Source organism: Kitasatospora sp. MBT66, assembly GCF_000710405.2.
GTDB classification, from domain to species: Bacteria; Actinomycetota; Actinomycetes; order Streptomycetales; family Streptomycetaceae; genus Kitasatospora; species Kitasatospora purpeofusca.
Map to the genome: position 1 here is coordinate 253,805 of NZ_JAIY01000005.1, position 57,671 is coordinate 311,475.

General features: G+C 71.3%; 47 protein-coding genes and 2 pseudogenes (1 of these 49 cut by a window edge). 15 read left to right on the forward strand and 34 right to left on the reverse strand.

Features of this window, described 5'->3' with window-relative positions; genetic code table 11:
* Positions 1-638: 638 nt before the first annotated feature.
* From BI06_RS12145 to BI06_RS12250, 22 genes are all read right to left on the reverse strand, one after another.
* On the reverse strand, positions 639-2,549 hold the full coding sequence (locus BI06_RS12145; RefSeq protein ID WP_030396149.1) for an amidohydrolase: 1,911 nt from the start codon (positions 2,547-2,549) through the stop codon (positions 639-641).
* A 74-nt stretch (positions 2,550-2,623) separates the two neighbouring features.
* Positions 2,624-3,457, reverse strand: a complete 834-nt coding sequence (locus BI06_RS12150) for an alpha/beta fold hydrolase (protein ID WP_043467807.1) — start codon at positions 3,455-3,457, stop codon at positions 2,624-2,626.
* Between the two features lie 291 nt (positions 3,458-3,748).
* Positions 3,749-4,177, reverse strand: a complete 429-nt coding sequence (locus BI06_RS12155; RefSeq protein WP_051740837.1) for an SsgA family sporulation/cell division regulator — start codon at positions 4,175-4,177, stop codon at positions 3,749-3,751.
* Between the two features lie 152 nt (positions 4,178-4,329).
* Positions 4,330-5,043, reverse strand: coding sequence for an alpha/beta fold hydrolase (locus BI06_RS12160; RefSeq protein WP_043467808.1), 714 nt, complete (start codon positions 5,041-5,043; stop codon positions 4,330-4,332).
* Positions 5,044-5,062: 19 nt separating this feature from the next.
* Entirely contained in the window at positions 5,063-5,884 is an 822-nt protein-coding gene (locus tag BI06_RS12165) for an AraC family transcriptional regulator (protein WP_233290115.1), read from the reverse strand.
* Between the two features lie 140 nt (positions 5,885-6,024).
* Positions 6,025-6,876, reverse strand: a complete 852-nt coding sequence (locus tag BI06_RS12170; protein ID WP_030396154.1) for an alpha/beta fold hydrolase — start codon at positions 6,874-6,876, stop codon at positions 6,025-6,027.
* Positions 6,877-7,057: 181 nt separating this feature from the next.
* The gene (locus BI06_RS12175; protein WP_043467812.1) at positions 7,058-8,305 is read right to left on the reverse strand and encodes a CdaR family transcriptional regulator; all 1,248 of its coding nucleotides are present in this window, start codon (positions 8,303-8,305) and stop codon (positions 7,058-7,060) included.
* Between the two features lie 138 nt (positions 8,306-8,443).
* On the reverse strand, positions 8,444-11,287 hold the full coding sequence (locus BI06_RS12180; RefSeq protein ID WP_369826104.1) for an AAA family ATPase: 2,844 nt from the start codon (positions 11,285-11,287) through the stop codon (positions 8,444-8,446).
* A gap of 116 nt (positions 11,288-11,403) precedes the next feature.
* Positions 11,404-12,018 carry an FMN reductase gene (locus tag BI06_RS12185; RefSeq protein WP_043467815.1) on the reverse strand — a complete coding sequence of 205 codons (615 nt, stop codon included), beginning with the start codon at positions 12,016-12,018 and terminating at the stop codon, positions 11,404-11,406.
* Positions 12,015-13,112: an LLM class flavin-dependent oxidoreductase gene (locus BI06_RS12190; RefSeq protein WP_030396158.1), complete on the reverse strand. Its 1,098-nt coding sequence runs from the start codon at positions 13,110-13,112 to the stop codon at positions 12,015-12,017. Before BI06_RS12190 ends, BI06_RS12185 begins: the two co-directional genes overlap by 4 nt.
* 153 nt (positions 13,113-13,265) lie before the next feature.
* A complete protein-coding gene (locus tag BI06_RS12195; protein WP_043467818.1) occupies positions 13,266-14,102 on the reverse strand; it encodes an alpha/beta fold hydrolase in 837 nt (278 codons plus the stop codon).
* A gap of 65 nt (positions 14,103-14,167) precedes the next feature.
* Entirely contained in the window at positions 14,168-16,972 is a 2,805-nt protein-coding gene (locus BI06_RS12200; protein ID WP_082558441.1) for an AAA family ATPase, read from the reverse strand.
* Positions 16,973-16,983: 11 nt separating this feature from the next.
* Positions 16,984-17,889, reverse strand: coding sequence for a carbohydrate ABC transporter permease (locus tag BI06_RS12205; protein ID WP_233290117.1), 906 nt, complete (start codon positions 17,887-17,889; stop codon positions 16,984-16,986).
* Entirely contained in the window at positions 17,886-18,851 is a 966-nt protein-coding gene (locus tag BI06_RS12210; protein ID WP_043467821.1) for a carbohydrate ABC transporter permease, read from the reverse strand. The genes BI06_RS12205 and BI06_RS12210 overlap by 4 nt, the downstream gene beginning before the upstream one ends.
* Positions 18,851-20,179, reverse strand: a complete 1,329-nt coding sequence (locus BI06_RS12215; RefSeq protein ID WP_043467824.1) for an ABC transporter substrate-binding protein — start codon at positions 20,177-20,179, stop codon at positions 18,851-18,853. Before BI06_RS12215 ends, BI06_RS12210 begins: the two co-directional genes overlap by 1 nt.
* A 161-nt stretch (positions 20,180-20,340) precedes the next feature.
* Complete coding sequence (locus tag BI06_RS12220; protein WP_043467827.1) at positions 20,341-21,066, reverse strand: alpha/beta fold hydrolase; 726 nt, start codon at positions 21,064-21,066, stop codon at positions 20,341-20,343.
* Positions 21,067-21,127: 61 nt separating this feature from the next.
* A complete protein-coding gene (locus tag BI06_RS12225; RefSeq protein ID WP_043467829.1) occupies positions 21,128-21,871 on the reverse strand; it encodes a GPR1/FUN34/YaaH family transporter in 744 nt (247 codons plus the stop codon).
* An 81-nt stretch (positions 21,872-21,952) separates the two neighbouring features.
* Positions 21,953-23,380 carry an NAD(P)/FAD-dependent oxidoreductase gene (locus tag BI06_RS12230; RefSeq protein ID WP_043467831.1) on the reverse strand — a complete coding sequence of 476 codons (1,428 nt, stop codon included), beginning with the start codon at positions 23,378-23,380 and terminating at the stop codon, positions 21,953-21,955.
* The gene (locus tag BI06_RS12235) at positions 23,380-23,976 is read right to left on the reverse strand and encodes a Dps family protein (protein WP_030396167.1); all 597 of its coding nucleotides are present in this window, start codon (positions 23,974-23,976) and stop codon (positions 23,380-23,382) included. Before BI06_RS12235 ends, BI06_RS12230 begins: the two co-directional genes overlap by 1 nt.
* Positions 23,977-24,063: 87 nt before the next feature.
* Positions 24,064-24,585, reverse strand: a complete 522-nt coding sequence (locus BI06_RS12240) for a DoxX family protein (protein ID WP_043467833.1) — start codon at positions 24,583-24,585, stop codon at positions 24,064-24,066.
* 5 nt (positions 24,586-24,590) lie between these two features.
* Positions 24,591-25,253 carry a hydrolase gene (locus BI06_RS12245; RefSeq protein ID WP_030396169.1) on the reverse strand — a complete coding sequence of 221 codons (663 nt, stop codon included), beginning with the start codon at positions 25,251-25,253 and terminating at the stop codon, positions 24,591-24,593.
* 384 nt (positions 25,254-25,637) lie between these two features.
* Positions 25,638-26,318 (reverse strand): TMEM175 family protein, encoded by a 681-nt coding sequence (locus BI06_RS12250; protein WP_037781258.1) that lies wholly within the window; start codon positions 26,316-26,318, stop codon positions 25,638-25,640.
* Between the two features lie 737 nt (positions 26,319-27,055).
* Between BI06_RS12250 and BI06_RS12255 the strand changes: the two genes are divergently transcribed.
* Both BI06_RS12255 and BI06_RS12260 read left to right on the forward strand, forming a co-directional pair.
* Positions 27,056-27,955, forward strand: coding sequence for a ribosome-inactivating family protein (locus tag BI06_RS12255; protein WP_078880335.1), 900 nt, complete (start codon positions 27,056-27,058; stop codon positions 27,953-27,955).
* A gap of 198 nt (positions 27,956-28,153) precedes the next feature.
* A complete protein-coding gene (locus tag BI06_RS12260) occupies positions 28,154-28,375 on the forward strand; it encodes a hypothetical protein (RefSeq protein ID WP_030396172.1) in 222 nt (73 codons plus the stop codon).
* Positions 28,376-28,453: 78 nt separating this feature from the next.
* Here the strand turns inward: BI06_RS12260 and BI06_RS55480 are convergent.
* Positions 28,454-28,744: pseudogene (locus BI06_RS55480) on the reverse strand (transposase); the annotation flags it as partial.
* Between the two features lie 384 nt (positions 28,745-29,128).
* Positions 29,129-29,356 (reverse strand): hypothetical protein, encoded by a 228-nt coding sequence (locus tag BI06_RS12265; protein WP_030396173.1) that lies wholly within the window; start codon positions 29,354-29,356, stop codon positions 29,129-29,131.
* Positions 29,357-29,861: 505 nt separating this feature from the next.
* On the opposite strand from BI06_RS12265, the gene BI06_RS12270 reads away from it, so the two are divergent.
* From BI06_RS12270 to BI06_RS12280, 3 genes are all read left to right on the forward strand, one after another.
* On the forward strand, positions 29,862-30,065 hold the full coding sequence (locus tag BI06_RS12270) for a cold-shock protein (RefSeq protein ID WP_030918248.1): 204 nt from the start codon (positions 29,862-29,864) through the stop codon (positions 30,063-30,065).
* A gap of 368 nt (positions 30,066-30,433) precedes the next feature.
* Entirely contained in the window at positions 30,434-31,978 is a 1,545-nt protein-coding gene (locus BI06_RS12275; protein WP_043467838.1) for a DEAD/DEAH box helicase, read from the forward strand.
* Positions 31,979-32,137: 159 nt separating this feature from the next.
* Positions 32,138-32,518, forward strand: a complete 381-nt coding sequence (locus tag BI06_RS12280) for a CBS domain-containing protein (protein WP_233290118.1) — start codon at positions 32,138-32,140, stop codon at positions 32,516-32,518.
* Positions 32,519-33,362: 844 nt separating this feature from the next.
* Here BI06_RS12280 and BI06_RS12285 read toward each other — a convergent pair.
* Entirely contained in the window at positions 33,363-33,641 is a 279-nt protein-coding gene (locus BI06_RS12285; RefSeq protein WP_094745765.1) for a MerR family transcriptional regulator, read from the reverse strand.
* 1,193 nt (positions 33,642-34,834) lie between these two features.
* Here BI06_RS12285 and BI06_RS12290 point away from each other — a divergent pair.
* Entirely contained in the window at positions 34,835-35,059 is a 225-nt protein-coding gene (locus tag BI06_RS12290) for a hypothetical protein (protein WP_030398477.1), read from the forward strand.
* A 28-nt stretch (positions 35,060-35,087) separates the two neighbouring features.
* On the opposite strand, the pseudogene BI06_RS46210 reads toward BI06_RS12290, so the two are convergent.
* Positions 35,088-35,249: pseudogene (locus BI06_RS46210) on the reverse strand (zinc-ribbon domain-containing protein); the annotation flags it as partial.
* A gap of 133 nt (positions 35,250-35,382) precedes the next feature.
* Between BI06_RS46210 and BI06_RS12295 the strand changes: the two are divergent.
* Positions 35,383-35,772, forward strand: a complete 390-nt coding sequence (locus BI06_RS12295) for a hypothetical protein (protein ID WP_043467840.1) — start codon at positions 35,383-35,385, stop codon at positions 35,770-35,772.
* Between the two features lie 260 nt (positions 35,773-36,032).
* Here the strand turns inward: BI06_RS12295 and BI06_RS12300 are convergent, their stop codons facing one another.
* The 6 genes from BI06_RS12300 to BI06_RS12330 all read right to left on the reverse strand — a co-directional run bounded on the left by BI06_RS12300 (position 36,033) and on the right by BI06_RS12330 (position 42,622).
* Complete coding sequence (locus tag BI06_RS12300; RefSeq protein WP_051740839.1) at positions 36,033-37,646, reverse strand: peptide chain release factor 3; 1,614 nt, start codon at positions 37,644-37,646, stop codon at positions 36,033-36,035.
* A 467-nt stretch (positions 37,647-38,113) separates the two neighbouring features.
* Complete coding sequence (locus BI06_RS12310) at positions 38,114-38,818, reverse strand: hypothetical protein (protein ID WP_043467846.1); 705 nt, start codon at positions 38,816-38,818, stop codon at positions 38,114-38,116.
* Positions 38,819-38,837: 19 nt separating this feature from the next.
* Positions 38,838-39,548: a class I SAM-dependent methyltransferase gene (locus BI06_RS12315; protein ID WP_043467848.1), complete on the reverse strand. Its 711-nt coding sequence runs from the start codon at positions 39,546-39,548 to the stop codon at positions 38,838-38,840.
* Positions 39,549-39,883: 335 nt separating this feature from the next.
* A complete protein-coding gene (locus BI06_RS12320) occupies positions 39,884-40,558 on the reverse strand; it encodes a DUF4097 family beta strand repeat-containing protein (protein WP_043467850.1) in 675 nt (224 codons plus the stop codon).
* Between the two features lie 103 nt (positions 40,559-40,661).
* Positions 40,662-41,306 (reverse strand): response regulator transcription factor, encoded by a 645-nt coding sequence (locus BI06_RS12325; protein ID WP_043467852.1) that lies wholly within the window; start codon positions 41,304-41,306, stop codon positions 40,662-40,664.
* On the reverse strand, positions 41,297-42,622 hold the full coding sequence (locus BI06_RS12330) for a sensor histidine kinase (RefSeq protein ID WP_051740841.1): 1,326 nt from the start codon (positions 42,620-42,622) through the stop codon (positions 41,297-41,299). Before BI06_RS12330 ends, BI06_RS12325 begins: the two co-directional genes overlap by 10 nt.
* 201 nt (positions 42,623-42,823) lie before the next feature.
* Here BI06_RS12330 and BI06_RS12335 point away from each other — a divergent pair, with 201 nt between their 5' ends.
* Entirely contained in the window at positions 42,824-43,153 is a 330-nt protein-coding gene (locus BI06_RS12335; RefSeq protein WP_043467854.1) for a hypothetical protein, read from the forward strand.
* Positions 43,154-43,254: 101 nt separating this feature from the next.
* On the opposite strand, the gene BI06_RS12340 is transcribed toward BI06_RS12335, so the two are convergent.
* On the reverse strand, positions 43,255-44,325 hold the full coding sequence (locus BI06_RS12340) for a MupA/Atu3671 family FMN-dependent luciferase-like monooxygenase (protein ID WP_043467856.1): 1,071 nt from the start codon (positions 44,323-44,325) through the stop codon (positions 43,255-43,257).
* Between the two features lie 680 nt (positions 44,326-45,005).
* On the opposite strand from BI06_RS12340, the gene BI06_RS12345 reads away from it, so the two are divergent.
* From BI06_RS12345 to BI06_RS46215, 3 genes are all read left to right on the forward strand, one after another.
* A complete protein-coding gene (locus BI06_RS12345; protein WP_043467859.1) occupies positions 45,006-46,589 on the forward strand; it encodes an MBL fold metallo-hydrolase in 1,584 nt (527 codons plus the stop codon).
* Positions 46,590-46,665: 76 nt separating this feature from the next.
* Entirely contained in the window at positions 46,666-47,685 is a 1,020-nt protein-coding gene (gene hppD / locus BI06_RS12350) for a 4-hydroxyphenylpyruvate dioxygenase (protein ID WP_043467861.1), read from the forward strand.
* On the forward strand, positions 47,685-50,117 hold the full coding sequence (locus tag BI06_RS46215; protein WP_082558442.1) for an aminotransferase class I/II-fold pyridoxal phosphate-dependent enzyme: 2,433 nt from the start codon (positions 47,685-47,687) through the stop codon (positions 50,115-50,117). Before hppD ends, BI06_RS46215 begins: the two co-directional genes overlap by 1 nt.
* A 51-nt stretch (positions 50,118-50,168) precedes the next feature.
* Here BI06_RS46215 and BI06_RS12360 read toward each other — a convergent pair whose 3' ends face one another.
* A complete protein-coding gene (locus BI06_RS12360) occupies positions 50,169-50,972 on the reverse strand; it encodes an alpha/beta fold hydrolase (protein WP_043467863.1) in 804 nt (267 codons plus the stop codon).
* An 882-nt stretch (positions 50,973-51,854) separates the two neighbouring features.
* Between BI06_RS12360 and BI06_RS12370 the strand changes: the two genes are divergently transcribed.
* From BI06_RS12370 to BI06_RS55095, 4 genes are all read left to right on the forward strand, one after another.
* Complete coding sequence (locus BI06_RS12370) at positions 51,855-53,612, forward strand: acyl-CoA dehydrogenase family protein (RefSeq protein WP_051740843.1); 1,758 nt, start codon at positions 51,855-51,857, stop codon at positions 53,610-53,612.
* On the forward strand, positions 53,602-55,275 hold the full coding sequence (locus BI06_RS12375) for an acyl-CoA dehydrogenase (protein WP_043467868.1): 1,674 nt from the start codon (positions 53,602-53,604) through the stop codon (positions 55,273-55,275). The genes BI06_RS12370 and BI06_RS12375 overlap by 11 nt, the downstream gene beginning before the upstream one ends.
* A gap of 13 nt (positions 55,276-55,288) precedes the next feature.
* A complete protein-coding gene (locus BI06_RS12380; RefSeq protein WP_043467869.1) occupies positions 55,289-55,570 on the forward strand; it encodes an acyl carrier protein in 282 nt (93 codons plus the stop codon).
* Between the two features lie 173 nt (positions 55,571-55,743).
* Positions 55,744-57,671: the 5' end (the start) of a non-ribosomal peptide synthetase gene (locus tag BI06_RS55095; protein WP_055731124.1), read on the forward strand. Its footprint extends 14,221 nt past the window's final position; the window shows 1,928 of its 16,149 coding nt (coding positions 1-1,928); it begins with the start codon at positions 55,744-55,746; the stop codon falls past the right edge of the window.

Below are 57,671 nucleotides of genomic sequence, written 5' to 3' on the forward strand. Positions count from 1 at the left end.
CATCGTCTCTGAGGCATCTTGCGGTGAACGAACAGCGCGGGCTGTCTACCGTCTGACGTGCAGCGACGCCTGTCGCCGGGCGACTGGGGGTCAAGGGGTCGCAGGTTCAAATCCTGTCGTCCCGACCAGCGTTTGTGCAGGTCGGAGGCCGTTCTCATCGAAATGATGGGGGCGGCCTTTTCCTTTGGTGCTCGCAAGGTGGTCGTGAACGGCCGGGCGAAGTGGCTGCGGCTGGGGTCGTGCGGCTGTCCGGCGTGCTCGGCGTCGAGGAGGTCGCGGGCGGGGCGCTTGGGGTCGAGTGGGGGTGAGTCGCAGGGCGACGTCGGTGTAGTCGGCGAAGGTCTCCTCGAGGTTGTCGAGCTGTTCGCGCAGGGCGTGGGGTCGGGGCGCAGGCGGTCGGTGATGTGCATGGCGTGGTGGACGAGGCCGATGACTGTGGCGTACGGGGTGGCGCCAAGTGGCGGTCGTGGATCCGCGCGGCTGGTACGGAGACGGGGCGGGGGAGGCGAGGGACGTCGTAAGGCGGCCCTTCCGCGGCTCGCGCCGGGCAGCGCCGTGCGCCGCCCGAGCGGCAAGGCCTGGCGGCGCACGGCGTTGAAACTGTCGGGCCCGGAAGCGGGTGGTTCGGAACGGGCGGCTCAGAGGAAGCAGGGGTCGTCGAGCGCGGGGCCGCCGGCCTGCCCGGGTACCCACTGGCCGCGGGTCGCGCGCCAGGCGCGCTGCTCGTCGGAGTCGGCCGCCGCCTCGGCCAGCCGCTCGGCCTGCCGGACACCGGACAGGCTCGGCGCCGGGGTGGCCTGGTAGCCGCCGAAGCGGGCCACCGGGCTCCACAGCGGGACCACGGCCGGCAACTCCGGGGCGAGGCCTTCGTGTTCCTGGGCGCCGTACACGATGCGGCCGCCGACCACGGTGAGCACCGACTCGATGTGCGGGATGTCCGCCTCGGGGACGGTGAGGTAGTCCGCGCTGAGCACCGTGAGGTCGGCGTAACAGCCCACCCGGAGACGGCCCTTGACCTCCTCCTCCCCGGTGAGTCGGGCGCCGCCGAGGGTGTACAGCTCCAGCGCCTCCTCGCGGCTCAGCCGGCCCTCGGCCGGGCGGAGCGTACGTCCGCTGACGGCCCGTCCGGAGACCAGCCAGTGCAGGGCCACCCACGGGTTGTAGGAGGAGACCCGGGTGGCGTCGGTGCCGGCGGCCACCGTCAGGCCGCGCTCCAGCATCGCCCGCACCGGCGGGGCGTCGGCGGCCGCGGCCGCGCCGTAGCGTCGGACGAACGCCTCGCCTTGGAAGGACATCCGGTTCTGCACCGAGACGGCGCCGCCGAGCGCCGCGATCCGGTCCAGGCTCGCGGTGGAGACCGTCTCGGCGTGGTCGAAGAGCCAGCGGTTCCCACCGGGGAACAGGCCCTCGGCGGCCAGTCGCTCGAAGACCGCCAGGTCGCGGCGGATCGTCTCGTCGTAGCTCGCGTGCAGCCGGAAGCCCCAGTCGTGCTCCATCAGCAGGCGTACCGCTTGCTCGAACCCAGCCTCGTACGGGCCGAGCTCGGGGCGCGGTTCGGAGAAGTTCTCGAAGTCGGCGGCCGCCCAGGTGAGGTTCTCCCCGGCCCCGTTGAGCCGCAGCCATTCGTCCCCGTCGCCGGGGCGGACGGTCTCCACCCAGCGCCGCAGGTCGTCCAGCTCCTGCCCGGCGGTCTGCGGGAAGAGGTGGTAGGCGATCCGGAGTGTCAGCTGGCCCTTCTTCGCCAGCTCCGTGACGGTGCCGTAGTTCTCCGGGAAGCTCTGGAAGCCGCCCGCCGCGTCGATGGCGGAGGTGAGCCCGAAGCGGTTGAGCTCGCGCAGGAAGTGCCGGGTGGAGGTGGCCTTGTCGGCCTCGTCCAGGGTCGGTGCCTTGGCCAGGGTGGAGTACAGCAGCAGGGCGCCCGGGGCAGCCAGCAGCATGCCGGTCGGCTCACCGTCGTGTGCGCGCACGATCTGCCCGCCGACCGGGTCGGGGGTGTCCCGGGTGAAGCTCGCGGCCCGCAGTGCCGCCCGGTTGAGCAGCGCCGACTGGTACAGGTGCAGCACGAACACCGGGGTGTCGGGGGCGGCGGCGTTGAGTTCGGCGAGGGTGGGAAGCCGGCGCTCGGCGAACTGGTCGGCGGACCAGCCGCCCACCACCCGCACCCACTGGCCCGGAGGGGTGCGTTCGGCCTGGGCGCGCAGCATGGCCAGTGCCTGGCGCAGCGTCGGCACGCCGTCCCAGCGCAGCTCCATGACGTAGTTGAGGCCGCCCCGGATGACGTGCAGGTGCGAGTCGTTGAGGCCGGGGACGGCTCGCCGGCCGAGGGCGTCGACCACGCGGGTGCGTGGGCCGACCTGCGGCAGGACGTCGGCGTCGTCGCCGATGGCGGTGATCAGTCCGGCGCGGATCGCGACCGCGCTCGCCCGGGGGCGCAGGGGGTCGCCGGTGTAGACCTTGGCGTTGCGCACGACCAGGTCGGCGGTGTGGTCGGGGGAGGCGTCGGGGGCCGAGGGGCCGGGACGGATCCCGGCGACGGGCATGCTCGACATGCGATCTCGCTTTCGGGGAGCAGAGAAGAGGGGAGCGGAGGAAGAGGCGGAGGAGGGCGCGGGGGAGCGGTCGATCACTTGCCGATGAAGGCGAGCAGCTCCTTGTTGACCTCGGTGGCGTGCGTCCAGATGAGACCGTGCGGGGCACCTTCGAGCACCACCAGGCGGGCGCCCGCGATGGCCTTCGAGAGCGGGACGGCGGTCGAGCGCAGCGGCAGGGTGCGGTCGGCGTCGCCGTGGATGATCAGGACGGGGACGTCGATCCTCGGCAGGTCCGCGCGGAAGTCGGTGAGCCAGGTCGGGACGCAGTCCGCTGTCGCCTTCGCGGAGGCCGAAACACCGATGTTCCAGCTGTACTGGACGACCTGGTCGCTCACCCGGTCGCCGCCGAGCACGTCCACGTTGTAGAAGTCGGCGAGGAATCCGGCGATGAAGGCGGGGCGGTCGGCGCGGATGGCGCCTTGGATCTCCTCGAAGACGATGCCGTCGACACCGTCCGGGTTGTCCTCGGTCTTCAGCAGGAACGGCGGCACCACGCCGAGCATCACGGCCCTGGAGATGCGCTCCGAGCCGTAGGTGCCGAGATAGCGGGTGACTTCGCCGCTGCCCATGGAGAAGCCGACGAGCACCACGTCGCGCAGGTCGAGGTGGGTGAGTACGGCGTCGAGGTCGGCCGCGAAGGTGTCGTAGTCGTAGCCGAAGGACGGCTTGTCGGAGGCGCCGAAGCCGCGGCGGTCGTAGGTGATCACGCGATGGCCGGCGGCCAGCAGCGCAGCCTCCTGCTTCTCCCAGGACGCGCCGTTGAGCGGCCAGCCGTGGATGAGCACGACGGGCCGACCGGTGCCGTGGTCCTCGTAGTACAGGTTGATGACGCTGGAGTTCTCCTCGTCGACGGGGAGGAAAGGCATGGGTGCACTCCGTGCAGGTGTGGTGCTGCCGACATCGGAGGCCGGCACGGTGGGGACGCGGTACGGACGAATCCAGGGAGCCGGGGGGAGTTGGCTTTCCTCTGCACGCACCGGTTCTGACCCGTCCGGGCAGTTCCGGATCAGACGCCGGCCGGTCGTTCTCCCGGCCGGACCGGGCGGGGCGGGGCTGCGCCAGTACGGGGGCGGGAGCAGCTGGGGGCGTGGCGGGGCAGCGGCTCTGCGAACGCGGATGGTCAGCGTTTCGGCGCGGGCCCGGGCGGTCCTTGAAGCCTAGGAATCCGCATTCCTGATACCGCTGGAAAGGATCTCCGCCAGAACCCTGTCGAGCTCGGCCTGCGCCTTGTCCTCCCATCGCTCCTCGGCGCACTGCGTCCTGGCCACCACGTCGCGCACATGGGCCGACGCCATCCTGACGACGCACCAGGACTGCCCCGAGATGAGCTCGACGTCCGTCTCGTCCTCGCCGTGGGGCCGGACGCGCACGTCTCCCTCGCCCGTCGGCAGGATGAGCCCGGTGGCGAGCAGATCCCGGCCGAATACCCAGGTCGCGGCCGGTGGATCGTCCTCGGCTGCGAAAAGGTCCATTCGGACTGCCAGTGCATCGTCCGGCGAATGCCTCATGCGCAAGGTCATTTCATGCCATTCACACGCTGCTGTCATCAGTCTCGCGCTGATCGTCTTTTCGAGGGGGAGCTGCATTGCGGTTCCTTTCGCCTTCATTGAAATTACCGGTGTTCCGGATGTCGTCGAGCCGTTCCACGCACGCGTTCTTGACCTCTGGTGCACGCGATTCGAAAAGCAACGTGGCGCGGACGAACCGGGATTCGTACGCGCCACTCGGTGCGTTCCGGTCAGCTCGTCGCCCGCACGGCGTCCCGGATCAGATCGGCGACCTGCTTGGGCTCCGACAGGGCGACGGCGTGGGAGGCGTCCGGGAGCTCGACGACGACGGACCCGGCCCGCTCGGCGCCGAAGCGCTGGACCTCCGGGTTGATCGCGCGGTCGGCTCCGGCCACCAGCGCCCAGGACGGCTTCAGCTGCCAGGCGGCGGCGGAGGCCGTCTCGGTGAAGGCCGCAGTAGCGACCGGGCGTTGGGCCGCTGCCAGGACTCCGGCGACCTCCTCCGCCACGTCCGCGGCGAAGACGGCGGGGAAGGCCGCCTCGTCGATGGTGACCTCGATCGCGGAGTCGCCGTCGACGAGCGGGTAGGTCCACTTCTTCAGATTGCTCGTGAGCGAGGAGTCGGGGAAGCGTCTGTCGAGATCGCCGAGGCTCTCGCCCTCGTGGAGCACGTACGCGGCTATGTAGACGAGTCCGACGACGTTCTCCGCGGCGCCGGCCACGGTGATCAGCGCACCACCGTAGGAGTGGCCGACTAGAAGGACGGGGCCGGCGATCTGGGAGACGACGGACGTGACGTAGGCGGCGTCGGAGGCGAGGCCGCGCAGGGGGTTCGGCGGTGCGATCACCGGGATGCCGCGGCTGCGCAGTTCCGAGATGACGCCTATCCAGGCCGCTGCGTCGCCGAAGCCGCCGTGTACGAGGACGACGGTGGGGGTGGTCATGGCGGTTCTCTTCTCGGTGTCAGGCCGCGTGCGGGGTGTCGGCGACGGCCGAGGACGCCAAGGACTGCCATTCGCTGGGAGTCATGCCGTACGCGCCCCGGAAAGTGCGGCTGAAGTGCGAGGGGCTGCTGAAGCCCCAGCGGTGCGCCACCGCCGCCACGGTGAACCGGCGGTTGGACCGGCCCAGTTCGACCCTGCAGGACTCCAGCCGACGTCGCCGCACCCACTGGCTCACCGTGATGCCCTCGTTCTGGAAGAGCTTGTGCAGGTACCGGACGGAGATGTGGTGGGCGCGTGCGATCGACTCCGGCGAGAGGTCCGGGTCCATGAGGTGCTCCTCGATGAAGCACCGGATCCGGGACAGCATCTCGCTGCCGATCGTCGGCGCCTCGGCCTCCTCGCCCTCCTCCCCGGTTCCGAGGAGTTCCATGAGCAGGACGGACAGGAGGTGGACGGCCGTACGGGCGAGCCGGTCCCCGGGCCTGGACCGGCGGAAGTCGGCCTTGTCGGCGAGCGCGGACAGGAAGTCCGACACCAGCGCCCCCAGCCCGTCGCCACCCGGCACGGGAACACCCACCACCTGGTCCAGCTCCGACTCCGTGACTCCCAGATAGCCGCGGGGCACCCGGAAGAAGATCATGCGGCAGTCGTCGCCGAACTGCAGAAGGTGGCGCCTCGCCGGATCGCAGAAGACCAGGTCGTGCGGCTCCAGCGCCGTTCTGGCGCCTTCGCGGACACTGGTCGCCGCCCCCCGGACGTGCATCCCGAGATAGAGGAAGTTGCCGTCCCCCTCGCTCGGTATGCCGGAACGAATCTCGACGAGCCATTCGGAGGCGGACACCGGCCGGAGAGCGGCTGGTCGGTGTTCCTCCTTTTCCGGCGCGCGTGACATCACTGACTGGGTCATGAGAACTCCAGGCCTACAATTCTTTACGGTGGAGCAGCCGTTCGCGCGGCCGCCGGAACGGAAACGGAGGCGGTCTACGCTCCCAGGTCCGGTTCCTCGGCGAGGAACTTCTCCACCACCGCGTTGAAAGCCGCCGGGTTCTCGAGGAACGGGAAATGCGAATTCGCCGCCTCGGAGGTGAACACATGGATTCGGGCGCCGGGAATCTGCCGGGCGATGAAGCGCTGCGACTCGGGGTTCACATGGCTTCCCTCGCAGCCGATCACCAGGGTCGGCACATCGATCCGGGGAAGCACGTCGCGCCAGTCCTGGGCGCAGTGGTCGAACAGCAGGGGGACGCCGGCGTGGGCGGGCGTCGAGGTGATCTCCTGTGCGACGAAGGCGAGGATCTCCGGGTCCGGCTCACCCGAGAACATGCCGCGCACGAAGTCGGCGCGCACCCGGTCACCTCCGGGGGCCGCGAGCGCGGCGAGCAGTTCGAGGAGCTGTGACACGTCGAAGATGGCGCCGGACTGCTGCTGCTCCTCCCCGGTCGTCCAGGGGACGGCGGCGACGGCCGCCGGCTGGTCGACGGCGACGAGGCGCCGGATCCGTCCGGTGCCGTACTGGTCGATGAAGCTCCACCACACCGAGACGCCCATCGACCACCCCAGGGCGTCGAACCGCACCAGCCCGAGGTGGTCGACGAGTTCGAGCACATCGCGGGAGAACCGGGCGATGCGGTAGCCGTGCTTCGGCTTGTCGGACAGCCCGTGGCCCCGGAAGTCGACGGTGATCACGCGACGGCCGGGCGACAGGCTCTCGACCTGGTGGCGGAACATCGCCTGCGTCTGGCCCCAGCCGTGGAGCATGACCAGGGGGACGCCCTCGCCACCGGTGTCCCGGTAGGCGAGGCGTGTCCCGTCGGTGGTGATCAGTTCCTTCATGACCTCTTCCTTCCCTGGCCACGGGCCTGTGGTCGTGCCCGCGCCGTCTCTCACATCTTCGATCACGGCCCTTCGCCGCCACCACCGCGCGCTGTAGGAATCGGGTCGCGGATCCTTCTCGCTTTGTCGAAGCGGTGGGGACCGGCGGGGACCGGCGAGGGCCGGTGGGGGCCGGCCGGGATCAGGCGGCCCGGTCGTCGCCGGTGGCGAGGAGTTCCTCGATCCTGAGCCCCAGGTGCAGCGTGAGCCGGTGACCGCCGTCGTCGAGGTCGAGTCCGGTGATCTCCTGGATCTGGCGCAGGCGGTAGTAGAGCGAGGTGCGGTGGAGCCGCAGCGCCTCGGCGGTCCTGGGGATCGATCCGGCGTGTTCGAGGAAGCAGCGCAAGGTGTCCCGGAGCCGGTCGTCGCCGTGAGCCTCGTTCAGGGTGCGCAGTGGCTCGGGGACGAGGGAGGCGTTCAGTGCGTGCTCGGGGAGCTGGAGGAGCACGGCGAACTCCCCGAGCAGGTCCCAGTCGCCGATGCTTCGCAGCGAGGGGATCCGGCGCGCGGCCCGGGCCGCGACGAGGGACTGCTCGTACGACCGCCAGGCGTGCTGCAGGCCCGGGTGACGCCCGCCGACACCGATGACCGGAGCCGCCGACGGTTCCAGGAAGGTGGCGAGTTCGTCGAGGATGCGGGCCGACTGGGCGGCGACCTCGGGCGGGGTGGGAGGCCGCTCACGCACTTGGAGCAGGACCGCCCGGTCCTGGTCGACCGCGAGGACGCCGTGCGCCGAACGTGTTTGCCGGAAGCCCTCCAGAGCCCCCCACAGAGCCGCTTCGCGTTGCCGCACGGGCTCCGTGCCGCGGCGCAGCTTGACCAGGGTGACCAGGACGTGTTCGGCCTCCCCGAGCAGCCCGAGTTCCACGGCCCGCCGACGCGCGGCGGTGCGGGTGACGACGTTGGTGTCGACGAGTTCCAGGACCAGGGTCTGCTCGTCGGTCTTCCGGGTGTCGGCGCCGAGCTGCTCGACGTACATCTGGGCGGCCATCAGGCCGGCGGCCCGCCCGATGGCTTCGGTCTCCTTCGGTTCGAGCGTCATCTCGGGCGCCACCACCATGAGCAGCCCCAGGAGGTGCCCGCGCTCGCGCAGCGGCACGACGTAACGGGGCAGGAGTCCGAGGTCGTCACGGCCCTCGATGAATCCGGGCCTGGGCCACTGGGTCACTCCTTGGGCGAGTACGTAGCGGATCGTCGCGTTGTCGGCACGGCCCTGGAGCAGCGTGCCGATGCGTACCGGGTCCTCGTCCCCGAAGTGGCGACTCGTGCAGACCACGCGGACCAGCGGATCATCGATCGCGACGGACCGGCCGAGCTGCTCCGCGAGCTCGTCGACGAGCGCCTGGAGTCCAGGGCTGCCAGGGCGGGCTCGCTGGAGCCTTGCGGTCATGCGCTGTTCCTCTCTCGACCAACTGTTCCCTGCGGAACGCCTCCTTTCCGCAGCTGTTGATCATTTTGAGGAGACGGCGATGTCCGCACATCGCATGAAGGGTCCATAGGTACGGCGTCGGCAGGGGATGCGAAGTGATCACTCTCCGCTGTCGCGTCTCTCCACCAGTCGGGCCAGCTCCGCGCGGGAGGCGATGTCGAGCTTGGTGTAGGCGCGGCGCAGGTGCGAGCCCACCGTGTGGGGCGACAGGGAGAGCTGTTCCGCCACCTGCGGGTTCGTCAGCCCCTGGGCCACGAGCCGTGCCACCCGGAGCTCGGACGCCGTCAGCTCGGGCCATTCCTTGGCAGATCCGGCCGGTGAGGGGCGTCGGCGCACTCCGGCGGCCCGCAGGCGTCGACGGACCCGCGCGACGTGCCGCTCGGCGCCTGCCCGGCTGTAGAGCACGAGCGCCTTGTCCAGGTACGGCACCGCCTCGGGCCTGCGGGTGGTCGCGAGCTTGCGTCCGACGTCCTCCAGCGCCGACGCCCGGGCGATGGGGCGTGAGCACCCCTCGTACAGCCGGACGGCGTGCATGAGGTGTGCCAGATCGTTGTCGAGCAGCCCGCGGGCGTGCGCGGCACTGGCGGCGAGGATCGTGAAGTCCGGGTTGCGCGCGGCTCGCCGCTCGGCCACCTCGACGGCCGGAGCGGCCCGCTCGGCTGCGCCGACGCGCAGGGCCATGCGGACGAGGGCGGGAGTGTCCATCGGGTCGACCGGGCTCACCAGGGCCGGCCGTTGCTCGGCGAGCGCCGCCAGCACCTCGTGGAGTTCCGCCAGGGCCCGGTCGGGCCGGCCGTCGAAGTCCGCCAGCTGTACCAGAATCCAGGCACTGACGCTACGGGCGAGCGGTGCGCCCGTACCCCGCACGCGCCGCGCCTGCGCCGCGCACCGCTGAGCGGCTTCGCGGTCGTCGGTGTGGATCGCCACTCGCGTCAGCGTGTAGAGGAGCATGAGTTCAGCGAGGTCTCCGCCGTCGAACGCACCCCTCATGTCGGCGGCGGCTTCCGCATCGGCCCGGGCTTCCGCCAGCCGCCCGGCGTCCAGGAGCGCCCGGGCGCGGTGCATGAGCCACATGCGTGCGGCCGCCGCCCGGCCCTGGTGGCGGGTGTCGTGGACCCCGGCCTCGGCGAGCGCGAGCGCCTCCGCGGTGCGGCCGGCCACGGTCAGCAGCAGGCACTGCCACAGCGCCTCCGGAATCCAGACCGAAGGGGTGATGCCCAGTCCGGCCGCCAGGGCGGCCGCCCGGCTCGCCCGGCGGAGCGCCTCGTTCCAGTCCATCCGGTAGAAGCACAGGGCCGAGTCGACCGCCATCATGGTGGCCTGGGCGATGCCGTCCTGGGCCGCATCGGTGGCCTCCCGCGCCTCGGCAGCGGTCTGCTCCGCACCCTCGGGGTCACCCGCCAGCGACAGGCCCAGGCACAACAGGGCGAGCAGCCGGGCCCGCAGTGCGGCCGGGATCCCGGGCAGTGCCGCCCCCGTACGGGCCTGGCGGACGGCCTCGGCGAAATCGAAGTGACTGGCGAGGCGCGCCATGGCGAGGCGTATTCGCGCCTCGTCGTCTGGCCCGAGATCACCGGCGGCCAGGGCCGACGTCCCCAGGTCGTGTGCCTGGGCCGGCTGCCCCATCTGCCAGAGCAGTGGGAGCGTCTCGGCGATGACCTTCGGCCGTTGCGCCGGGTCCTCCATGGTGAGTTCCAGGGCTCTGAGGCTGAGCTCCGCCGCTGCTTCGGGTGCGGTGGCCGCGAGATCGGCCGCGGCGGCACGCAGCCGTTCGACGGCCGTCCGGTCGCCGAGCCGCACGCCCACGGCCGGCGGCGTGCACGGCTCGATCGGGGACGCCGCGCGCGCCGGCGGCAGCTCGGCGGCATGGTTCCGCAGGGTTCGGCGCAGGGCGGGAGGGAGCCCGGCTTCCACAGCCTCACGGATCAGCTCGTGGCGGAACTCCAGACGGTCGTCCCTTTCGACGAGCAGACCGGAGTCGAGGGATTCCTGGATCGTGGCGATCAGCGTCGCAGGTCGTCTGCCGAGCAGCCCGGCCAGCAGCTCCACGGGGACGGGGCCTCCCACCACGGCCGCCGTTTCGACGAGTTCGCGGGCCGCGGTGGGAAGCCGGGCCAGCCGGCCCTCGACGGACGGCAGTTGCGTGAGGGAGAGGGATCCGGCCGTGAGCCGTGCTGTGCCGTTCTCGATCGTCACCAGCCCCTCGTCCCGCACCGCGTCGAGCAGTTCTTCGAGCAGCAGCGGCACCCCCTCGGCGCGGCGCGCGACACGGAGGACGCCCGGGTCGGGAACCGCGCCCAGGACGTCCTCCGCGATCCGGGCGACCGCCGGGTCACCGAGCGGCCCCAGAAGCAATTCGTGCGCCCCGGCCTGCCGAATCCTGTCCAGTGTCGTGCGGACCCGGGAAGGCACGCTCCCGTGGCGCACGGCGACCAGCCACAGGATCGGGTGCGGCGCGAGTGCGGCCGCCAGGGTGTGGAAGGTGAGGAGCGTCAGTTCGTCGCACCACTGGAGGTCGTCGAGGACGATGAGCAGCGGCCCGCTTTGAGTGGCCTCCCGCAGGCGGTCCCCCAGTTCCTGGAGCAGCCAGAACCGCTGGCCCGGCGTCGCGGCGAGGTCCCGTAGCCGGTCGGCACCCGCGAGCGGTTCCTCCCCCGCGAACAGGCCGTCCAGCAACGGGCCGAGCGGCACGAACTGTTCGTCGGGGTCGGCTCCGCCCTGGAACACCCTCGTCCCGCGCCGTTTCGCGGACGCCGACGCCTCCGCGAGCATCCGCGACCTGCCGATGCCCGCAGGGCCTTCGACGAGGACGATCCCGCCTGCCCCCCGGGTGAGGGCGTCGAGTCGCGCCTCGACGAACGCCAGTTCCTCACCCCTGCCGCGGACCGGTGTCCCCTCACCCTCGACGTCGCCGGGGAAGGGCCATGTCGTCAATCGGTTCACACTCACTCCGCCGGCCGGGGCCGCACGGGACGGGGCTCGTCCAACGGGCGGTACGGCGGATCAGTATGCGGCACGGCGGCTTCGCCCGGGCAGGCGGCACCTCGGAGCGACCGGTCTCAGTCGAAGCGCAGATCGGCGAGCTGTCGTTCGAGGGCGGTGACGTCGTCCTCGGGTTCGGCTCGGGCCGGGCGGTCGGCCATGAGCGCGGCCAGCTCGCCGCCCGCCCGGCGGATGCGGCCGGGCAGGCCGTCGGCGTACTCGTCTCCTCCGGATCCCCAGTCCGCGGACGCCGCGTACACCGCGGTGGGGACGACGGTGGCGCGCAGGTACGCGAAGAGCGGTCGCATGGCGTGCTCCAGCACGAGGGAGTGGCGAGCCGTACCACCGGTGGCCGCGACCAGGACCGGTTTGCCGGCGAGGGCGTCCGGGGCGATCACGTCGAAGAAGGACTTGAACAGGCCGCTGTAGGAGGCCGTGAACACGGGGGTGACGACGATCAGGCCGTCGGCTCCGGTCACCGCGTCGATCGCGGCGGCCAGGCGCGGTGCCGGAAAGCCGGTCACGAGATGGTTGGCGACATCGCCGGCCAGTTCGCGCAGCTCCACGACCTCGACCGACACGGCACGGCCCTGGACGGCGAGTTCGTCGCGGACCGAATCGGCCAGCCGGTCCGCGAGCAGGCGGGTGGAGGAAGGGGTGCTCAACCCCGCGGAAACGGCGACCAGTTTCACGCGGCGCCCACCTCCTGCGCAGTGGCGGCGGCCGTGACCCGCGCCGCGTGGGTGGGGGCGTCCGGCACGTCGTCCGGGCGTCCGATCGCGAACTCCCGGCGCAGCACGGGCACGACCTCCTCGCCGAGGATGTCGAGCTGCTCCAGGACGGTCTTGAGGGGCAGGCCCGCGTGGTCCATCAGGAAGAGCTGGCGCTGGTAGTGGCCCACGCTCTCCCGGAAGGACAGGGTCCGTTCGATGACCTGCTGGGGAGAGCCCACGGTCAGCGGGGTCTGCTCGGTGAACTCCTCCAGCGACGGACCGTGCCCGTAGACCGGCGCGTTGTCGAAGTACGGACGGAACTCCCGTATCGCGTCCTGCGAGTTCTTGCGCAGGAAGACCTGGCCGCCCAGCCCCACGATGGCGTCCTCCGGGCGACCGTGGCCGTGGTGGGCGTACCGGCGCCGGTACAGCTGCACCATGCGCCTGGTGTGATCGGCCGGCCAGAAGATGTTGTTGTGGAAGAAGCCGTCGCCGTAGAACGCGGCCTGTTCGGCGATCTCCGGTGACCTGATGGATCCGTGCCAGACGAACGGCGGCACCCCGTCCAGAGGTCGGGGTGTCGACGTGAAGGCCTGCAGGGGCGTGCGGAACCTGCCCTCCCAGTCCACCACGTCCTCACGCCACAACCGGCGCAGCAGCGCGTAGTTCTCCTTGGCGAGGTCGATGCCCTGGCGGATGTCCTGTCCGAACCAGGGGTACACCGGTCCGGTGTTGCCACGCCCCAGCATGAGGTCGACCCGGCCGTCGGCCAGGTGCTGGAGCATCGCGTAGTCCTCCGCGATCTTCACCGGGTCGTTGGTGGTGATCAGGGTCGTGGCGGTGGACAGGACCAGCTTCTCGGTGCGGGCGGCGATGTGTCCGAGCAGGGTGGTCGGGGACGACGGGACGAACGGGGGGTTGTGGTGCTCTCCGGTCGCGAAGACGTCCAGGCCGACCTCCTCGGCCTTGAGGGCGATGGCGACCATCGCCTTGATGCGCTCGTGCTCCGTCGGAACACGGCCGTCGGTGGGGTCGGGTGTCACGTCCCCGACGGTGAAGATGCCGAACTGCATGATGCTTCTGCTCTCCTGAACCTGTCTGGATGCGGTGATCGCGGGCCCCGAAGCCGGAGGACGCCCGTCGTCCGGTTCGGGGCCCGCGGCAGCCGGGCCGGTCGTCCGGCTGCCGCGGGCGGGGTCACCCCGTGTGAACCGGCGGGAGCCGCCTCACTTCGCCAGGAACGCGAGGAGCGCCTTGTTGACCTCCTCCGCGTGGGTCCACAGCAGGCCGTGCGGGGCGCCGTCGATCTCGACGTAGTCGGCGGACGGGAGGGCGGTGTGGAAGGGACGCGCGGTGTTCTCGGCCGGGAGGATGCGGTCGGCCGTGCCGTGCAGGATCAGGGCGGGGACGTCGACGGCCGGGATGTCGGCACGGAAGTCGGTGTACCAGGTCGACGGCGCCGCCGAGGCCGCGAAGGAGCCGCCGCCGGCCGCGGTGTTCCAGCTGTTGCGGACGGCCTCCTCGCTGATGCGGGTGCCCAGGTTCTCGTCGAGGTTGTAGAAGTCGTTGAAGAAGGCGGTGTAGTAGGCGTAGCGGTCGGCCTTCACCGCGGCGACGATGCCGTCGAAGAACTCCTTCGGGGCGACACCGTCCGGGTTGTCGTCGCTCTTCAGCAGGCAGGGCTCCAGCGAGGCGAGGAAGGCGACCTTGGCGACGCGGGCGGAGCCGTACGCGGAGACGTAGCGGGCGACCTCGCCGGTGCCCATGGAGAAGCCCACGAGGACGGCGTCGTTCAGGTCGAGGGTCTCCATCACGGTGTTCAGGTCGGCCGCGAAGGTGTCGTAGTCGTAGCCGGTCGTCGGCTGGGAGGACCGGCCGAAGCCGCGGCGGTCGTAGGTGATGACGCGGTAGCCGGCGTCGAGGAGCGCGGCGCTCTGGCGCTCCCAGGAGTGGCCGTCGAGGGGGAAGCCGTGGATGAGCACGACCGGCTGGCCGGTGCCGTGGTCCTCGTAGTAGACCTCGACGGCGGTGGTGTTCTCCTGGCCAACGGTGATGTACGGCATGGCTGTGTGTTCCTCGCTTCGGTTCGGCTGGTCCGCGCGTCGTCGCGGCGCGGAATGCCGTCACGCTATGGCGGGGGAGGCGCCGCCGATTGTCGTGCGGCGCCCCGGGCCTTGCCCGCGGGCGCAGAGTGCGCCGACGCGGACGCGGACGGGCCGGTCGCGTCGACTTCGGCCTGCGCCAGTACCAGCCGGGTCAGGTGGACCCGTGAGTTCACCGAGAGCTTGCGGAAGATCGACGTCAGATGCGTGTTGACCGTGTGCGGAGACACGATCAGGGCGGCAGCGGCCGACCGGTTGGTGTGTCCTGCGGCGATGAGCCGGGCGACCTTGCGTTCCGAAGCGGTGAGCGCGTCCCACCCCTGGCTGGGGCGAGGGCGGGCCGGGCGTCGACCGGAGCCCGTCACGGCCCGGTCCAGTTCCGCCCGGACCTTGTCGGCCTCGGACCCGGCCCCCGCGTGGGCGTACGCCTCGTAGGCCCTCGTCAGGGCGGGTATCGCGGCGGCGTCTCCTACGACAGACAGCGCGCGGCCGAGGTCGGCGCGGGCCGCCGCGAGGTGCAGCGGCCGGGGCCCGTTGAGAAGGATCCGGACGGACCGTTCCAGAAGGCCGGGATCGGCGTTCACCAGCGCCGCCGTGTGCGTGGCCGTCCCCTGTGCCGTCGGCACGGCGGGGTTGTGGGAGGCGTAGTCGGCCGCCTGGGCCGCGAGGTCCACGGCCAGGGCCCGGTCTCCGGCACGCAGGGCGATCTGCACGGCCTCGACGAACCGGGTGCGCAGGAGCCTCCAGCGGACGAAGGGGTGGTCCCGCTGGGCGGACCGCAGCCGTTCGGCCGCCGCCGCGTGATCGCCGTCGGCGTCGGCGAGGAGGGCCTCCAGGTACTGGTGGGCGGCGTGGTTCCCCGGGTTCGGCCGGCCGGCCACCGCCGCCCTGACGACCTCGACGTGTTCCTCCGCGGCTTCGCGATCGCCACGCAGCAGCGCCAGCCAGCCCCGGTGGACCCGAACGTTGACCAGGTTCGCGGGCACGTGGATGTCCGCTTCCAGCCGCTCGGTGGTGACGAGGTCGGCCTCCGCGTCGTCGAGCCGCCCGAGCCCCAGATTCAGGCTTCCCTGCGCCCACATCAGCATCGCGGGTCGCAGCGGGTCGTCGCCCGCCGTCCGCAGCAGGTGCCGGGCCGTGTCGAAGTCGTCCAGGTGGACACGGGCGACGACCTCCTCGGGCAGGAACGCCGCGTCGAACGCGCTGAGCGCCGTGTGGTGGTCGACGGCGGACGCGCACTCGCCCGCGTTGAGGGCGATCTCGCCCAGGCCCCACAGCGCGATGACGCGGGCCTCCCGGTCCTGTGCGCGCTCCGCCTCGGCGAACGCCCGTTCCGCGGTCGTGCGAGCGCTGCCGAGGTCGCGGCCGCGGGACTGGGCGAGCGCGAGTCGCGCGGTCAGCCGGGCGCGGACCGCCGGGTCGGTGACGACGCCCAGGGCGGCCCTCGAGCGGCGGGTCAGCTCATGGATGTCGTCGAGGTGCCACAGCGTGTCCCCGAGGACCGACTGCAGACGGGCGAAGACGTCGAACGGGGGCTGCCGGGCCAGGAGGACGTCGCCGGTCTCCCGTGCCCGGGTGTACCGGCCCGCGCGGGTGAGGGCGGTGATGGCCCGTTCACCCACGTCGAACTCCGTGGGATCGTGGGGCGGCACCAGGTCCATGGCACGTACGGACAGATCGGCGGCGAGGTCGGGCATGACGGTGAGTACGTCCGAGGCGGCGCGGCCGAGCAGCCGGATCGCCTCCCGGTCACCCGGTTCGGCGCTCTTGAGCAGGTGCGGGACAGCGTCGGCCGAGGTGCGGCCCGCCGCGACGAGCAGACTCGCCGCCTCCCGGTGCAGTGCCCGCCGCGCGGAGGGTGCGAGGTCGGCGTAGACCGCCTGCCGGAGCAGGTCATGGCGGAACACGAGGCGTTCGCCGTCGTCCTCGATGAGCCCGGCGCCGATCGCCTCGTGCAGTTCGCCGATGAGGCCCGAGGCCGGCCTGCCGCACAGGGCCGCGGCGTCGGCGAGGTGGAAGGCGCGGCCCAGGACCGAACCGATCCGCAGGAATGCGAGGGTGCCCGGTCGGAGCGCGGACAGCTTGCCGCGGACCCCGAGCACCAGCCGCTCCGGCGGCTCGGCCCCGTCCGCACCCGACGCCGCGATGCCTTCCAGCACCTCCGTCGCGAGGAACGGGTTACCGCCGGCGGTGTCGAGCAACCCGGTGACGCGATCCGGCACCGTCCCGCCGAGTACGTCCCGCGCCAACTCGGCGAGCGCCGCACCGGACAGCGGCCGCAGCGCGAGCGTCGCCGTCCGGGTGGCGCCCCCGCGCAGGTCCGGGTTCTCCCTCCCCGCGAGCAGCCAGAGAACCGGGGAGGCCAGCAGTCGCGCCGGCATGACGTTCAGTGCGAACCGGCTCAGCGGATCGGTCCACTGGACGTCGTCGATCGCGATCAGTGTGGGAGCGCCCGTCGAGCGCTCCTCGATCAGCCGGGCCAGCCGTTCGACCAGCCAGACGCGCTGGTCGTGGTGGCCCGCCAGGTGCGCGAAGTCCTCCGCGGCCAGCAGCGGCGGGTCGCCGTGCAGCAGGCCCGAGGCCAGCGACGCCAGCGGTGCCAGCTCGTGCAGCTCCTCGGCGCGCCCCTGGCTGACGGTGAACCCGCTGGCGCGTGCGATCGAGACGGTCTCCTCCAGCAGGGCGGTCTTCCCGATCCCCGGCTCGCCCAGGAGCAGGGCGATCCCACTGCCGTCGCCGGCGCGCACCGCCTCGACCATGGCCCGCAGCTGTTCCAGCTCGGCTTCCCGGCCGCGCAGACCCGGCCGGCTCAGCCGGGCGTCCGTGCTCATCTCCTGCGGTGTCATCCCTTGACGGACCCCGCGAGCAGACCTCGGGCGACGTGCCGCCGGAAGAGGAGGAAGACGAGCAGCGGGACGAACGCCGACACGAACGCTCCCGCGGTGAGCCGCTGCCACTCGTTGCCGCGCGTGCCGGCCATGGCCGCCAGTCCGACCGTCACCGGAGCGGTCTCGGCGGTCCCGCCCGACAGCGTCATCGCCACCAGCAGGTCGTTCCACACCCAGACGAACTGGATGACCGCGAACGTCACCAGGACCGGGCGGGCCAGCGGCAGCACGATCCGGAGCAGCAGTGTCGCGTGTGACGCGCCGTCGACCCGGGCCGCCTCGATCAGGTCACGGGGCAGTCCGGCCAGGTAGTTGTGGAGGAGGAACACCGCGAACGGCAACGCGAAGACCGTGTGCGCGAACCACGCCTGGCTGAACCGAGCCGCTCCGGTGGCGTTCCAGGCGGGCAGGAACAGCCATCCGCGGGAGAAGAGCCGCAGCAGTGGGACGAGCACCATCTGGAGGGGCACGATCTGGAGCGCGAAAATGCCGACGACGAGCACATCGCGCCCCTTGAAGTCGATCCACGCCAGGGCGTACGCGGCGAGGAACGCCAGCGTGAGCGGGAACAGCACCGAGGGCAGGGTGATGACGATCGAGTTGACGAGGTGGTCGGCGAGCCGGCCCGACGCGTTCCCGGTGCCGAACAGCACCTCACGGTAGTTGGCGAGCGTGACGTGGGGCGCGCCGAACACGGTCCACCAGCCGGTCGTCTTGATCTCGGCCTCGGGACGGAACGAGGAGAGGAACAGACCGAGCGTCGGCACGGTCCACAGGATCGCGGTCACCACGGCGGCCAGCGAGAACACGCGGGACGACAGACGCTCCCGGACACCGCTCACCCCGCGCACCCCGCTCACCCCACGCTCCGCTGCGTACGGACCTTGTAGGCCACGACAGGGGTGACGAGGAGGAAGAGCAGCACCGCGAGGGCCGCGCCGTGGCCGGTCCGGCCGTAGCGGAAGGACTGGTCGTACATCTCGTGGGCGATGACAGCGGTGTCGAACTGCCCGGCGGTCATGGTTTTGACGATGTCGAACGCCTTGAAGGTGCCGATCACCTCGGTGAGGACGACGACGAGCAGCGTGGGTCTGATCGACGGCACGGTGATGTGCCGGAAGATCTGCCGCGGTGACGCGCCGTCCAGCCGGGCCGCCTCGACGATCTCGCCGGGAACCGCCGTGATCGCGCCTGCCAGCAGGAGGGCCGCGAAGCCTGTCTGGGCCCACACCATCGCCACGATGAGGAACAGGACGTTCCAGGGGGAGTCCACGAGCCACTGTCTCGGCTCGCCGCCGAACGCCACGACGAGTTCGTTCAGCAGCCCGATCTGCTCCGCGCCGGCCGGCCGGTAGGCGTAGACGAACCTCCAGACCAGGCCGGCGCCGACGAACGAGATCGCCATCGGCAGCAGGACGAGGGACAGGGCGAGCGCCCGGAACCGCGCACGGACGACGGCCGCGGCGTAGAGGAGACCGATCCCCGTCACCAGCGGGGGCACGAGCACCACCCACGCCAGGGTGTTGCGGAGCGCGATCAGCGCCTCGGGGTCGGTGAACATCCACACGTAGTTGTCGACGCCGACCCAGGCGTCCCCTTCGTCGTCCATGAACGACAGGCCCAGGGTGTGCAGGCCGGGCAGAAGGAGGCCAATGGTGAGCAGCAGCAGGGCGGGGGCCAGCAGCAGGAAGGCCGCGCCCCGTCTCCGTGCCGGCCCTCGGTGCAGTGCCAGGAGGATCAGGCCGACCACGGCCGAGAACGCGACGACGCCCTGGAGAAGGTGGGCCAGCTTCGGTTGCTGAGCGACGACGTCGAACGGCATCAGTGGCTCGGCCAGGACCGTTCGATGGCCGCCGCCACCGATTCGGTGTCCTTGCCGCTGATCCAGTCGACGGCTCCCTTCCAGAAGGTGCCCGCGCCGACGGCCGCGGGCATCTGGTCGGAACCGTCGAACCTGAACTGTGTCCGGGGATCCTGGAGCAGCTGGATCGAGAGCTGGTCGATCGGGCCGGCGGCGTCGGCCGGATCCACTCCCTTGTTCGCGGAGACGAAGGGGCCCTTCTTCATCCGAGCGTTGGCGAAGTCGGCGCTCGCCAGGTATTCCCGGAAGGCTCGCACCTCGGGGCGGTCGGAGAACGCCGTGGCGAACGTCCCTCCGCCCAGGACGGGCTTGCTGGTCGTGTCCGCCCCCGGAAGGAGGAAGGCGAACACGTCCCCGTCCGGTCCGATCCGGGTGCCCTTCGGCCAGTGCTCGGCGTAGAACGACGCCTGGCGGTGCATCGCGCAGTCGCCGGAGAGGATCGGCGTGCCGCCGTCCTGGTAGGAGATCGAGGCCATCGAGCGGGCCGATCCGTAGCCGCCGTTGGCATAGCGGTCGCTCCTGAGGATCGATCCCACCGTGTCCATGGCCCGGACCACTCGCGGGTCGTTGAACGGGATCCGGTGGGAGACCCACTGGTCGTAGACGTCCGGCCCCTGCTGGCGGAGCAGGACGTCCTCGATCCAGTCCGTCACGGGCCATCCGGTGGCCTCACCGGATTCGAGGCCCGCACACCACGGACTGACCCCCGATGCGGCGACCTTCTCCGTCACGTCCATCAGTTCGGCCCAGGTGCGGGGGACGGTCAGCCCCTTGTCCCGGAAGAGCTTCGGCGAGTACCAGACGAAGGACTTCACGTTCGCGACCAACGGAGTGCCGTAGAGGGTGCCGTTCACGGTCGCGTAGCTGTTCCAGTCCGCCGACCAGCCCTGTTCGGCCAGGGAGACGAGCTCCGCGCTCGCGGGTCGGAGCTTCCCCCCGCGCGCGAAACGTTCCAGGAGCCCGGGCTGGGCGAAGAACGCCACGTCGGGGGCGTGGCCGCCCTCGACCCGGAGTTGGATCTGGGCCTCGAACTCCCCGCTTCCCTCGTACTGGACGTCGATTCCCGTGCAGGCGGCGAAGCCGGCCCAGGTCTCTTCGAACAGGTCTGCTTCCCGGTCCCGGCTGGGCGCGTAGACGGTGACGTGGGTCCCGGGGTGTTTGCCGTACCGCGTGTACGGCCCGCAGTCCCCGGCCTCGCCGGACGAGGAAGAGCTGGGAGGGGCGACGCATGCGGCGGCCGTGACGACGATGGCGATAACGGCGAGCGCGAGCCTCGCGCCGAACCTCATGGGTGTGCTTCCTCCGTTCGCCCGCCGAGTGTTCTCGGGGGCGGACCGAAGCTACCAGCGTTCGAACATAATCAACCAATCGTTCGAGGTCACAGGCTTGTGTGCCCGTCCGAGCCCACACCGGAGGGTGGGCTCGGACGGGCACCGGCGGCGCGGGCGGGTCAGCGGGTGACGGACCGGGCCGCGTCCTGGATCAGCGCGGCCACTGCTTCGGGCCGGGCGAGCATGACCAGGTGCGAGGAGTCGACCTCGACGGTGGTCATGCCGGCCCGCTCGTAGCCGTAGCGCTCCACGTCGGGGTTGATGGTCCGGTCGGAGGTGGCGACCAGGCCCCACGACGGCTTGCTCTTCCAGGCCGCGACCGGGGCCGCTTCCGAGAAGGCCCGCGCGGCCAGGGGGCGCTGGGAGACGGCGAGCACCGCGGCGAGCCCGGGGTCGACGTCGGCGGCGAAGAGGGCGGGGAACCGCTCGACATCCACCGAGACGTCGGTGCCGGCCTCGGCGGATCCGATCGCGGGGAACGGCGTGAAGACGAGCGCGTCGGCGAGGCCGGAGTCGGGGAAACGCCCCTGCAGCTCGCCCAGGCTCTCGCCCTCCTCCAGCACGTATCCCGCCAGGTAGACGAGTGCCCGGACGTTCTCCTCCACGCCGGCGAGGGTGATGACGGCGCCACCGTAGGAGTGGCCGACCAGGATCACGGGTCCGTCGACAGCACGTATCACCGAGGCGATGTACGCGGCGTCTTCCACCAGGCTGCGGTTGGGCACGGCGGGAGCCACTGCCTTCAGGCCCGCGGCGGTCAGCTCCGGTATGACGCGGGCGTAACTGGAGGCGTCGGCGAAGGCGCCGTGGACCAGCACGACGGTGGGTTCGGCGGATCGGGACATGGGGGAACTCCTGTTCAGTCGTTGTGACGGTGCGGTTGCGGTGTTCACGAGCGCGGGACGGTCAGAGCGTTCGTCGCACGCCGGCCTGGCGTTCCAGGTTGCGGAGCTGGACCGCGAGGTCGCCCTCGACAGCGGTGTGGGCCGGCCCGCTGCGGCCGATGGGCAGGACCTCCTCGCTGCGCATGTCCTCCAGCATCAGGGCGAAGGCGGTGTACATCGCGACGATCGCCACCACGAGACCGAGGGCCCCCGACGTGCGGGTGAGCCATTCGGCGCCGGTGAGACCCGACAGACCGGTGGTCGCCCAGCGGGGCAGGGAGACCAGCAGGACGAGCCACAGTGCGCGCTTGGGCCGTGTCACGGCGGTCATCAGCGCCCCGAAACACAGAAAGGCAAGGTTGAAGACGCCCAGCACGCGCAGACCGTCGGGCGCGCCGCTGAACATGACGAGCGCGTAGGCCAGCCAACTGCCGGCGAAGATGCCCATCAGCGTCGCCGCGATCACGTCCCGGGCGCCGAATGCCAGGATGCTCACCAGGAACTGCAGCGCGAAGGCCGGCAGCACGCACAGGGCGACGGCGCCGCGGGCCTCTGTGTCGAAGAGGCCGAGCTGCATGCACCCCGTCATCACGGAGGCGATCGCCACCGTGAAGAAGCCCAGCGGCATGGGGGAGGCGATGGGGCGGAGGTTGATCCGGGTCATCGACCGGAGGTCGGGTTCGAAGCGGCGTTCCGGGGGAACGTCCGGTCGGCTGCCCTGTACGTCGTCGGCGCCGCCGGTGGTGGAGGGGGAGGTCGGACTCATGGTGGGGATCTCTCGTTCAGCGCCCGGAGCAGGGGCGGGGGAGGCGAGCAGGGCACGCGGAGGGCACGGGCGGAGGTCGCCTCAGATGCCGTACGCCTCAAGGAGGCGCAGCCAGACCTCGCTGACCGTCGGGAAGGCGGGGACGGTGTGCCGCAGACGTTCGAGCGGGACTTCGCCCACGATGGCGACGGTGGCGGTGTGGATGAGTTCGGTCGCCATGGGGCCGGTGAGGGTGCAGCCGACGACGACTCCGCGGGTCTCGTCCACGACGAGCTTGGCGTAGCCGCGGTAGTCGTCGGCGTACAGCGCGGCTCCGGTGACGTCGCCGATTCGGTACTCCACCACGCGTACGGCGACACCCGCTTCGCGTGCCGCTCGTTCGGTGAGGCCGACGCTCGCGATCTCGGGATGCGTGAAGACGGCCTGCGGGACGGCGACGTGGTCGGCCTGCGCGCTCCAGGCCTGCCAGTCGCCGCTGTCCGCCGGGCGGCCTGCGGCTCGTTCGGCGATCGCCGCGGCGCAGGCACGGGCCTGGTACTTGGCCATGTGGGTGAGCGGCGCGCGGTGGTTCACGTCGCCGACGGCGTACAGCCAGCTGCCGTCGAGGGCGGTGACGCGACAGGTGTCGTCGACCGGGAGCCAGTCACCGCCCGGCAGCCCGACGGTCTCCAGGCCGAGGTCCGCCGTGCGGGGGCGCCGGCCGACGGCGGCCAGTACCTCGTCGCACGCCAGGACGGCGCCGTCGTCGGTCTCCACGGTCACGGTGCGAGCGGCCCCGTCGCGGGCGACCCGGAGGGCCGAGACCCCGAAGCGGACCGTCACGCCCAGGGTGGTCAGTCCGCGGGCGACTTCCTCGCCGGCACGCGGTTCCCAGCCCGTCAGCAGAGCCTGGTCGCGGACGAGCAGGGTGACGGTGGAGCCGAGTGAGCCCCATGCGGTGGCCATCTCGCAGGCCACCACCCCGCCGCCGAGGACGACGAGCCGCTCGGGCACCGCATCGGCCGTGGTGGCCTGCCGGTTGGTCCACACACCGATCCGGTCGAGCCCTTCGACCGGCGGCAGCGCGGGTTCCGTGCCGGGGCTGAGCACGACCGCGCGCCGGGCCCGCAGGGTGCGGACGGCGCCGTCGGCCCCGGTCACCTCCACCCGGCGCTCCCCGGCGAGCCGTCCGTGCCCTCGTACGAGGGGTATGCCGGCACTGGTCAGCCAGTCGGCCTGTCCGGTGTCGTCACCGCGGCCGGTGAACCGGTCACGGCGGGCCAGGACCCGCGCCGGGTCGAGTGCCGCCGTGACCGCCTGCCGGGACCCGTCGACCGACCGCGCGGCCTCCCGGGCCGCGCCGGGACGCAGCAGGGCCTTGCTCGGCACGCACGCGCGGTAGGAGCACTCGCCGCCGACCGCCTCGGCTTCGACGAGGACGGCGGTCATACCGGACCGGACGATCCGGTCGGCGACGACCTCGCCGCCCGGCCCGCCGCCGACCACGACGACGTCGAACGTCTCCTCCATCAGCTCTGCACCAGAGGGGTGTCCACGAGGTGTTCGGCCAGGAACCACACCTGCGCCTCGCCGGGGCGGATGACCTCGGAGACGAGCAGGTCGGTGCTGCCCTCGTCGCCCTCCGCCGAGATCCGGGCGGCGGCGTCCCGCGCGTCGATCAGGATCCGCTCGTGCGCGTCGAGGAGCCGCGACAGCATGACGGGGACCTTCTCCACACCGTTCGGCGGTCGCGGAATGGCCGTCAGCTCCGCGACGTGGCGCGGGTCTGCGACCGCGACACCGCCTAGGCTCTGGATTCGCTCGGCCAGCGCGTCCACGACGGCCAGCTGGGCCTCCGCGTGCTTGTCCAGCATCAGGTGGAGCGAGTAGAAGGTCGCCCCGCGCATCAGCCAGTGGTGCTTCTTGTAGAGGGAGTACAGGATCTGCGTATCGGCGAGCACGCGGTTGAGGCGCTGGCAGGCGTACATGCGGGTGTCGTGGCCGAGGCCGATCGGCAGCTGCTTCAGCGTGCCGAACGCCTGGGTCTCGCCGCCCTTCTGGTGCAGCAGCGGCTGACCGCCGCCGCGCGAGGGTGCGGTGGTGGATGCGGTGGTCGCGGTTTCCATCGGTACTCCTGGTGTGGAAGGTGGGAGGGCCCGGCCGCCCGCGCGGGGGTCGCAGGGCGGCCGGACCCGGTCTGTGGCGGCTCGTACTCAGCGGCCGCCGGGGGCCGCGGTCCGCGCCGCCGCCGGGGCCCGGCCGTGCAGTACGAGCCGGGTGAGCAGCCCGCTGCCGAGGCCGGCCACGAGGGCGGCGGCGGCCCACCACAGCGGGTACGGAGTGAGGCCGAGGGCCGCGTCCAAGGACCACGCGCCGGGGCCGGTGGCAGCGAGAGCGGCGGCGGTGCCGATGAGGACGAGCGGGTACTCGTACCCGTCGTTCTGCACCCAGAGTCCGTGGTGCCACTTCACGGTGAGCGCGACCGTCATGACCCCGATGACGCCGGTCGCGGCGAGCGGGGTCAGAAAGCCGGCGGCGAGCAGCAGCCCGGAGCCGATCTGGCCGCCGCCCGCCGCCAGGGCGGTGACGACACCGCCGCGGAAGCCGTCGGCGCGGAACTCCTCCGTCCCGCCCTCGAGTCCCTTGCCGCCCAGGTGGGAGCTGATCTTCTGCACGCCGTGACCGGCGACGAGCAGGCCCGCCAGCAGACGAAGGATCAGAATGCCGGTGTCCACGAGCGTCAGCCCGCGGCGTGCGCGCCGATGACGCTCTGCGCGTACACGACGCCCAGGCCGTACGCACCCGCGTGGGCCTTGACGATCTCCATGACCGCGCCGTACGTCTCCTGGCGCGCCCAGTCGCGCTGCAGCTCCAGGAGCACCTGCACCCAGGTCACCGGCACCGCGCCGGCGGCCAGCATCCGCTGCAGTGCGTGCTCGTGGGCGGCCGGGCTGACGCCACCGGAGGCGTCCGAGACGACGTACACCTCGTACCCCTGCTCCAGCGCGGAGAGCGCGGGCAGCACCAGACAGACCTCGGTCCACAGGCCGGCGAGGACGATCTTCTTGCGCCCGGTCGCCTTGACCGCCGCGACGAGGGCCTCGTCCTCCCAGGCGTTCATGCTCGTCCGGTCGATGATCTCGTGCTCGGGGAACACCTCGGCGAGCTGAGGCAGCAGAGGCCCGGAGAAGGACTCGGCGGCCACCGTGGTCAGGACGGCCGGCACGCCGAAAGCCCGAGCCGCCTTGGCGAGCCCCACGGTGCTGTTGATGATCGCGGTGCGGTCACCGCTGCCGGTGCCGAAGAACATCTGCGGCTGGTGGTCCACGAAGAGCATGACCGCGTTGTCGGGCGTGAGGAGGTCCGAACTCGGGGCGGCCTGAACCTTGGTGATGTCGAACATGAGGGATCCTTTCGGAGCAATCGGTAGGGTGCTCACCGCATTCGCGGCTTCGGCACACCCCGAAACTACGGCCGGATCGATCGGCCGAATCCTCCCTCTGTGCTCAGGAATTGGCACCACAGCGCACTACCGGGGGATGAATCGGCGCGGTGACGCGGTGACGCGGAGGCAGCAGCCCACCCGGTGACGCCGCTTCTCGGCAGACTGCGGCCCGTCCGGAGCGCCCGTACCTCCACCGAGCTGGCCCTGGACGGCCGGCTCGTGCTCGGCGAGGACCGGTTCCTCGACATAGACGCGGGGGCCTCCCACGGTACATCTCATCCGTGGGAGGCCCCCAAGCATGCAACCAGGTGTGCCGGCCGGACCGCTCGCCGGTTCTCTCGCCTACTCCTGGCGATTCGCTTCCCGTCGGCCGCGACCGGGCAGCCGCAGCCCCTCGCTGGTCAGGAAGTAGAAGACCGGCAGCACGACGAACACGGCGAGTGCGACGACCGGGGCGGTCAGCGCACCGACCGCACCGGCGAGGAGATACGCCATCACGCCGGCCCACGAGCGGAGCCTGCCGTGAGCGACGTAGGAGGGTTCGACAGCGTGGTGCAGCAGTTCCGGACGCCGGTCCAGATGGCTGTAGAGCACGATCCAGCTGCCGCACATGCCTGCCGCGATCCCGGCGTACAGCGCGACGGCCACGCGAGCGTCGCTGTCGATGACGCTGTTCTGCAGCGCGCCCGACAGCACCGCGGTGGGAAAGGCGAGCGCCGCCGTGGTGAAGAGCAGGAGGAGATTGGCCGCGTGCAACCCGCGATCCATGGCACGTATCCGAACGAAGGCCTGATGGTGATTCAGCCAGATGACCGCCACATAGCTGAAGGAGGCCAGGTAGCCGAGGTAGACCGGCCACTGGCGGAGCAGGGCCCGCCCGAGTCCGCCCGGTTCGTGGGGCGGATCCGTGAGCCCGAGGACCAGGATGGTCACGGCGATGGCCAGCACGCCGTCGCTGAACGCCTCCGCGCGGGCGGTCTCGGAGCGAGCGAGCCTCCGCGGGAGGCCGTGGTCGTCCGTCATGTCGTTCTCTCCTCCGGTCCCGGGCCGCACCACCCGATGAGCCCGAGGTCGTTGTGCCACCGACGGCACACCGGAGCACTCCGGGCGGAATGGCCGCCGCTCGTCGACATCCACCAGGCCTCCGCCGGGGAAGGCGGAGGCCGCGGCGCGCCCTACGGGGCGGGTGGGGCATGGACCGGGCTGCACGGGCAGGCGAGGTCGACACCGGTCGTCACCGTACGTCCGCCGGTCACAGCCGGTCGGTCCATCCGTGCCCCGGTTCTGGCCTGTGCGCGAACAGCCGTCGGAGGTCTTCGTCCTCCGACGGCTGCACATACCTGCTCTTGCCGAAAACCTCATCCGCCCCGATCAGGTCGCATGTTGGTACTCGTGGAGGAGGCCGCCGAGTGTGTCAGGCGAATGAGAAGTGTGCGGCGGCTTCGCGGGCCGTCGAAGGCAGGAGGCCGGCCGGCAGCATCTCGGTTGTCAGGGCCAGGAACACGGCCGCCGACAGGCTGAGCGGCCCGCTGACGGGAGCGGCCCGGGACGGGGCTCACGGGGGCGGCTGCCGGGGGCGGTCGGCGACGACAGGACGGCGGTGCACTGCCGGTCAAGGGCCGAGGCCCTGACGGCACATCAATGGATCACAGGGTCGATTAGCGTGCCGACAGCGCGCCGTGGGTGCTCGCCGTGTGCGAAAGCCGGTGGCCGGGCGTGCGCGCTGACGACCTGTCGTTACACGATCGAGGGATTCCCGCATGCTCACAATGAATGGACCCGGTGCACTGGTACGCGTGCGCCGACGGCTGGTCGGCTCACTGGTCGCCCTGGCGCTGGCGGTCGGGCTCATGGGTATGACACCGCCCGCGGCGCACGCCGACACGAACAACCGTCTCAGCAACATCAACTGGGAAATCAGCGACCTGAGCGGCGGCGGTGCTCAGGCGCACCAGCGGTACTGGGACGTGATCGCCCAGCTCCACTCGCTCAGCAGCCACGACTGGTTCAGGACCGACCTGGACGAGACCGTCGTGGCGGACAACGACCAGCTCATCCAGATCAGCCTGTTCCAGAGCGGCGCCTACCAGGGGGCCATTTACTTCTGGCCGCACAACCTGTACCTGGCCGGCTTCTACCAGGTCGGGGGCACGCACTGGGTATTCAACGACGGCAACGCGTCGAGGGAGCGCTTCAACCGGGTGCTGGGCGTCCAGGCGAGCACCCTCCCCTGGTCCAGCAACTACAACGGCCTTCCCGGTGGCGACACTCGGTACAACCAGCAGATCAACGGGCCGAGGCTCGACAACGCCCTGCGGCAGGTCCGTCAGATCGCCGCTCTCCAGAACAGCGCCAGCGGGCGCGCCGTCCTGGCGGACTCCCTCATCATGATGATCCAGGCCACCTCGGAGGCAGCGCGCTTCGGGCGGATCTTCGACAACATCCGCGGCAACATCCGCGACCACGGTCTCGCCCAGATCGGCCGGGACAACGTCAACCTGGAGACGAACTGGGCCGGGATCTCGAACTGGGTCTACCGGGTCATGAACAATGCCGGTACCCCGCCCATCTTTGCCGGTGGTCAGACGTTCTACACGTTGCAGCAGCTGATGCTGTACGTGGGCTACCTGGACCTCTACAGCGGGTCGCGTCCCCGCTAGTAGTGCTTTGTCGGGAGGCTTGTCGCATCGTGTCATCGGTAGTTCTCCGTTGGTATGAGGGCTGGGGACCTTGCGTTGCGGCGGGGTCCGTCGTTGAAGCGGGCGTGGTTCCGAATTGGGCATGGCTGTGAGGCCCGTGGCACCAGCTGTTGTGACGGGCCGTGGGTCGAAGTGCTCTCGTGGCGTGACGAGTTGGGGGTGGAGGTACTGCCGCCCGAGTGCGCGCGGGTCGCGGGCCTGGTCGAGCGCGACGCGGCCGGCGGCGGGGAGGGGGTGCGGGCGCGGGTGATGCGCGAGCATCTGGGCTGGCCGGCGAGTGACGGGAAGGAGCAGGCGGCCCGATTCAGGGCAAAGCGGCTGGTGGAGCGGGGCTGGTTGACCGAGGCGTGGCCGGGGCTGTTCAGGCCGCGGACCGCTTGACGCGGCGCGGGGAGGTCGGCCCGAGCGAGCCAGTCGGCGGGTGGCCGGGATGCCCGCGACCCACCAGGCCATCGCCTGTGCGCTGTTGATGCGGGTCTCGTAGTCGCGGGCCAGGCGCCGGACCCGGATCAGCCAGGAGAAGGACCGTTCCACGATCCACCTGCGGGGCAGTACCACGAACCCTTTGGCGTCGTCGCAGCGCTTGAGGGCCGGGGCATCGCCCGGATCGTGTGGTCCGGCGGTGACGAGGAGGTCGGCTCCGAGGGGTGGTGACGGTGAAGCCCGAGGCGCCGAGGACTTCCGACAGGGCGAGTACGAGCGCGCTGCGGATGCCGCGGAACTCGGCGCGCCCGGCAGCGTCGGCGGGATGCGGACAGGCTTGGATGCTGGTGTCGATCAGGTCCTGGCCGGGACTCCGTGCCAGCACCAGGCCGGTCCCTGGTCGGTGCTGGGCGGAGAGCCCGGCGGCTTGGGGCGGCACCGGCTCGAACCCTCGGAGGGAGAGCACTGCGCAGACGGACTCAAACGGGTGTTTGTCATCCACGCACGGAGTTTGTCGCCCGCCCGGCCCGCTGTCGGCCGCCAAGGGCGACTCGTCGCGCGTCTTTCCGGCCGTTGCAGGTGGGACTCCGGGCCGGACCGGTGGGCGCGGTTCGGCCAGGTCGGGGTGTGCGTCTCGTGGACGGCATGCCGTCCACGAGACGCACCCTGTGCGCTGCGGTGTTCCCGGCCGGGAGCCGCGTGCGTCCTGGGTCAGAGTTTGAACATCGCGGTGTAGGGCTGGGTGATGCGTTCCCGCCGCGATCCGAAGTCGACGAGTACCGCGATGTCGCTGTCGCCTTCGACCCCGACGGCCCGGCCGAGGCCGTAGGTGTCGTGGGTGACGCGGTCGCCGACGGCGAAGTGCTTGCGCGGCGCCTCGATCCGGGCCTTGAAGGGACTGGTGGGCAGGACGCGGCGAACTGCTGCAGATTTCGTCATCCCCTGCAGTATGCGCCGAAAATCGCGGGAGCGGGCCTTCTCCGGCGTATTCGATTTCGCAGCTGCGACAAGAATTTCGCGCACGCCGCCCGCAATGATCGCCGGTCGCGCCGGTGGGCGCGGTGCGGGGCCGGCGTGGCAGGGCGGGCGCCTCAGGGCCTGCGCGACCCGCCCGTCCAGGTAAGCCGGGCAGCGGCCTCCGAAGGCGCTGCAGCTGGCCAACCAGGCTGCCAATCAAGCGTGTTGACGGTCCTGCGGCCTCGTGGTCGGCGGCGCCCGGCGCGAGGCGCCGCAGAACCGGGGGTGGAATATCCGCCCGTGGCGGGCTGGGGCCTGCTAGAGTCTCCCTAGTTGCAGTAGTGGTTCCCATGAACTTTGTGTGCGCCTGCTGATGTTTCGCAGGCGCCTTTTTGTTTCCCGGCTCTTCCCCGGGTGGGTGCTCATCGCGGCGACTCGGAGCGCGCACTGTGCGGGTTTCGGACAGCCCCTTGAAGGAGATTTCTTTATGGCTAATGGCACTGTGAAGTGGTTCAACGCGGAAAAGGGCTTCGGCTTCATCGAGCAGGAGGGTGGCGGCCCGGACGTCTTCGCCCACTACTCGAACATCAACGCCAACGGCTTCCGCGAGCTGCTCGAGGGCCAGAAGGTCGAGTTCGACGTCACGCAGGGCCAGAAGGGCCCGCAGGCCGAGAACATTCGTCCGCTGTAGTTTTTCTGCCACGGCACCCGCCTGGTAGCGAGGGGCCCGCACCGCGTACATGATGCCCGGTGCGGGCCCCTCGGCATTGCGCCACGACGCACATCCCCGGCCGTTTCCGGCTCCTGGCTCCGCCACCGGCTGCCATCCCCACGCGAGACGCACAGCGCCGCGTCCGGATCGCCGCCCTGCCGTGACAGCTCACGGTTCGAGGTTCTTCGCTCCCGCCCCGCGGTGAGCGCCGGCCTGAGGTGACGTGCCGCACGGTTTCACCGTCCACGCCCCGCTCCCCATGCTTTCGGCCCGTTCCCGCAAGGCCTCCTGCCGGCGCCCCGCGCTGCGGAGTCGCCTCGCGACGTGCCGCCCCAGGAAGGTTTCACATGAACCGCTCCAGTCGCTCCCCGTACCAGAACACCAACTCCCGCACCTCGGCCTCCTCCCGCTCCGGCGGCTCCTACGGATCCCGCTCCGGCGGCAGTTCCTTCTACGGCGACCGGCCCTCCGGTGGCCGCTCCCGCCAGGGCTCCTCCCTGCAGGGGGAGTTCGCGATGCCGGTGAGCACCACCCCGTCGCTGCCGGCCGTCGAGGCGTTCGACGAGCTGGAGATGCCGAAGGCACTGCTCGCGGTGCTGACCCGCCAGGGCGTCACCGCCCCGTTCCCGATCCAGGCCGCCACGCTGCCGAACTCGCTGGCCGGCCGGGACGTCCTCGGCCGGGGCCGTACCGGCTCCGGCAAGACCATCGCGTTCGGCCTCGCGCTGCTGGCCAGGACCGCCGGGCAGAAGGCCGAACCGCGCCGCCCGCTGGCGCTGGTGCTGGTGCCCACCCGGGAGCTGGCGCAGCAGGTGACCGAGGCGCTGACGCCGTTCGCCCACGCGGTGCGGTTGCGGATGGCCACGGTCGTCGGCGGGATGTCGATCGGCCGGCAGGCGCAGACGCTGAACCGGGGTGCGGAGGTCGTGGTGGCCACCCCCGGCCGGCTCAAGGACCTGATCCGGCGCGGCGACTGCCAGTTGGACGGGGTCGGCATCACGGTGCTCGACGAGGCCGACCAGATGGCCGACATGGGCTTCCTGCCGCAGGTCACCGAGCTGCTGGAGCAGGTGGCCGAGGGCTGTCAGACGATGCTGTTCTCGGCGACCCTGGACCGCAACGTGGACCGGCTGGTGCGGCGGTTCCTGAAGGACCCGGTGACGCACTCGGTGGACCCGTCGGCGGGTGCGGTCAGCACGATGGAGCACCATGTGCTGCAGGTGCAGAACTTCGACAAGAACGCCACGATCGCGCACATCGCCTCCCGCGACGGCGGGGTGATCATGTTCATCGACACCAAGGACGGCGCCGACCGCCTGGTGGACGACCTGCTCGCCAACGGCGTGAAGGCCGCCGCCCTGCACGGCGGCAAGTCCCAGCCGCAGCGCAACCGGACCCTGGAGCAGTTCCGCAACGGCCAGGTCACCGCGCTCATTGCGACCAACGTCGCCGCCCGCGGCATCCACGTCGACGGGCTCGACCTGGTCGTCAACCTGGACCCGCCGAGCGACCACAAGGACTACCTGCACCGCGGCGGCCGCACCGCCCGGGCCGGGCAGTCCGGCACCGTCGTCACCCTGGTCCTGCCCAGCCAGCGCCGCGGCATGGCCCGGATGATGGCCACCGCCGCCATCACCCCGGTCACGACCCGCGTCAGCGCCGGTGACGAGGAGCTGGCCCGGATCACCGGTGCCCGGGTGCCCACCGGCATCCCCACCGTGATCGAGGCCCCCGTCGTCGAACGCCCCCGCCGCGGCACCTCCACGAGCCGCAACCGCCGCAGGCGCCCCGCCCTCACCGTCGGCGCCACCGGTGCGGCTGCCGTGGGCCGTGCCGGCCAGGGTTCCTCCGGCCGCCGCCGGGCACCTCGCCGCGTCGCCCTCGCCGCCTAGCACGTACGTGGGGGCCCGGACCTGCCGCCGCAGTCCGGGCCCCACCAACTCGCCGAGTGCAGAGCAGTCTCGGCCCGCTCCGGCGCACCCGCCGGCTGTCCCACCGCCAGTGCCCCGACCACCGCCGGCCCCGGCGGAAACGACGCCAAGGAGTCCGCCGTGACCATCACCCTCGAATGCCCCGCGACCACCGCCACGGTCGGCGACCTCATGAAATGCCCGGAGCTGCAGATCAGTGAAGACATCATGGTCGACATTGCGATGGACGTCCTGCAGAGCTCCGGCGCCGACCACCTCCTGGTCCGCGACGACGACGGCCGCTGCGCGGGGCTGCTGACGCGCCTGCACCTGGCGCCGTTCCAGGCCCGGTCCTGGTACACCGAGCGGACCCCGGTGCGCGGCATCGTCCTCGACAGGGCCCCGTTCGCCACCGCCGACATGCCCGCCGCCACCGCGGCGGCCGCCATGCGCGCCCGGGGCCTGGCCGTGTGGCCGGTCGTCGACCACGACGGCCACGCCATCGGCCTGCTCACCCTCTGAACCCCACGGCCGACGCGCGCTCATCGGCCCGGTGACGGCGGCGTAGATATCCCGGACGCCCCCGGCCCGGCGCCCACAGGCCCGCGCGCCACGCCCCTTTGCCACTGATGAACGCCGCGGCCGACCCCGTCAACACGCGCACAGCGAGCGAACTGCTCGCGCGGTGGACCACGCTCACCGCCACTTCGCACCGAGCCCCGCAGTAGAGGCCGGGGATCCCTCTCCGCCGCCGGCGGCGGCCACGGGATCCGGCGGCACTTCCTTCCGGAATGCCCCCGGCTCCGCTGTCCTCCGGGGTCCGGGTTGAACGGGTGAAGGTGAAACGTTCCGGCGATGGCAGGAGGACTACTGGGGGATCGTGGGCGGGAAGGGCGGCTGCGCCACCACGTGTTCTCTTCTGGAGGACAGACCTGTGCGCTTGCGCAGCAGCCTGGCCGCCGCTCTCGGCGGCCTCATCCTCGCTGTGGCCCTGCCGTCGTCGCCGCCTTCGGCCGCCACGGGCGCCTTCGTCTACACCTACGTCGGCCTGAACTCCGTGAACCTGCGAGGAGAGCCGGCAAACCCGGCAAGCGCGGAGTGCGTGGGCCCGGGCCGGAAGCAGGTCGGGCTCGGGCCCACACCGCGGGGCACGCGTCATGACCCGGGCCGGACGGTAGGGGATGGACGCCCCGGGTGTGAATTCCACCTGGAAGGGGTGGCCGTCGTCCGGGGCATGGGCTTGTCGGCATCCGGCGGGGCGGGGTCGCGGGCGATCCTTCGTCGGCCGGCGCTCGCGTCCGGGGCGGCCTGCGGTGCGCACGGTGTCGCTCACCGACAGGCCGGTCTGGTCGGCCTGGTGGGTGGATCAGGTGTCGGCGGCGGGTTGCTGTCCGGCGTCGCGGCGGAGTTGTTCGTTGATGCGCAGGGCTTCTTCGAGTTGGTCTTCGAGGATGATGATGCGGCAGGCGGCGTCGATGGGGGTGCCCTGGTCGACGAGGTCGCGGGCGCGCATGGCGATCCGTAGTTGGTAGCGGGAGAAGCGGCGGTGTCCGCCGTCGGAGCGCAGGGGTGTGATGAGTCCCTGGTCGCCGAGGGCGCGCAGGAAGCCGGGGGTGGTGCCGGTCATCTCGGCGGCGCGGCCCATGGTGTAGGCGGGGTAGTCGTCGTCGTCGAGGGAGTCGGGGGTGTGCGGTCGGATGGTTGCCGTGGTCACTGCACCTCTTCTTGTTGTCGTGTCGGGGACGCGCTGAGGGGCCCCGGGGCCGTAGCGGCTCCCGGGGCCCCGAAGGGTTTTACACCATCTACCGGCTCTGTGGCCGGGTTTCTTCTGTCCGCACGGCCCCGGGGGAGGGGGAGTGCGGGGATCGCGTATGCGTGACCGGAAACCACCGTCCTTGCGTGGGGTCTACGGAGTCCGCCCGGGCTGGTTCCTCACGGGCCGGGCGATCCTGATGGCGCGCTGTCCCTCCATTCATCCTCTGTACTGGCCGGTTACTGCGAACTGCGGGTACTTCCAACCATCTGGTAATGCGACCTTCTCGGTACTGCTCACACGGGTACTGCGGTACTGCGAACTGCGTGGCAGTGCCAACTAACTGCCCTGGCGGTCCCTTGCGGTCCCGCCGACTCCGGCAGCCAGCCCCGTCGCCCGTCCTGCTCGACCTGGAATCCCGCTGCCGGACTCCCGGTGCGCGCGCCCGCAGCCTGGGCGCCTTCACCGGGACACCGCGTACTGCGACTGCCGGTACTGCCGAACTCGACTTCACCTACGAGTAATGCACGTGATGAACTGCGGTACCGCTCGGTGGCAGCCCCTGATGCCTGCGGGCCACCTGGCCCGGTCGCCAGTCCCGTCACCGTCCTGCACCTGCTGTGGCTCCGGGGCTCCGCTACCGCGCCGCCTTCTCCACGCCCACCTGCCCGGCGTGTCCTGCGTCCTGCTCAACTGCTGGGTACTGCGTACTGCCCTTGCTGAACTGCGGTACCGCTGGGTAGCGGCCCCTGATACCTGCGGGCCGCCCGGCCCGGCCACCGGTCCCGTCGCCTTACTGCACCAACCCTGGCTTCAGAACCCTGCAACCGTGCCGATCTGCGCACTTCCGTACTGCTGCCCGCCAGTTCGTGTCTGGCGGGTACTGCTCGACCGCTGTCTACGAGAGAAACACTAACCACGGTGGGCGGCAATGTCTACTCCAGCGGGCACAGATTTTTCGGTGCTGGTCGGGGAGGTATTCTTCGCCCCGCAGGGGGCCGGGCGGCCGGTCGCCGCAGCCGCACCAGGGCAAGGAGCGCCGCGCCCCCTGCGGCCCCGGATCACGAGCAGACAGGAGGCGAGCGGTGGAAGGGCCGCAGGCCGCGCGGCAGGTGCGCACCCCCGACCCCCATACCCAGGCGTCGCTGGCGGCGGCCATCGCCGAAGCCGTCCGCGACCGCGACGAGCGGGTTCTGCGCCGGTTGCTGGCCCGCTTCGCCGAGCAGGCCGCCATCGCGGACCTGCCCGCCCTGCGCGACGCCCTCGATACCGACCGGCAGCACGGCGACCGCCCACCGGGGTCCCGATAGGCCCGCGCCGGCCCGCCCCGCCGCCGGATCAGAAGGCGGGGAAGTGGAAGGCGAGCGAGTCGAGGATCGTGCGGCATCCGGGGCAGCGCAGGCGGTGTTCCTTGTCCCGCTGCTCCGGGGTGTCCTGCCACTCGTGGCCGCAGTCGGGGTCTCGCCACCACACGGTCCTGCGGGAACGGGGGAGATCTTGGTGAGGCCGCCGCCGACCTGCTGCGCACCGAGCTTGAAAGGGCGTGGCCGGTCTGGCTCCCGCCTCGGATACCGTGTTCCTCTACGGGGTGCCACAACGGATGTGATGCCCCCCACCGGAGGTAAGTCAGCGTATGAGTTCAAAGCGCAGCAAGAATCCAGCCCTGCCCGTGCTTGACGACGCGTTCCGACTCGCGTCGGTCAAGGAGGCCGAGGAGTCCACCCGTGACTTGGCCGCGCGGCTGGCCACCACCGAGCTGCGCCGTGCTTCCCACCCGGGCCGGGTCACCTGGGAGCCCACCGAGCAGGCCGAGCCCGTACCGGCCCCGCCGACTGTGGTCGACGGTGACGGGGACCTGTGGCTGCGGGACCGGGGAACTGGCACCTGGACCATGCCCGAGTTCGACCCGAAGGAGTTCCCGGCCCGCTGTGGCGAGGTGCTGACGTGGAACGAGCTTGCCTGCGAGTACGGCCCGCTGACCGCGTTGGCCGACGACCGCCGCATCGGCGGCCGCCGGCGCTGACCGCGCAGCCCTCCGGGACGACCGCGCCCCTGAAGCGCCCGTTGCGGGTGGCCGGGAGCTCCGGCTCACCGCCGAGCCCGACGCCCTCGGTCCGGCCGGCGTCGGGTGGCTCGGCCGGGGTGGCGGGTGGCGGTCGGCCTTCGGTTGCCGTGGTGAGCGCGCGGCCCGGCTCGCCGATCGACTGCTGCCGGTCGGCCGACTGCCCGAGCAGGCCGCGCAGCAGCTCGTCGACGGCGGCCGCCGGGCCGAGAGGTCGGCGATCAGTCCGCCGTGGCGATCAGTGGCTGGAGCAGGATGTCGGGGTGGGCGCGCTGGAAGGCGTTCAGCTGCCACTTGTCGGCGAACAGGGCCAGCAGCGCGCCGTCCGAGCGGCGGGTGAGCACCTCGCCGCTGATCAGGCGGGCTTTGGCCAGGGCAGCGGCGCCGTCGGCGTCAGTGATCCGGGCCAAGCGGTAGGAGAGCTGGTCGAGGGCGATCGGGGACGAGAACTCGTGCTCCATCCGGTGCAGGATCACATCGAACTGCATCGGGCCGACCGCAGCCATGACCGGCGCCTGGTCGCCACGCCGGTCGGACACCAGTACCTGGATCACGCCTTCCTCGTCGAGTTGGGAGACGCCCTTGCGGAACTGCTTGGACCGGCTGATGTCCTTGGGCCGTGCCACCGCGAAGTACTCGGGGGCGAAGGCGGGCAGCGGGGGAAATTCGGTCTTCCTGCCGGTGAAGAGGGTGTCGCCGACCCGCAGCGCGCTCGCGTTGATCAGGCCGACCACATCGCCGGGGTACGCGGTGTCGACCACGGTGCGCTCGGCTCCGAAGACGGTGTGCGCGTACTTGGTTGCGAACGAGCGGCCGCTGGCCGCCCGGGTGACGTGCATGCCGCGCTCGAAGACGCCGGAGCAGACCCGGACGAAGGCGATCCGGTCGCGATGGGCCGGGTCCATGTTCGCCTGGATCTTGAACACCAGGCCGGAGAACTCCTCGCCGACCTCGCGGCTGCCGCCCTTGGCCAGCCGGCGGGGCCCGGGAGCCGGAGCGAGGTCGACCACGGCGTCCAGCAGGAGCTTCACACCGATGTTGGTCAGCGCGGCGCCGAAGAAGACCGGGCTGATCCTGCCGGCCTCGAAGGCCTCCTGGTCGTAGCCGGGGCCGGACGAGAGCACCAGCTCCAGCTCCTCCAGCGCGGTCGTCCAGGCTTCGCCCTCCTGCTCGGCGGCCTTCTCGGAGGTGAGCTGCTCCTCGAGGGCGGCGTGCGTGCCGGCCGGCACCTTGGTGTAGCGCAGCATCTGCTCGGTGTTCCCCGCTTCGACCAGGCCGCGCAGGTCGCCCGCGCTGCCCACCGGCCAGACGACCGGGACGGGGGTGATCCCGAGGTGCGTCTCGATGTCCTCGAGCAGGGTGAGCGCGTTCTGGCCGCGCCGGTCCCACTTGTTGATGAAGGTGATCACGGGGACGCCGCGATGGCGGCAGACCGCGAAGAGCTTGCGGGTCTGCTCCTCCAGGCCCTTGGCCGCGTCGACCAGCATGATCGCGCAGTCGACGGCGGCCAGCACCCGGTAGGTGTCCTCGGAGAAGTCGGCGTGGCCGGGGGTGTCGACCAGGTTCATCACGTGGCCGCGATAGCCGAACTGCAATGCGGCCGAGGTCACCGAGATACCGCGCTCGCGTTCCAGTTCCATCCAGTCGCTGGTCACGCCGCGTCGGTCACCCTTGGCGTGCACCGCACCGGCGGAAGTGATCGCCCGCGCGTGCAGCGCCAGCGCCTCGGTGAGGGTGGACTTGCCCGCGTCCGGATGGCTGATCACAGCGAAGGTCCGTCGGCGGCCGGCCTCATGAAGGACCTGCGGGACGGGGATCGATTGTACGGTGCTCACGTGTTTCCTCGGGTACGCATCGGCAGCAGGCCGGGTGACGCCTCTCCGTACCTGGTGAGCCGGGGATCAGGTCCGCAGGCCCAGGAAGCGATAATAGGCTGTCGGGCGGCGTGGCCCCGAAATTCCCGTTCTCCGGGGGAGAGGCTGATCCAGGCGCGGCCGGCCTCGCCACGGCGCAAGCCAGTACCAAGGACGACCTCGAACAGGTCGGTGAGCTGGTCGGCGTACTGCTCGGCGTACTGCTCGGCGCTGTGCCGCAGGAAGCTCGCGGCCTCGTCCGGAGTCCAGCGGGTACGCACGGCGGCGTCGAAAAGTCCCGACTCACGTCGTCCGTGGGCGGGAGGAGAAACCCCTCGGGGGCACAGGTTCCTGTGCGGGCAAGGTGGACCGCGTCGCTCGGGGACTGTGGGCCGGCGCGAGGAAACGGTGACGGCACCGGACTCCTGGCTCCCCGGTCGCGGGTCAGGTCACCGCGGCCGGGGAGCCACGGCGGGGGAGCCGTACCCACCGCGGGCGGCGAGTCTGCGGGCGACCCCGTCCGCGAGCAGCAGTACGGTGGCGGTCACCAGTGCGGCCAGATGTTCGTAGCCCGCCAACTCCGGGTCCACCGCGGTGATCGTGGCCGTCAGCAGCGCCACGGCCAGCGCGGTCCAGCGGGCCCCGAACCGCCAGGTGACCAGCAGGCTCAGCCCGATCACGGCCGCCGACGGCCCGGTGTCCCGGACGTCGGCGAATTCGGCGGGCAGGTGGAGCAGGTGGCCGGGCGGTCGGGTCACCCCGACGTGCGCGTACCAGGTGCCCACCAGCGAGCAGGTGTACCCGACGGCGAGCGTGCGCCACGGGCCGAGGGTCAGCTCGGCGGTCCCGAAGGCGAGGAGCACCAGGAGTACGGCGGCCCACCAGGGCAGACCGATGGCCGGCACGAATATCGAGACCGGGAGGCGCAGCAGCGCGACGGGCCACGGATCGGTGGCCCGGATCACGCCGATCCGGGAGACGAGGGCCGCCCCGTCCGGGAACCCGTCGGCCGCCGCGAACAGCAGCACCAGGCAGCTGGAGACCACGGTGAGGGTCAGTGCGGCGGCGCCCCTGGCCCGCAGCCGGGCGTGCGCCCGGCGGTGGAGCGGGCCCCACTCGCTCTCGGCCGCGCGTCGGATGTCGGGGTTGTTCACGACGGTCCTCCGGTCCCGATCAGGAGTTGACGGTGGCCGCACGCCGGTCCGCGGCGCCGGTGTGCGGTCGGCCGCCGGAGCCCGAGGTGCACGGCCGCAGCAGCGCGAAGTAGGCAAGGGCCGGTCCGGACTGCCGGACGACGTGCAGGCCGACGGCGTTGGCGTGCCGGGCCAGGGCCGCCGGGCGGATCTGGTGGCGGTCGAAGAACTCGCCGACGACCAGGCGGCCGGTCGGCTTGAGGACCCGGCGCAGCTCGCTCAGGGCAGTGGGGACGTCCGGGATCTCGCCCAGTGCGGTGACCAGGTAGGCGGCGTCGAACGTGGCTTCCTCGAAGGGGAGTTCGCGCGCGTCGGCCAGGGTGGGGACGATGGTGCCGAGGCCGGACCCGGCGGCCCGGCGCATCACGTGGTCGAGCATCTCCTGCTGGATGTCGACGATGTCCAGCCGGCCGTCGGCGCCGAGCCGGGGTGCCACCTGGAGCGACTGGAGTCCGGTGCCGGGGCCGATCTCCAGCATCCGCTCGCCCGGCAGCGGCTGGAGCTGCTCGGTCAGCCGCTCCGCGGACAGGAACGGCAGTGGCAGGTCGAGCAGTCGGTGCTGCGCGTAGGGGTACGGCGCGGAGTCGGTCACCCACCAGGCGGTGGCCGCGGCCGCGGCCGAGGCGCCCGCGAGGGCCCAGATGCCGGCCTTGCCGAACGGGGCGTGCAAGGGTGAGGGGGCGTGGCGCATGGTTCTTCTCCAACGTCGGTCGTCGGCGTGGGGCGGTGGTGTCCGCTCAGTGACTCCGGATGCCGCCGTCGGAGGCGGCCGCGGTGAGGGAGGCCGACACGACCGCGCCGCCCAGCACCGACCATCTGCCCTCCAGCCAACCGCAGTTCGGCCGGGCCGGAAACGCGGTCAGCCCACCGAAGCGGGGTAGGGATAACCCACCTGTCGGTCCCGGTCGGCGTCCGTCTGCGCCCGGGCACGGTCGACCCCGGGGTGGTGGAGGGCAAGGAGCCGGGCAACCGCGGGTCGTTCGGCGGTGGCCCGGGTGAGTACCGTCGTTCGCGGCCCGGGTGTGCTCAGTGGACCGTGATGCCGCCGCGCGTGGTCTTCACCACCAGGCTGTGCGGCGCGTCCGTAGCGGTGTTCGGCAGCGAGACGCTCGGCGACGACTGGGAGCTCTGCACGTCGACGTGGTAGGTGGCGTCGTGAGGCACCTTGAGGTCGACCGTGCCGTAGCCCGTGGTGACCTTCAGGGAGGCGGGTGCCGCGGTGAAGGAGGCGCTGACCGCGCCGTCGGTGGTGATCACCTCGGCGTTCGGGGCGCTGCTGTCGGCGAGGGTCACCGTGCCGTAGGTGCTCCGCACGGTCAGCGGGCCGGACGACCCGTCCACCTCGACCCCGCCCAGCCCGGTGGTCAGATCCAGCCGGCCGGTCAGGCCCTTCGCCCGTATCCCGGCGTCCCCGGTGCTCACCTGCGCGGCCAGGCCGGCCGGCACCGTGATCTGCAGGTGCTCCGAGCAGTCGTCGGAGCAGCCGGCGGTGACCGTGACGTCCGACCCGGACCGGGTGACGGCGACCTTCGGGACACGGCCCGTGTAGCTGCCGCTCATGGCCACCGTCACCTGCGAGGAGCCGTCCTGACTCAGCGTCACACGAAGTCCGTCGGCCTGGACCGTCACCCGGCCGGCGCCGGCCGCGTCCTGCTGCCAGTTGCCGCTGTACGGGTGGTGCGCCGGAAGCAGGGCGACCACGGTCCAACTGGCCGCGGCGACGACCGTGACGAGGAGAGCCGACCCTATGAGGAGGAATCCGCGGTGGAGGAGACCGCGGCGCTTCTTCGGTGTGGTACTGATCTCAAGCTCCCAGATAGCGCAAAACGGCGAGCACGCGGCGGTGGTCCCCCACCTCCTGCTGCAGATCGAATTTCACGAAGATGCTGCGGATGTACTTCTCCACCGCCGCCGTGCCGACCACCAGATCGGCCGCGATCCCGGCGTTGGAACGGCCCTCCGCCATGGCCGTGAGGACCTCCCGTTCGCGCGGCGTCAGGGTGGACAGCGGATCCCGCTGCCGGCTGCCGGCCAGCAACTGCTTGACCACCTCCGGGTCGAGGACCGTCTCGCCCGCGGCGACCCGGCGCAGTGCGTCCACGAACTCCTCGGCGTCCGACACCCGGTCCTTGAGCAGGTAACCGACCCCGTTGTCATTGGTGTTGACCAGGTCGACGGCGTAGCGCTCCTCGACGTAGTTGGACAGCACCAGGACGCCGGTCTCCGGCCAGCGGGCGCGTACCGCCAGTGCGGCGCGCAGGCCCTCGTCCAGGAAGGTGGGCGGCATCCGGACGTCCGTCACACAGACGTCCGGCCGGTGTTCGGCCACCGCGCGCAGGAGTTGCTCCGCGTCGCCGACCGAGGCGACCACGTCGATCCCCTGTTCGCTGAGCAGCAGTTCGACGCCCTGGCGCAGCAGCGCGGAGTCCTCGGCCAGCACTACCCGCATGGCAGTTCCACCTCGATCACGGTCGGTCCACCCACCGGACTGCTGAGCCGGAACCGCCCGTCCACCCCGGACACCCGGTCCGCCAGACCGGTCAGACCCGAGCCGGCCGCGAGGTCGGCCCCGCCACGTCCGTCATCGCCAACCCTAACGTCCAGTCGGGTGCCCTCCCGTCGGATCTCCACCCAAGCGCGGGTCGCACGAGCGTGTTTGGCCACATTGGTGAGCGCCTCGGTCACCGTGAAATAGGCGACCGCCTCGATGGAGGAGGGTGGGCGCGGCTCCACCCGGACGTCGAGGCGCACCGGCACCGGAGCCAGCGCGGCGACGGCGGAGAGCGACCCCTCCAGGCCGCGGTCGGTCAGCACCGGCGGGTGCAGGCCACGGGCCAGGTTGCGCAACTCGGCGATGGCGCTGAGGGTTTCCCGCCGGGCGTCCTCCACCATCCGGTTGGTCTCCTGGTCACCGGACTTCTTCAACCGCGAGCTGGCCCGGCCCAGGGTGATCGACATCGCCACCAGTCGTTGCTGGGCGCCGTCGTGCAGGTCCCGTTCGATGCGTTTGCGCTCCGCCTCGGCGGCGTCCACCACCCGGGCCCGGCTTTCCGTCAGGTCGTTCACCCGCTGCTCCAGGTCCGGGCCGCGGGGCCGTGAGAGCAGTGCGACGGCCAGCGCGATGTCGAGCGCCAGCAGGAGTTTGACGAGCAGTGGGGAGACGACCGAGCCGACCAGCAGTGCCACCGCCGCGACCAGCAGCGCCCGGGGCAGGGAATCCACCACGAACGGCCCGAGCTGGGCCTCCCCGCCGGGCACCTGCCGGTAGTAGGCCGGAAGCAGCACCAGGGTCAGCGGCACGGCCCAGGTCAGTGCCACCCCGACCACGGTCACCACCGCGAGCGGCATCAGCAGGACGAAGTAGCCGATCAGCCGCCAGGTGCAGAGGTTGTGGACGAGCGACTGCAGCGACCTGGCCAACCGCCACGAACAGACCGGCGTCGGCAGCTCGTCGAGCTCCAGCCCGCAGGTCACGGCGAACCGGGCGCGCTCGACGGCGGCCAGCCGGAACAGCGCCCACCCCGCCGCCACCGTGAGCGGCAGGCCCACCAGGCCGGCCGGTGCCAGGCAGACGGCGACGACCAGGACGACCAGCACGACCAGTCCCGCCAGCGCCACCAGACCGTCGAGGACCAGGTGGATCGACGCCCGCCACAGCACGGGGGAGACCAGCGCGCGCAGCGGATTGCCCGGCACCATCTCGCGGGGCGTCCGGGCGTCCGTCCGGGCTCCGCCGATGGCACGGCCGGCGATGTTCTCGGTCAACTGCTTCAGACCCGCTCTCGTGGGCAGTGCGGGCGGCGACCGGGTCACCGTCCGCGCCTCGATCCGACAAGGGGACGGTACCCAACCCGACCACCCGTCGGCAGCGAGGAGAGCCCGCCGGCGGGGGTAGGGTTTACCCCCCGCCCGGCCGGTGGGTTCACGCTGCCGACCCGGTGCCGCCCGGTGCGACATCGTGGGGACATGACCGATCGACACTCGAGCGCCGCCGGCCGTCCCTGCCCGGCCGGCGGGACCGACGACATCGAGCAGTTCCTCGTGCACTACGGTGACGCCATGGACGACCGGGTCGCCGAGATCGTCGCCGAGATCGTCGAAGAGGTCCTCGGCGAGCAGCTGAGGCGGTACCGGCGCGACGTCGTGCTGCCGGTCACCGTCGCGCTGCTGGCGGCCGCGGCCGTCTCGCCGGCGCTCATGCGGTGGAGCCTGTGGACGGTCCCCCTGGTGTGGGCCGCCACCTCGGTCATCTGCGTATCGCTGTCACGGACCCCCCGGGTCCCTCGCCGCCGGTAACGGGCCGCTCGGACCTGACGGTTCGGGCAGGAGCACCGTCTGCGCAGTGTCCCGGGGCCTCTCGGACGCCCCGGGACACTCGGGCCGGCCCGCGGGCGCCCTCAGCGTCCGGTGTGCGCACGCCAGGTGTCGTGCAGCCGGGCGAGGTGCTGGAAGCCGTCCACGACCTGGTCGGTCGCCACGCCGAAGTCCACCAGGCACGCGACCTCGTCCACGCCGGCGTCGGCGAGCTGCTTGAGCATGGCCATGCACTCCTCGACGGTCCCGAACATGCCGCTGGTCTCGAAGTACCGGTCGAAGGCCTGGGCCACCAGGAAACGGCGGTCCTCCTCGCTCACCTTCTTCATCTCCCGCATCATCGCGGCGCCGTCGGCCCCCGCGGCCTCGGCAGCCTTGACCAGCAGGTCGAAGGAGCTGGCGAGGTAGCGGGAGAACGGCTCGCGCACGGTCTCCCGTACGGTCTCGCGGTCAGTGCCGACGAAGGTGTGCAGCATCAGCGACACGTGGGCGCGCCCCCCGTCGCCCCGGTGCTCCTGGTAGGCCGCCCGGTACTCGGCGATCCGCTTCGCCAGCGTCCCGATTTCCTGGCCCAGCAGGTGGGTGAGGACGCCCAGGCCGTGCCGTCCGGCCAGTTCGAAGGTCGCCGGGGAGCCGCCGGTGGTCAGCCACATCGGCAGCTCGGGCTGGACCGGCGGCGGGAACACCTGCAGCGACACCGACTCGCCCGCACCGTCGACGAGTTCGATCGACTCACGCCGCCACAGTCGGCGGATCGTGTCGACCGTGTCCATCAGCGCGCTCTTGCGGGTCTCGTAGTTCTCCGGGCGCAGCGCGAAGTCGGCGGCGTGCCACCCCGAGGCGATCGCCACCCCCGCCCGCCCGTTGGAGAGGTTGTCGACGACCGACCACTCCTCGGCGATCCGCATCGGGTGGTGCAGCGGTGCCACCACGCTGCCGGCCCGCACGGCCACCCTCTTGGTCACCGCGGCGACCGCGGCGCCCGTGACCGCCGGATTGGGGTAGAGCCCGCCGAAGGGGTGGAAGTGGCGCTCCGGGGTCCACACCGCGGTGAAGCCGTGGTCGTCGGCGAAGCGCGCGCCCTCCAGCAGCAGCCGGTAGGAGTCCTGCTGCTCGGTGTCGTTGTTGGCGAAGTAGAAGAGGCTGAAGTCCATCCGCGTCTCCGGATCGTGTGCGCGTGGTGTGTGGTCGGGTGATGGAGAACGCCGAGTCGCCGCGCCCGACCACCCGGCGGGCCGGATCCCGCCGATCGTGGGGATCCAACCGTGAGGCAACCAGCGGACGGGTGGCTTCGAATGCTGGAGGACCGGATGGTGGCGCGGGTGGACCGTAGGGGCTGGTGCGCCTTCTCCTGGTCCCGCTCAGCAGTGGGCGGCGACTCGGCCGTCGAGCGTCGGCACGCTCCGCCGCGGCCACCTTGGCACCATGCGCGACCTGGATCAAGACCGACCGCAGCCGGTGCGAAGTGCCCTGTTCAACCGGTGCCGGGCCGCAGTTGGACGGACGGTCGGGAAGGCCTCGTGGTGGCGGAAGGCGGTCCGCACCTCCTCCTACTGGGTCGGCGACCGGAATCCGGGCAACTCGGCCGGCTCGTGGCAACGGACCGGTGCTGTGCAGGGCACACGTATTGATCGACGGTGCCCGCCGAGCCATTCTGCTGGTGTCGCTCATGCGGGCGGCGAGGTGAGCGCCCCCTCCCCGATGTCCTGATTCCAGGTTCTTGTTGTTGTCCGGCGTTCATTGATTCCGCGATTCGGTGCCGCGTCCGCGTGGGACGGGCACGAAGAATCGTCGGCTGCCCTTTTGGTGTCGTTTTTCCTGAGGAGGTGTGCAGATGGCTGATGAGCAGTTGTTTCTGCGGTCCAAGGTCATTATCGAGCCGCTGGTGGACCGGTTTGTCGCCCAGCCGCACACCATGGCGCCGGTGCAGGCGGCGATGAACCTGGCGTTCCTGCACGTCCCGCTGCTCGAGTCCTATCTGCAGTCCCCGCAGGTGCATGTCGCGGCCAGCAACAACCCGGAGCTGCGCGGCGGTTACTTCATCAACATCCCGGAGGAGCGCGCCGACGAGGTGCGCGAGCTGCTCGCCACCATCAAGCGGGACCGGGCCGACATGCTGAAGTTCGCCGAGGCGATCGCCGCCGGCCAGGAACTGCTGCGGGCCAACGCCACCGGCTTCGACCTGACCCCGCTCTACCCGAAACTGCCGGCCGAGCTGGGCGGTCTGGTCGAGCTGGCCTACGACACCGACAACCAGGCGCAGCTGCGCTTCATGGAGCCGGTGCTCTACCGCAGCCCGTACTACCAGGAGTCGCGCCAGTCGGTGCAGCTCTCCTTCGAGACCGGCATCGAGCGCCCGTTCATCCTGAGCACCCCGCGGCTGCCCTCCGAGGACGTACTGGAGCTGGACATCCCGTTCCGGCACCCCGGTCTGACGGAGCTGTTCAAGGCCCGGGTCGAGCCGACCACGCTGGCCCACCTGCGCGAGGCCCTGGGACTGAACGACGAGCAGGCGGCCGTGCTGCGCACCATGCTGAGCGAGACCCCGGCCCTGAACGAGGACCGCCACATCGAGTCCGGTGGCCGGATCCGCTACTTCGGCCACGCCTGCCTGGTGCTGCAGACGCCCGAAGCCGCCATCGTCACCGACCCGTTCATCAGCGCGGACAGCGACGCGGGCGACCGCTACACGCTGGACGACCTGCCGGACTACATCGACCTGGTGCTGATCACCCACGGCCACCAGGACCACATCGTCATGGAGACCCTGCTGCAGCTGCGCGGCCGGGTCGGGAAGATCGTCTGCCCGCGCTACTCCCGCGGCAACCTGGCGGACCCGTCGATCGCGCTGATGCTCAAGCACCAGGGCTTCGACGTGGTGGAGGTCGACGACTTCGACGAGGTCGAGTTCCCGGGCGGCAAGGTCACCGCCACCCCGTTCCTCGGCGAGCACTGCGACCTGGACATCCGCGCCAAGTCGACCTACTGGGCCGAGCTGGCGGGCAAGAAGGTCTTCATCGGTGCCGACTCCTCCGGCATCGACCCGCAGCTCTACCGCTACATCAAGAACCACCTGGGCACCGCGGACTACGCCTTCCTCGGCATGGAGTGCGACGGCGCCCCGCTCACCTGGCTCTACCAGGCGCTGCTGACCATCCCGGTCACCAAGAAGATGAGCAACTCCCGCAAGCTGTCCGGGTCCAACGCCGAGCAGGCCGCCGCGATCATGGTCGAGCTGGGCGCCAAGGAGGCCTGGATCTACGCGATGGGCGAGGAGGACTGGCTGGGGCACGTGATGGCGACCACCTACACTCCGGACACGTACCAGATCAAGCAGATCGAGGAATTCCTCGGCTGGTGCAAGGAGAAGGACATCCCGGCCGGCCACCTGTTCAAGCAGCAGGAGTGGCGCTGGTAGCAGCCCGCGGTCGACCGCAGGCCCCAGGCGAACCCCTTACCGAATTCCGCTCCCAGCCCCTGTTGGAGGTACTTCCATGGCTGTCCACGACATCGGCTATGTCGAGCTGTACACGAGAGACACGGTGACGGCCGTCGACTACTTCGTGTCCGCCATGGGGTTCACCCGGGTGGCCGACTCGGTTGAGCCGGAGCGGAGTTCGGTGCTCCTGCAACAGGGTGAGGTTCGCCTGGTGGTGACCTCCGGGCGGGGGATCGTGAGGTTCCTGGAGCAGCACGGCGACGGCATCGCCGACATCGCGCTGACCTGTGACGACGTGGAGGCGACCGCCGCGGCGGCGGCCTCGGCCGGTGCCACGGTGACACGTTCCTTGCAGGGCCTGCCGGTCGTGTCCGGCTTCGGAGATGTCGTGCACACCCTGCTGCCGACCGAGTCGACAGTCAACGGCCTCCCTGCCAGCCGTAGTTGGTCCACCACGCCCGGGGTCACCGCAGCGGCGGCAACCGGTCGGGTCACCGGCCTGGACCACATCGCGGTCTGCCTCGAGGGCGGCAGCCTGGAGAAGTACGCCGACTTCTACCGGGATGCCTTCGGCTTCTCCCGCTACTCCTCGGAGTATGTGGCGGTCGGCGCCCAGGCGATGGACTCCATCGTGGTGCGCAGCGACTCGGGAAGCGCCATCTTCACCCTGGTCGCACCGGACCCCGGCAAGGAGCCCGGGCAGCTCGACAACTTCCTGGAGCGCAACGGCGGCGAGGGGGCGCAGCACCTGGCCTTCCGCACCGACGAGATCATCGCCGCGGTGCACGAGTGCCGTGAGCGGGGTGTCGTGTTCCTCGACACGCCGGACAGCTACTACGACATGCTCGGCGAGCGGCTCGGCGGTCTGCAGGCCCAGGTCGAGGAGCTGCGCGAGACCAAGGTCCTGGCCGACCGCGACGAGTGGGGCGACCTGCTGCAGCTCTTCACCCGCTCTCCCTACCCGCGCAACACGCTCTTCTTCGAGCTCATCCAGCGCAACGGTTCGCGCGGCTTCGGCAGCGCCAACATCCGCGCCCTGTACGAAGCGGTGGAGCGCGATCGGCTGACTTCGTGATGGGCGCCGAACGCCCAGGGGCCACAGGCCTGTTCACCCTGAAGGACTATGAGGAAGCCGCCAGGGCCTCTTTCGACCAGGGGAGTTGGGACTTCGTCTCCGGAGGAGCCGGCCAGGAGCGCACCCTGGCGGCCAATCTGGCGGCGTTCGACCGGGTGCGGTTGCGGCCGCGGGTGCTGTCCGGATCCGGGGTGCCCGACACCAGGACCACGGTGCTGGGGCGCAGTTGGCCGGCGCCGATCGCGGTGGCGCCGATGGCCTACCACACCCTGGCCGATCCGGAGGGCGAGGCGGCCACCGCGCGGGCCGCCGGCCGGGCCGGCCTGCCGCTGGTGGTGAGTACCTTCGCCGGCCGGACCTTCGAGTCCGTCGCCGAGGCCGCCAGCGCGCCGCTCTGGCTCCAGGTGTACTGCTTCCGGGACCGTGCCACCACCCGGCGACTGGTGGAACGGGCCGAGCGGGCCGGCTTCGAGGCGCTGGTGCTCACCGTGGACGCGCCCCGGCTCGGCCGCCGGCTGCGCGACCTGCGCAACGACTTCCGGCTGCCGGACGGGATGGTGCCGGCCAACCTCACCGGCGGCGACTACGCCTCCCCGAGCGCACACGCGCTCACCGAGTTCGATCCCGCGCTCGACTGGTCGGTCATCGACTGGCTGCGTGGGATCAGTTCGCTCCCGGTGCTGGTCAAGGGAGTTCTGAGCGCGGCCGACGCCCGGGCGGCCCTGCGCGCCGGGGTCGACGGGATCGTGGTGTCCAACCACGGCGGCCGCCAACTGGACGGTGCCCCGGCCACTCTGGACGTGCTCGCCGAGATCACCGCGGCGGTCGGCGGTGCGTGCCCGGTACTGGTCGACGGCGGCATCCGCCGCGGTGCCGACGTGCTTGCCGCCCTGGCGCTGGGCGCCGACGCGGTGCTGCTGGGCCGTCCGGTGCTGCACGCTCTCGCGGTCGGTGGCGAGAACGGCGTGGCGCACCTGCTCGAGCTGATCACCGAGGAGCTGGTCGAAGCCATGGCACTCACCGGAACCCCGTCCGTTGCCGGGGCGGGTCCCGCCCTGGTCGGCGCGGAACCCGGAGCCACCCCGGCGCCGAGCCCGGTCCGGACCACGCCGGCCGAAGGGCTGCGCAAGGCCGAGCTGCGCAAGGCCGAGCTGCACGGCAGTGTCAGTGACCCGGTGCTGGACACCATGAACTTCCTCAACGAGGTCACCACCCGCTATCCGCAGGCGATCTCGTTCGCCCCCGGCCGCCCGTACGACGGCTTCTTCGACACCGAGCAGCTCTTCACCCATCTGCGGCGCTACCTCGACCACCTGGAGGCCCAGGGCGCCTCGCCCGCACAGGTGCGCTCCGCGCTCTTCCAGTACGGCCCGACCGGCGGACAGATCCGCGAGCTGATCGCCGACTCGCTGCGCAAGGACGAGAGGACCGAGGTCGCCCCCGAGTCCATCGTGGTCACGGTGGGGTGCCAGGAGGCGATGTTCCTCGCCGTGCGGGCGCTGATCTCCGGACCCGAGGACGTGCTGCTGGTCTCCAGCCCCTGCTACGTGGGGATCACCGGCGCGGCCCGACTGCTGGACGTCAACCCGACCGCCGTGGCCGAGCGCGAGTCGGGCTTCGACTGCGCCGATCTGGAGGCGGCGATCCTAGCCGAGCGGGCCCGCGGCCGCCGTCCCCGGGTGTTCTACGTGATCCCCGACCACTCCAACCCGTCCGGCACCACGATGCCGCTGCAGGCCCGGCTCGACCTGCTCGACCTGGCGCAGCGCCACGACATCCTGGTGCTGGAGGACAGCCCGTACCGGATGGTCAGCCCGGGGCAGCAGTTGCCCACGCTGAAGTCCCTGGACCGCCACCGGCGGGTGGTGCAACTGGGATCGCTCTCGAAGACGCTCTTCCCCGGCGCCCGGGTCGGCTACGTGGTGGCCGACCAGACGGTGGTGGACGCCGACGGCCGCACCGGCCTGCTGGCCGACGAGCTCACCAAGATCAAGAGCATGCTTACGGTCAATACCTCGGCCGTCAGCCAGGCCGTGGTGGCGGGCATGCTGCTCGCGGCCGACGGGCGGACCTCCGAGCTGAACCGCGAGACCGCCGCCTACTACGGCGACGCGATGCGGGTCACCCTGGAGGAGCTCGCCAAGCAGTTCCCGGCTGCCGAGCGGGAGGCCCTCGGGGTGCGCTGGAACGAGCCCACCGGCGGCTTCTTCCTCAGTCTCACCGTGCCGTTCCGGGCCGACAACGCGGCGCTGATCCGCTCGGCCGAGGAGTTCGGTGTGATCTGGACCCCGATGTCCTACTTCTACCCGGACGGCGGTGGCGAGCACGCCGTCCGGCTGTCCGTCAGCTACCTGACGCACCAACAGATTGCCGACGGGGTAGGGCGGTTGGCGGACTTCATCAAGTCCCGGCCCCGGACGGCCCGCGACTGAGCCGTCCGCGCCCGGGCGCGAGGGGGCTTCCCGCGCCGGCAGGGGTGCCCGTCAGTACTTGTCGAGGAACTCGGTGATCGCGGCGTTGACCGCCTCCGGTCGCTCCAGGTGCCCCAGGTGTCCGGCATCGGGGATCTCGACGAAGTCGCAGCCGGGGATGGCGTCGGCCACCTCCGAGACCAGGTGGGGCGGGCAGATCAGGTCGTCGGCGAAACCGATCGCCCGGCACGGCACCGTGACCGCGCGCAGCGCCGTCCGTCGGTCGCCGGTCTGGGTTGCCCAGGCCTGTCCGTCGGCGGTGTTGCTGCCGCTGCCGGTCAGTTCGAAGATGTCCAGCCAGGAGCGGACGGCGGTCTCGTCGTTCAGCGAGGCGGGGGAGAGCATCTCCAGGACGGTGCGGACCGCCTCGTACTTGGGCGGCAGTCGGACGGGACTCTCCCGCATCAGCTGGTCGCTCTCCAGCATGGCCCGGCGCATCGCGTCGGCCCGGGCCCTGGTCGCCATCAGGATCGCCGAGCGCACCAGACGAGGCGCCTCGATGGCCAGTTCCTGGGCGATCATGGCGCCCAGCGAGTACCCGACGATCCGGCACGGGCCGAGGTCCAGCGCCTCGATCAGCCCCTTGGTGTCAGCCACCATGTCGGCCAGCGAGTACTTGCCCTCCGGTGCGTCCGATTCGCCGATGCCCCGGTTGTCGAAGACGACCGCCTGGTAGCCGGCCTGGACGACGGCCGGAGCCTGGTGCATCGTCCAGACCCGGCCCGCGGCGCCCGAACCCATGATGAACAGGACGGGTTCGCCCCGGCCCGAGCGCTGGTACGAGAGGCGGATGCCGTTGGTGCTCACCTGGGGCATGGTGTCGGGACTCCTGGGGGAGAGGGAATCGGGGTGGAGGAGGCCCGTCGATGCGGCTCCGCTGCACCCACCTTGGCACCGCCGCGGCCCCGGAGGCCACAGCCTGTCCGGGTTGAACGCGTGCCCTGGGGAGGCTCTCCCGCGGACGGGGTGACCGATCGATGCCCCGGTCGGGCCCGAGCTTCGAAGAGCAGCCCCTTCGACGACCACCTCCTTCGAAGAGTGCCCCGAGTCGGGCGGCCCACCCACGGACCCGACGCCAACGGGCCTTCGAAGCACGGTTGTTCGCGAGTGATGGCTTGACATCGGTACGCGCGATGCGGTCCCGCTCGCCGAGCCACCGGATGTTCAACCGATGGTGTGCGGCAGTTGGACACCCGCGCGCACTCCTCCGGGAGCGCACACCCTTGCGTTCCAGCACTTTCGCACCGTCCGGGTGTTCAGGTCGGGCGTGCAGTACGCCACTTACCGAGCGACGAGGGTTGGGGCATAGTGGTCGGCGGCCTCGCCATGATCCTTAATGCCGACGCGACCGATGCCGATGACGCGCGTCGCGAGCAGTCCGGCCCGGACGGCGACGCAAGGCGGCCCCATCTCGGCCGAGGCAGGAGTCGGAACGGTGCGCCGCACCCCCGGAACAACAGTGACTGACGGAGCAGCAGCCTAGGGGCACAGCATGGATTTCGATCTCGGCGGCTACCAGAGCCTGGGGGCCGCCTACGACGCGCGGACCGCGCGTCACCCGGAGGGAGCCGCTCCCACCGTCTCCCGCGGCCCTGTCCAGGGAGGCCACGAGAGCCTCGGCTCCACGGAGCCGGTGCGGCCCACCCCTTCGCGCGAACCGGACCCCAGGGTGCGGCGCCCGGTGGCGGGAGGCCTCGCGTGACCGCCACCCGTGCGGGCGCCGGGATCGAGGCGGCCCTCGACGAGGCCCTGGGCATGCACGACGAGACGGCTCGCCGTTCCGTGGAACTCGACGACAACGAGCAGTTTCCCGCAGACTTCTGTTCCCGCCTCGACGGGTTCGGCGTGCCGGCCTACTACGTGCCGACCGAGTGGGGCGGCGCGTTGTTCGACCACGAGGAGATGATCCGGCTCTGGCGCACCGCCGCTCGCCGTGACATCAGTGCGGTGACGGCCCACGCCAAGACGTACCTGGGCGTGGCGCCGGTGTGGATCGCCGGCAGCCCGGAGCAGGCCAGGGCCACCGCCGACGCGGTGATGTCGGGTTCCCCGGTGGCTTGGGCGCTGTCCGAGCCGGAGCACGGCGCCGACCTGTTGAGCGGTTCCGTCACCGCCACGGCGGAGCCGGGCGGCTACCGTGTCGACGGCGTGAAGTGGCCGATCAACAACGCCACCCGCTCCGGCCGTGTCACGCTGCTCGCGCGCACCGGCCGGGAGGGCTCCGGGCGTGGCCAGAGCCTCTTCCTTGTTGACAAGTCGGCTCTGCAGCTCGGTACTTGGCGGACGCTGCCGAAGGTGCTGACGCACGGCATCCGCGGGATCGACATCTCCGGCATCGAGTTCGACGGCGCGCTGCTGCCGGCCGACGCACTGATCGGCCCGGAGGGAAGCGGCCTGGAGACGGTGCTGCTCGCGCTCCAGTTCACCCGGACGATGTGCACCGCACTCTCCCTCGGCGCCGGTGAGCACGCGCTGCGACTCGCGGCCCGGTTCACCGCGGCGCGCGTCATCCAGAAGCGCCCGCTGGCCGAACGGCCCTTCCCGGTCTCGGTCCTGGCCCGCAGCGCCGCGCTGCTGACGGCTGCCGAGGCCACCTCGCTGGTCGCCGGCCGTTCGCTCCACAGCCTCACCGCGGAGATGAGCGTGACCTCGGTGGTTGCCAAGGCACTCGCGCCCACCCTGGTCGACGACACGCTCGGGGAGCTCGCCGAACTGCTCGGCGCACGTTCCTTCCTCTCCGACGTCTACGAGTACGGCGCGTTCCAGAAGGTGTGGCGCGACCACCAGATCGTGGCGGTGTTCGACGGCAGTACCCCGGTGAACCGCGCCGCCCTGGTGCAGCAGTTCCCCAAGTTGGTCCGCGGCTTCGCCGGCGGCACCGTCGACGCGGGCGGACTCGCCGAAGCCGTGTCGGTCGGCAGCCCGGTCCGACCCGTCGACCGCGGAGCACTGACCATGGTGTCCCGGCAGGGATGCTCGGTCGTGCAGGCGCTTCCGGCGCTCGTCGAGTCGATCGGCAGCAGGCCAGCCCCCACCGGGCTCGCCGAGCAGTCCGTCGCACTGCTCGCCATGGCCGAGTACCTGCACGCCCGGATGGCCGAGGTGGCACCCGCCGCCCGTCCCGCCATGGTCGCCTACGAGCTGGCCGCCGCCTACGAGCTCTGCTACGCGGGTGCGGCCTGCCTGCACCTGTGGGCCACGGGTGAGTCCGAGCACGCGCCGGAGCCGCTGTGGCAGGACGGCCTCTGGGTGCGGGCGGCACTGCGCGCCCTGCTGGCCAGGCTCGCCGCGGTCCTGCGGGTGCCGCCGTCGGCTGCCGCGCCCGGCGACGACCGGCTCGACGGCGCGCTGGCCCGTCTCATCGTCGATGCCGCGACCACCGGCGCCCCCGTCACCCCGTTCGGGGCGCCGGCACCGCGATCGCTTCAGCAGGGGAAGGACTCGCGTGAGCGCTGAGAAACTGGACGCACTGTTCGGCAACCCACGGGATGCGGACAACCCGGTCGGCTACGCCGCCGTCCTCGCCGCCGACGAGCGGCACGAGATGCTGGCCGAGGGCGAACGCCTGCTGGACGCCTACGGCATGAACGCCGAGTTCGTGCCCGCCGCGTACGGTGGCCGACTGGTGCGGGCCGACCGGCTGGCCGAGGTGCAGCGGGAGCTGTGGCGACGCGACCCCTGCCTCGGCCTCGGCTACGGCTTCAGCTCCCTTCTCGGATCGGTCAACATCTGGTCCGCGGGCACGCACGAGCAGCGCACGAAGGCCGCCGGGATCCTGCTGGGGGGCGGCCGGATCGCGGCCGCCTTCCATGAACTCGACCACGGCAACGACTTCGCGAACGCCGAATGCGCCGCCGCTCCGAGCGGCGACGGCTGGCTGCTGACCGGACGCAAGGAGATCGTCACCAATCTGCGCCGTGCCGAAGCCATGGTGCTGTTCGCCCGGACCAGCGAGGCCGCCGGCAGCCGCAGCCACAGCCAGTTCTTCGTCACCCGGGACGAGTTGCCGGCCGACCGCGTGCTGGATCTGCCGCGGTTCCCCAGCTCCGGAATGAACGGGGTGCAACTCGGCGGACTGAGGTTCTCCGACTGCCCGATCCCCGGCGGGGCGATGCTCGGCCGGCCCGGTCAGGGCATCGAGAACGCCCTGCGGGCCTACCAGCTCAGCCGAGTGGTGCTCCCGTCCGTCATCGTCGGACCGTTGGACACCGCCTTGCGTCTGGCGCTGGAGTGCGTGCACGAGCGGCGCCTCTACGGTGGCTTCGCCGCCGACCTGCCCTATGTGCGCACCGCCCTCGCACGCGTCTTCGCCGACCTGCTGGCCATCGACGCCTTCTGCGGCGTCGGGCTCCGGGCGCTGCACCTGGCCCCGGAGGCCACGCTGCTCTACGCGCCGGCGGTGAAGTACCTGACGTCACGGATCCTGCTGGACGCCTTCGAGGACCTGCGTGCGGTCATGGGCGCCCAGGGCTACCTCCGCGAGGGTTCCTACGCGATGTTCCAGAAGCTCGTCAGGGACGCCGCTCCGGCCACCTTCGCGCACATCTCGCGCTCCGCCTGCCTGGTGCTGATCCTGCCGCAGCTTCCCCGGCTGGCCCGGAAGTCCTGGCTGGCCGACCCGGCCGCCGCTCAGCAGCTGTTCGCCCTCGGCGCGGATCTGCCGCCGCTGGACTTCGACCGGCTCTCCGTCGGCATGCTGTCCGGTGACGGGCTGATCGGCGTGCTGGCCGAGGCCGCCGAGCGCGAGTCGGCCGGGAGCCCGGTCGGTCGCTTCGCCGCGCGTTTCAGGGACGAGGTGCTCGCGCTGCGCGACCGGTGCGCCGCACTCGCTCCCTCGGACCTCACGATCGGGGCCTCGCCGGAGGCCTACGCGGCGGCCGACCGGTACACGGTGCTGATCGCCGCCGCCGCCGCGCTCGCGGTCTGGCGCAGCGACGACCGTCAGCAGGAGGCGGCGCTCCTCGGTGTCCTCGACCGGCTCTCCGGACGCCTCGGCGGCGCCCCGGTGCTCACTCCGGACGAGCGCGCGAGTGCCGAGCAGGCGCTGTTCGACATCGCTGTCGAGCGCTTCCGGGACGGGCGGCTGCTCGACCTGTCCGCACGTCATGTTTCTGGATGAGAGAGGGAGTCCGATGACTGATCGGGAGGTGGGTGTGCGGGTGTCGAGTGAGGACATCGAGGGGTGGTTGACGGAGCGGGTGTCCTACTACCTGGAGAGGCCGGTGGAGGAGATCGATCCGGGTGTCTCGCTCGCCGAGTACGGGTTGGAGTCGGTGTACGCCTTCGCGTTGTGCGGGGACATCGAGGACACCTTGGGTGTGACCGTGGAGCCGACCCTGGTGTGGGATGTCGACACGGTGGCGGCCCTGACCGTTCACCTGGCCGGCCTGGTGGCCGAACTGCCGTCGGCCTGACGGTCCTTCCGCGTTTTCGAGGCCCGCAGGGCCCTTGGTGCATGTGTGTTCGCCGGTGACGGGGTCCGACGGGGTCCTGGGCCGGTTCGGTTGGTTCGCGCGGTCCCGAGGCCGCGATTCAGCGTCCTGCCTCTGTTCTTCCAGAGTGCGTCGATCGATTGAGGGATACGAGAATGGGTGCCTCCGCACAGGGTCTGTGGGATCTGATGTCCGGCCAGCTGGGAGTCTGGTACGCGCAGCAGCTCGCGCCCGACAATCCGGCGTACAACATCGGTGACTGCACGGAGATCCACGGCGACCTCGACGCGGATCTCTTCGTGCGTGCCCTGCGCCGTACGGTGCAGGAGGCGGAGGCTCTCCGTCTGCGCCTGTGTGTGGAGGGCGGGACGCCGCGGCAGTTCCTGGGGGAGGCCGGGGAGATTCCGGTTCATGTCGCGGATCTGCGGGGCGAGGCCGATCCGCGTGCGGTGGCGCAGGAGTGGATCCAGGCCGATCTGGACACGCCGGTGGAGCTGGTGGGCGGGGCGCTGTCGGGGCATGCGTTCTTCGTGCTCGGGCCGGACCGCTTCCTGTGGTACCAGCGTGCTCACCACATTGTTCTCGACGGCAATGGTCTGTCGCAGTTCGCCGAGCGGCTGTCCCAGGTGTACGAGGTGCTTCGGGCGGGTGGGGATCCGGCCGAGGGTGCTCTGCGGTCGGTGTCGGAGCTGATCGAGACCGACGAGGTCTACCGGGATTCGCAGGAGCGCGACCGGGACCGGCGGTTCTGGCTGGAGGCGTTCTCGGACCACGAGGAGGAGCCGGCGTCCGAGGGGCCGATGGGGCGGCACCTCGCCGGCCGGCCGGTGACCCACCAGCAGGATCTCGGCGTCGACGCGACCGCTCGGCTGCGGGCTGCCGCGAAGCGGCTCCGGGTCAGCTTCGCCGGTCTGGTGATCGCCGCGTCGGCCGTCTACCAGCACCGGTCCACCGGGGCGCGGGACGTCGTGCTCGGAGTGTCGGCCAGCGGCCGCACGAGCATGCGCCAGGTGGGCATCCCCGGCATGACGTCGAACATCATGCCGATCAGGCTCAGGATCCGTCCGGGCATGTCCGTCGAGGAGCTCGCGCGGCAGACGCAGCGAGCGCTCCAGAGCGGTCTCGTTCACCAGCGCTACCAGTACCCGGACCTGCTCAGGGACCTGAAGCGGGTCGGCGGCACCCCGCTGTACGACATGATCGTCGACGTCATGGTGGCCGACCGCCGGATCGGGTTCGGCGACTGCGCGATCACCTGGACCGCCCTCTCCAGCGGGCCTGCCGAAGGCCTGAAGATCGACGTGTTCGGCAAGGCGGCCGGGAGCGGGCTGCACACCCTCATCGAGATGAACCGCGAGCACTACGACGCCGAAGCGGCGTCGGCGGTGAGCCGCCGGTTCCTGGCCGTGCTGGACTGGCTCGGCGGCGCCGCGGCCACCGCCTCGGTCGGCACCGTCGACCTGCTCGACCCGGCCGAGCGCCGGCTGGTGCTGGAGACCTGGAACGACACCGCGGTACCCGGCGAGGCCCTGCCGGTACCGCAGCGGTTCGCGGCCCAGGTGGCCGCGACGCCGCAGGCGACAGCCGTGGTGGCCGACGGCGCGGCGGTGAGCTACGCCGAACTGGACGCGCGGGCCAATCGGTTGGCGCACCACCTCCTCGCCCGGGGAGTCGGAGCGCAGTCGCTGGTGGCTCTGTGCCTGCCACGCGGCCCGCAGGCGATCGAGGCGATCCTGGCGGTGTGGAAGGCGGGGGCGGCGTACCTGCCGCTGGACCCGGCGTACCCGGCGCAGCGGCTCGGCCAACTGCTGGCCGACAGCGGGGCCGGGCACGTGCTGGGCGAAGCGGAGCTGATCGGGGAGCTGGCAGCCCGGGATGTGCGCACGATCGCCCTGGACGACCCGACGGTGCTGGCCGAGCTGATCGCACGACCCACCGATTCGCCGGAACTCGACGTCATGGCCGACCAGTTGGCCTATGTGATCTACACCTCCGGTTCGACCGGCGAGCCCAAGGGCGTGGCCGTCACGCACCGCGGGCTCGCGAACTACGTGGCCTCGGTGCCGGGACAGGTCGGCTTCGG

Bases quoted from the DNA above. Each gene is read 5' to 3' on its own strand.
- BI06_RS12285 (WP_094745765.1), bottom strand. From the start codon at position 33,641: ATGGGCCGCGCCGCCGAGATGACCGGCACCACCCCCGGCTTCCTGCGC.
- BI06_RS12295 (WP_043467840.1), top strand. From the start codon at position 35,383: ATGAGTTCAAAGCGCAGCAAGAATCCAGCCCTGCCCGTGCTTGACGAC.
- BI06_RS12270 (WP_030918248.1), top strand. From the start codon at position 29,862: ATGGCTAATGGCACTGTGAAGTGGTTCAACGCGGAAAAGGGCTTCGGC.
- BI06_RS12220 (WP_043467827.1), bottom strand. From the start codon at position 21,066: ATGTCCCGATCCGCCGAACCCACCGTCGTGCTGGTCCACGGCGCCTTC.
- BI06_RS12200 (WP_082558441.1), bottom strand. From the start codon at position 16,972: ATGAGCACGGACGCCCGGCTGAGCCGGCCGGGTCTGCGCGGCCGGGAA.
- BI06_RS12225 (WP_043467829.1), bottom strand. From the start codon at position 21,871: ATGAGTCCGACCTCCCCCTCCACCACCGGCGGCGCCGACGACGTACAG.
- BI06_RS12250 (WP_037781258.1), bottom strand. From the start codon at position 26,318: ATGACGGACGACCACGGCCTCCCGCGGAGGCTCGCTCGCTCCGAGACC.
- BI06_RS12215 (WP_043467824.1), bottom strand. From the start codon at position 20,179: ATGAGGTTCGGCGCGAGGCTCGCGCTCGCCGTTATCGCCATCGTCGTC.
- BI06_RS12230 (WP_043467831.1), bottom strand. From the start codon at position 23,380: ATGGAGGAGACGTTCGACGTCGTCGTGGTCGGCGGCGGGCCGGGCGGC.
- BI06_RS12235 (WP_030396167.1), bottom strand. From the start codon at position 23,976: ATGGAAACCGCGACCACCGCATCCACCACCGCACCCTCGCGCGGCGGC.
- BI06_RS12315 (WP_043467848.1), bottom strand. From the start codon at position 39,548: ATGCGCCACGCCCCCTCACCCTTGCACGCCCCGTTCGGCAAGGCCGGC.
- BI06_RS12170 (WP_030396154.1), bottom strand. From the start codon at position 6,876: ATGAAGGAACTGATCACCACCGACGGGACACGCCTCGCCTACCGGGAC.
- BI06_RS12190 (WP_030396158.1), bottom strand. From the start codon at position 13,112: ATGCAGTTCGGCATCTTCACCGTCGGGGACGTGACACCCGACCCCACC.
- BI06_RS12245 (WP_030396169.1), bottom strand. From the start codon at position 25,253: ATGTTCGACATCACCAAGGTTCAGGCCGCCCCGAGTTCGGACCTCCTC.
- BI06_RS12275 (WP_043467838.1), top strand. From the start codon at position 30,434: ATGAACCGCTCCAGTCGCTCCCCGTACCAGAACACCAACTCCCGCACC.
- BI06_RS12195 (WP_043467818.1), bottom strand. From the start codon at position 14,102: ATGCCGTACATCACCGTTGGCCAGGAGAACACCACCGCCGTCGAGGTC.
- BI06_RS12265 (WP_030396173.1), bottom strand. From the start codon at position 29,356: ATGACGAAATCTGCAGCAGTTCGCCGCGTCCTGCCCACCAGTCCCTTC.
- BI06_RS12340 (WP_043467856.1), bottom strand. From the start codon at position 44,325: ATGGACTTCAGCCTCTTCTACTTCGCCAACAACGACACCGAGCAGCAG.
- BI06_RS12150 (WP_043467807.1), bottom strand. From the start codon at position 3,457: ATGCCTTTCCTCCCCGTCGACGAGGAGAACTCCAGCGTCATCAACCTG.
- BI06_RS12160 (WP_043467808.1), bottom strand. From the start codon at position 5,043: ATGACCACCCCCACCGTCGTCCTCGTACACGGCGGCTTCGGCGACGCA.
- BI06_RS46215 (WP_082558442.1), top strand. From the start codon at position 47,685: ATGGGCGCCGAACGCCCAGGGGCCACAGGCCTGTTCACCCTGAAGGAC.
- BI06_RS12335 (WP_043467854.1), top strand. From the start codon at position 42,824: ATGACCGATCGACACTCGAGCGCCGCCGGCCGTCCCTGCCCGGCCGGC.
- BI06_RS12145 (WP_030396149.1), bottom strand. From the start codon at position 2,549: ATGTCGAGCATGCCCGTCGCCGGGATCCGTCCCGGCCCCTCGGCCCCC.
- BI06_RS12380 (WP_043467869.1), top strand. From the start codon at position 55,289: ATGACTGATCGGGAGGTGGGTGTGCGGGTGTCGAGTGAGGACATCGAG.
- BI06_RS12325 (WP_043467852.1), bottom strand. From the start codon at position 41,306: ATGCGGGTAGTGCTGGCCGAGGACTCCGCGCTGCTGCGCCAGGGCGTC.
- hppD (WP_043467861.1), top strand. From the start codon at position 46,666: ATGGCTGTCCACGACATCGGCTATGTCGAGCTGTACACGAGAGACACG.
- BI06_RS12175 (WP_043467812.1), bottom strand. From the start codon at position 8,305: ATGACCGCAAGGCTCCAGCGAGCCCGCCCTGGCAGCCCTGGACTCCAG.
- BI06_RS12345 (WP_043467859.1), top strand. From the start codon at position 45,006: ATGGCTGATGAGCAGTTGTTTCTGCGGTCCAAGGTCATTATCGAGCCG.
- BI06_RS12255 (WP_078880335.1), top strand. From the start codon at position 27,056: ATGCTCACAATGAATGGACCCGGTGCACTGGTACGCGTGCGCCGACGG.
- BI06_RS12360 (WP_043467863.1), bottom strand. From the start codon at position 50,972: ATGCCCCAGGTGAGCACCAACGGCATCCGCCTCTCGTACCAGCGCTCG.
- BI06_RS12155 (WP_051740837.1), bottom strand. From the start codon at position 4,177: ATGCAGCTCCCCCTCGAAAAGACGATCAGCGCGAGACTGATGACAGCA.
- BI06_RS12210 (WP_043467821.1), bottom strand. From the start codon at position 18,851: ATGCCGTTCGACGTCGTCGCTCAGCAACCGAAGCTGGCCCACCTTCTC.